The organism is Chryseobacterium sp. C39-AII1 (assembly GCF_039672645.1).
Lineage (GTDB): Bacteria > Bacteroidota > Bacteroidia > Flavobacteriales > Weeksellaceae > Chryseobacterium.
Genome location: NZ_JBDFPQ010000004.1, coordinates 1 through 57,671, shown reverse-complemented (window position 1 = coordinate 57,671; position 57,671 = coordinate 1). Strand labels below are relative to the sequence as shown.

At 33.7% G+C, this 57,671-nt stretch carries 51 protein-coding genes and 1 other RNA gene (1 of these 52 running past the window's edge); 12 read left to right on the top strand and 40 right to left on the bottom strand.

Annotation, left to right across the window (positions count from 1 at the left end; genetic code table 11):
• The 3 genes from ABEG63_RS08290 to ABEG63_RS08280 all read left to right on the top strand — a co-directional run.
• Positions 1 to 1,150, top strand: partial view of an aminotransferase class I/II-fold pyridoxal phosphate-dependent enzyme gene (locus tag ABEG63_RS08290; RefSeq protein ID WP_267403253.1) — the 3' portion only. It extends 122 nt beyond the left edge of the window; the window shows 1,150 of its 1,272 coding nt (coding positions 123-1,272); the start codon falls outside the window, past its left edge; the stop codon is at positions 1,148 to 1,150.
• Between the two features lie 80 nt (positions 1,151 to 1,230).
• Entirely contained in the window at positions 1,231 to 2,118 is an 888-nt protein-coding gene (locus tag ABEG63_RS08285) for a DMT family transporter (RefSeq protein ID WP_346584112.1), read from the top strand.
• Positions 2,119 to 2,185: 67 nt separating this feature from the next.
• Entirely contained in the window at positions 2,186 to 4,381 is a 2,196-nt protein-coding gene (locus tag ABEG63_RS08280; RefSeq protein ID WP_346584111.1) for a B12-binding domain-containing radical SAM protein, read from the top strand.
• A 10-nt stretch (positions 4,382 to 4,391) separates the two neighbouring features.
• Here ABEG63_RS08280 and ABEG63_RS08275 read toward each other — a convergent pair whose 3' ends face one another.
• Together ABEG63_RS08275 and ABEG63_RS08270 are read right to left on the bottom strand one after the other, a co-directional pair.
• The gene (locus tag ABEG63_RS08275) at positions 4,392 to 5,090 is read right to left on the bottom strand and encodes a LytTR family DNA-binding domain-containing protein (RefSeq protein ID WP_346584110.1); all 699 of its coding nucleotides are present in this window, start codon (positions 5,088 to 5,090) and stop codon (positions 4,392 to 4,394) included.
• On the bottom strand, positions 5,087 to 6,118 hold the full coding sequence (locus tag ABEG63_RS08270; RefSeq protein ID WP_346584109.1) for a histidine kinase: 1,032 nt from the start codon (positions 6,116 to 6,118) through the stop codon (positions 5,087 to 5,089). The genes ABEG63_RS08275 and ABEG63_RS08270 overlap by 4 nt, the downstream gene beginning before the upstream one ends.
• A 176-nt stretch (positions 6,119 to 6,294) precedes the next feature.
• Here ABEG63_RS08270 and ABEG63_RS08265 point away from each other — a divergent pair, with 176 nt between their 5' ends.
• Complete coding sequence (locus ABEG63_RS08265; protein WP_346584108.1) at positions 6,295 to 7,446, top strand: TlpA disulfide reductase family protein; 1,152 nt, start codon at positions 6,295 to 6,297, stop codon at positions 7,444 to 7,446.
• A 72-nt stretch (positions 7,447 to 7,518) separates the two neighbouring features.
• Here the strand turns inward: ABEG63_RS08265 and ABEG63_RS08260 are convergent, their stop codons facing one another.
• The 3 genes from ABEG63_RS08260 to atpD all read right to left on the bottom strand — a co-directional run bounded on the left by ABEG63_RS08260 (position 7,519) and on the right by atpD (position 10,313).
• On the bottom strand, positions 7,519 to 8,340 hold the full coding sequence (locus ABEG63_RS08260; protein WP_346584107.1) for a hypothetical protein: 822 nt from the start codon (positions 8,338 to 8,340) through the stop codon (positions 7,519 to 7,521).
• An 80-nt stretch (positions 8,341 to 8,420) separates the two neighbouring features.
• The gene (locus ABEG63_RS08255; RefSeq protein ID WP_346584106.1) at positions 8,421 to 8,708 is read right to left on the bottom strand and encodes a F0F1 ATP synthase subunit epsilon; all 288 of its coding nucleotides are present in this window, start codon (positions 8,706 to 8,708) and stop codon (positions 8,421 to 8,423) included.
• Between the two features lie 96 nt (positions 8,709 to 8,804).
• Positions 8,805 to 10,313, bottom strand: coding sequence for a F0F1 ATP synthase subunit beta (atpD, locus tag ABEG63_RS08250; RefSeq protein WP_346584105.1), 1,509 nt, complete (start codon positions 10,311 to 10,313; stop codon positions 8,805 to 8,807).
• A gap of 527 nt (positions 10,314 to 10,840) precedes the next feature.
• Between atpD and ABEG63_RS08245 the strand changes: the two genes are divergently transcribed.
• Positions 10,841 to 11,761, top strand: coding sequence for a bifunctional riboflavin kinase/FAD synthetase (locus ABEG63_RS08245; RefSeq protein WP_346584104.1), 921 nt, complete (start codon positions 10,841 to 10,843; stop codon positions 11,759 to 11,761).
• Here ABEG63_RS08245 and ABEG63_RS08240 read toward each other — a convergent pair.
• Positions 11,758 to 12,111, bottom strand: coding sequence for an MmcQ/YjbR family DNA-binding protein (locus ABEG63_RS08240; protein WP_346584103.1), 354 nt, complete (start codon positions 12,109 to 12,111; stop codon positions 11,758 to 11,760). The genes ABEG63_RS08245 and ABEG63_RS08240 overlap by 4 nt on opposite strands.
• Before the next feature lie 100 nt (positions 12,112 to 12,211).
• Here ABEG63_RS08240 and ABEG63_RS08235 point away from each other — a divergent pair, with 100 nt between their 5' ends.
• Positions 12,212 to 12,868, top strand: coding sequence for an NAD(P)H-binding protein (locus ABEG63_RS08235; RefSeq protein WP_346584102.1), 657 nt, complete (start codon positions 12,212 to 12,214; stop codon positions 12,866 to 12,868).
• Positions 12,869 to 13,040: 172 nt separating this feature from the next.
• Here ABEG63_RS08235 and ABEG63_RS08230 read toward each other — a convergent pair whose 3' ends face one another.
• The 11 genes from ABEG63_RS08230 to ABEG63_RS08180 all read right to left on the bottom strand — a co-directional run bounded on the left by ABEG63_RS08230 (position 13,041) and on the right by ABEG63_RS08180 (position 22,476).
• The gene (locus ABEG63_RS08230; protein WP_346584101.1) at positions 13,041 to 13,616 is read right to left on the bottom strand and encodes a glutathione peroxidase; all 576 of its coding nucleotides are present in this window, start codon (positions 13,614 to 13,616) and stop codon (positions 13,041 to 13,043) included.
• A 41-nt stretch (positions 13,617 to 13,657) separates the two neighbouring features.
• Entirely contained in the window at positions 13,658 to 14,320 is a 663-nt protein-coding gene (locus ABEG63_RS08225; protein WP_267402965.1) for a histidine kinase, read from the bottom strand.
• A 112-nt stretch (positions 14,321 to 14,432) separates the two neighbouring features.
• The gene (kdsB, locus tag ABEG63_RS08220) at positions 14,433 to 15,155 is read right to left on the bottom strand and encodes a 3-deoxy-manno-octulosonate cytidylyltransferase (protein ID WP_346584100.1); all 723 of its coding nucleotides are present in this window, start codon (positions 15,153 to 15,155) and stop codon (positions 14,433 to 14,435) included.
• A 92-nt stretch (positions 15,156 to 15,247) separates the two neighbouring features.
• Positions 15,248 to 16,501, bottom strand: coding sequence for an aminotransferase class I/II-fold pyridoxal phosphate-dependent enzyme (locus tag ABEG63_RS08215; RefSeq protein WP_346584099.1), 1,254 nt, complete (start codon positions 16,499 to 16,501; stop codon positions 15,248 to 15,250).
• A 115-nt stretch (positions 16,502 to 16,616) separates the two neighbouring features.
• Positions 16,617 to 18,332 (bottom strand): phospho-sugar mutase, encoded by a 1,716-nt coding sequence (locus tag ABEG63_RS08210; protein WP_267402962.1) that lies wholly within the window; start codon positions 18,330 to 18,332, stop codon positions 16,617 to 16,619.
• A 127-nt stretch (positions 18,333 to 18,459) separates the two neighbouring features.
• The gene (locus tag ABEG63_RS08205; RefSeq protein ID WP_346584098.1) at positions 18,460 to 18,993 is read right to left on the bottom strand and encodes a hypothetical protein; all 534 of its coding nucleotides are present in this window, start codon (positions 18,991 to 18,993) and stop codon (positions 18,460 to 18,462) included.
• 78 nt (positions 18,994 to 19,071) lie between these two features.
• Positions 19,072 to 19,776, bottom strand: a complete 705-nt coding sequence (locus ABEG63_RS08200; RefSeq protein ID WP_346584097.1) for a DUF2807 domain-containing protein — start codon at positions 19,774 to 19,776, stop codon at positions 19,072 to 19,074.
• 7 nt (positions 19,777 to 19,783) lie between these two features.
• The gene (locus ABEG63_RS08195) at positions 19,784 to 20,515 is read right to left on the bottom strand and encodes a DUF3667 domain-containing protein (RefSeq protein ID WP_346584096.1); all 732 of its coding nucleotides are present in this window, start codon (positions 20,513 to 20,515) and stop codon (positions 19,784 to 19,786) included.
• 17 nt (positions 20,516 to 20,532) lie between these two features.
• Positions 20,533 to 20,913, bottom strand: a complete 381-nt coding sequence (locus tag ABEG63_RS08190) for a hypothetical protein (protein ID WP_346584095.1) — start codon at positions 20,911 to 20,913, stop codon at positions 20,533 to 20,535.
• Positions 20,913 to 21,863 (bottom strand): glycosyltransferase family 2 protein, encoded by a 951-nt coding sequence (locus ABEG63_RS08185; RefSeq protein ID WP_267402957.1) that lies wholly within the window; start codon positions 21,861 to 21,863, stop codon positions 20,913 to 20,915. Before ABEG63_RS08185 ends, ABEG63_RS08190 begins: the two co-directional genes overlap by 1 nt.
• A gap of 16 nt (positions 21,864 to 21,879) precedes the next feature.
• A complete protein-coding gene (locus tag ABEG63_RS08180) occupies positions 21,880 to 22,476 on the bottom strand; it encodes a DUF4199 domain-containing protein (RefSeq protein WP_267402956.1) in 597 nt (198 codons plus the stop codon).
• Between the two features lie 131 nt (positions 22,477 to 22,607).
• Here ABEG63_RS08180 and ffs point away from each other — a divergent pair.
• Positions 22,608 to 22,705: signal recognition particle sRNA small type (gene ffs, locus ABEG63_RS08175), an RNA gene on the top strand.
• Positions 22,706 to 22,810: 105 nt separating this feature from the next.
• On the opposite strand, the gene ABEG63_RS08170 is transcribed toward ffs, so the two are convergent.
• The 5 genes from ABEG63_RS08170 to gyrA form a co-directional block, all read right to left on the bottom strand.
• A complete protein-coding gene (locus ABEG63_RS08170; RefSeq protein ID WP_346584094.1) occupies positions 22,811 to 23,497 on the bottom strand; it encodes a metal-dependent hydrolase in 687 nt (228 codons plus the stop codon).
• 144 nt (positions 23,498 to 23,641) lie between these two features.
• Positions 23,642 to 24,571 carry a 1,4-dihydroxy-2-naphthoate octaprenyltransferase gene (gene menA / locus ABEG63_RS08165; RefSeq protein WP_346584093.1) on the bottom strand — a complete coding sequence of 310 codons (930 nt, stop codon included), beginning with the start codon at positions 24,569 to 24,571 and terminating at the stop codon, positions 23,642 to 23,644.
• A 72-nt stretch (positions 24,572 to 24,643) separates the two neighbouring features.
• Positions 24,644 to 25,480: a 1,4-dihydroxy-2-naphthoyl-CoA synthase gene (locus ABEG63_RS08160; RefSeq protein ID WP_039372493.1), complete on the bottom strand. Its 837-nt coding sequence runs from the start codon at positions 25,478 to 25,480 to the stop codon at positions 24,644 to 24,646.
• Positions 25,481 to 25,982: 502 nt separating this feature from the next.
• On the bottom strand, positions 25,983 to 27,017 hold the full coding sequence (locus ABEG63_RS08155) for a hypothetical protein (protein ID WP_346584092.1): 1,035 nt from the start codon (positions 27,015 to 27,017) through the stop codon (positions 25,983 to 25,985).
• Between the two features lie 29 nt (positions 27,018 to 27,046).
• Positions 27,047 to 29,650 (bottom strand): DNA gyrase subunit A, encoded by a 2,604-nt coding sequence (gyrA, locus tag ABEG63_RS08150; RefSeq protein ID WP_346584091.1) that lies wholly within the window; start codon positions 29,648 to 29,650, stop codon positions 27,047 to 27,049.
• A 148-nt stretch (positions 29,651 to 29,798) separates the two neighbouring features.
• On the opposite strand from gyrA, the gene ABEG63_RS08145 reads away from it, so the two are divergent.
• Positions 29,799 to 30,113, top strand: a complete 315-nt coding sequence (locus ABEG63_RS08145) for a DUF4286 family protein (protein WP_267402949.1) — start codon at positions 29,799 to 29,801, stop codon at positions 30,111 to 30,113.
• 72 nt (positions 30,114 to 30,185) lie between these two features.
• On the opposite strand, the gene ABEG63_RS08140 is transcribed toward ABEG63_RS08145, so the two are convergent.
• The 11 genes from ABEG63_RS08140 to ABEG63_RS08090 form a co-directional block, all read right to left on the bottom strand.
• A complete protein-coding gene (locus ABEG63_RS08140) occupies positions 30,186 to 30,371 on the bottom strand; it encodes a hypothetical protein (protein WP_346584090.1) in 186 nt (61 codons plus the stop codon).
• Positions 30,372 to 30,607: 236 nt separating this feature from the next.
• The gene (locus ABEG63_RS08135) at positions 30,608 to 31,102 is read right to left on the bottom strand and encodes an N-acetyltransferase family protein (protein WP_346584089.1); all 495 of its coding nucleotides are present in this window, start codon (positions 31,100 to 31,102) and stop codon (positions 30,608 to 30,610) included.
• A 3-nt stretch (positions 31,103 to 31,105) separates the two neighbouring features.
• Entirely contained in the window at positions 31,106 to 31,621 is a 516-nt protein-coding gene (locus ABEG63_RS08130; RefSeq protein WP_346584088.1) for a YetF domain-containing protein, read from the bottom strand.
• 94 nt (positions 31,622 to 31,715) lie between these two features.
• Positions 31,716 to 31,850, bottom strand: coding sequence for a protein with bacteriocin-type signal sequence (locus ABEG63_RS08125; protein WP_267402945.1), 135 nt, complete (start codon positions 31,848 to 31,850; stop codon positions 31,716 to 31,718).
• Positions 31,851 to 32,051: 201 nt separating this feature from the next.
• Positions 32,052 to 32,456, bottom strand: coding sequence for a hypothetical protein (locus ABEG63_RS08120; RefSeq protein WP_346584087.1), 405 nt, complete (start codon positions 32,454 to 32,456; stop codon positions 32,052 to 32,054).
• Positions 32,457 to 32,632: 176 nt separating this feature from the next.
• Positions 32,633 to 33,799 (bottom strand): hypothetical protein, encoded by a 1,167-nt coding sequence (locus ABEG63_RS08115; RefSeq protein WP_346584086.1) that lies wholly within the window; start codon positions 33,797 to 33,799, stop codon positions 32,633 to 32,635.
• Complete coding sequence (locus tag ABEG63_RS08110) at positions 33,786 to 35,939, bottom strand: hypothetical protein (protein WP_346584085.1); 2,154 nt, start codon at positions 35,937 to 35,939, stop codon at positions 33,786 to 33,788. Before ABEG63_RS08110 ends, ABEG63_RS08115 begins: the two co-directional genes overlap by 14 nt.
• A 78-nt stretch (positions 35,940 to 36,017) precedes the next feature.
• On the bottom strand, positions 36,018 to 38,846 hold the full coding sequence (uvrA, locus tag ABEG63_RS08105) for an excinuclease ABC subunit UvrA (protein ID WP_346584084.1): 2,829 nt from the start codon (positions 38,844 to 38,846) through the stop codon (positions 36,018 to 36,020).
• 291 nt (positions 38,847 to 39,137) lie between these two features.
• A complete protein-coding gene (locus ABEG63_RS08100; RefSeq protein ID WP_346584083.1) occupies positions 39,138 to 40,064 on the bottom strand; it encodes a DUF3829 domain-containing protein in 927 nt (308 codons plus the stop codon).
• 30 nt (positions 40,065 to 40,094) lie between these two features.
• The gene (locus ABEG63_RS08095) at positions 40,095 to 41,969 is read right to left on the bottom strand and encodes a type VI secretion system baseplate subunit TssF (protein WP_346584082.1); all 1,875 of its coding nucleotides are present in this window, start codon (positions 41,967 to 41,969) and stop codon (positions 40,095 to 40,097) included.
• Between the two features lie 22 nt (positions 41,970 to 41,991).
• Positions 41,992 to 42,432 (bottom strand): GPW/gp25 family protein, encoded by a 441-nt coding sequence (locus ABEG63_RS08090; protein WP_267402938.1) that lies wholly within the window; start codon positions 42,430 to 42,432, stop codon positions 41,992 to 41,994.
• A 440-nt stretch (positions 42,433 to 42,872) separates the two neighbouring features.
• Between ABEG63_RS08090 and ABEG63_RS08085 the strand changes: the two genes are divergently transcribed.
• Entirely contained in the window at positions 42,873 to 43,142 is a 270-nt protein-coding gene (locus tag ABEG63_RS08085; protein ID WP_346584081.1) for a hypothetical protein, read from the top strand.
• 53 nt (positions 43,143 to 43,195) lie between these two features.
• A complete protein-coding gene (locus tag ABEG63_RS08080; RefSeq protein ID WP_346584080.1) occupies positions 43,196 to 43,978 on the top strand; it encodes a GLPGLI family protein in 783 nt (260 codons plus the stop codon).
• Between the two features lie 39 nt (positions 43,979 to 44,017).
• On the opposite strand, the gene ABEG63_RS08075 is transcribed toward ABEG63_RS08080, so the two are convergent.
• Positions 44,018 to 45,424 carry an amino acid permease gene (locus ABEG63_RS08075; RefSeq protein WP_346584079.1) on the bottom strand — a complete coding sequence of 469 codons (1,407 nt, stop codon included), beginning with the start codon at positions 45,422 to 45,424 and terminating at the stop codon, positions 44,018 to 44,020.
• 495 nt (positions 45,425 to 45,919) lie between these two features.
• Here ABEG63_RS08075 and ABEG63_RS08070 point away from each other — a divergent pair, with 495 nt between their 5' ends.
• Positions 45,920 to 46,429: a DUF4920 domain-containing protein gene (locus ABEG63_RS08070; RefSeq protein ID WP_267402936.1), complete on the top strand. Its 510-nt coding sequence runs from the start codon at positions 45,920 to 45,922 to the stop codon at positions 46,427 to 46,429.
• Between the two features lie 66 nt (positions 46,430 to 46,495).
• Here ABEG63_RS08070 and ABEG63_RS08065 read toward each other — a convergent pair whose 3' ends face one another.
• The gene (locus ABEG63_RS08065) at positions 46,496 to 47,605 is read right to left on the bottom strand and encodes a M14 family zinc carboxypeptidase (protein ID WP_346584078.1); all 1,110 of its coding nucleotides are present in this window, start codon (positions 47,603 to 47,605) and stop codon (positions 46,496 to 46,498) included.
• 805 nt (positions 47,606 to 48,410) lie between these two features.
• Here ABEG63_RS08065 and ABEG63_RS08060 point away from each other — a divergent pair.
• Complete coding sequence (locus ABEG63_RS08060) at positions 48,411 to 48,959, top strand: helix-turn-helix transcriptional regulator (RefSeq protein ID WP_346584077.1); 549 nt, start codon at positions 48,411 to 48,413, stop codon at positions 48,957 to 48,959.
• Between the two features lie 300 nt (positions 48,960 to 49,259).
• Here the strand turns inward: ABEG63_RS08060 and ABEG63_RS08055 are convergent, their stop codons facing one another.
• From ABEG63_RS08055 to ABEG63_RS08035, 5 genes are all read right to left on the bottom strand, one after another.
• Entirely contained in the window at positions 49,260 to 50,432 is a 1,173-nt protein-coding gene (locus ABEG63_RS08055; protein WP_346584076.1) for a proline dehydrogenase family protein, read from the bottom strand.
• Positions 50,433 to 50,497: 65 nt separating this feature from the next.
• Positions 50,498 to 51,427 (bottom strand): UbiA family prenyltransferase, encoded by a 930-nt coding sequence (locus tag ABEG63_RS08050; protein WP_267402932.1) that lies wholly within the window; start codon positions 51,425 to 51,427, stop codon positions 50,498 to 50,500.
• 10 nt (positions 51,428 to 51,437) lie between these two features.
• A complete protein-coding gene (locus ABEG63_RS08045; protein WP_267402931.1) occupies positions 51,438 to 52,364 on the bottom strand; it encodes a mevalonate kinase in 927 nt (308 codons plus the stop codon).
• A gap of 193 nt (positions 52,365 to 52,557) precedes the next feature.
• Entirely contained in the window at positions 52,558 to 54,720 is a 2,163-nt protein-coding gene (locus ABEG63_RS08040; RefSeq protein WP_346584075.1) for a T9SS type A sorting domain-containing protein, read from the bottom strand.
• A 190-nt stretch (positions 54,721 to 54,910) separates the two neighbouring features.
• Positions 54,911 to 56,401, bottom strand: a complete 1,491-nt coding sequence (locus ABEG63_RS08035; protein WP_312390232.1) for an MFS transporter — start codon at positions 56,399 to 56,401, stop codon at positions 54,911 to 54,913.
• Between the last annotated feature and the right edge of the window lie 1,270 nt (positions 56,402 to 57,671).

Genomic DNA, 57,671 nt, shown 5'->3' with positions numbered 1-57,671 from the left:
GGGAAGAGAAGTAATTTTCTGGAGTGCTAATGATTATTTGGGAATGTGTAACCATCCTGAAGTAATAGAAGCGGATGCAAAAGCGGCTGCCGAATTCGGAATGTTTTATCCGATGGGGGCAAGAGCAATGTCGGGGGAAACAGAACAGCACTTGCAGTTGGAAAGAGAATTGGCTGATTTTGTTCAGAAAGAATCTGCATATTTATTAAATTTTGGTTATCAGGGGATGGTTTCTACCATCGATGCCTTGGTAGGAAGAAATGACGTAATTGTTTATGATATGGATTCTCATGCTTGTATCGTAGACGGGGTGAGACTTCACGCTGGAAAAAGATTTACCTATAAGCATAATAATATTGAAAGCCTTGAAAAAAATCTTCAGAGAGCAACAAAAGTAGCTGAAGAAACAGGAGGCGGTATTTTAGTAATTACTGAAGGGGTTTTCGGAATGAGAGGACAACAAGGTAAACTGAAAGAAATTTGCGAATTAAAGTCTAAATATCAGTTCAGATTATTGGTAGACGATGCTCACGGATTCGGAACACTTGGAGAAACAGGTGCTGGAGCTGGTGAAGAGCAAGGTTGCCAAGATCAGATTGATGTTTATTTCTCAACTTTTGCCAAGTCTATGGCTGGTTTTGGAGCTTTCATCGCAGGGGATAAAGAGATTATCAGATATTTGAAGTTTAACTTAAGATCTCAAATCTTTGCTAAATCTTTAACAATGCCAATGGTAATCGGAGGTTTGAAAAGATTGGAGCTTTTGAGAACAAAACCAGAGATTAAAGCTAAACTTTGGGAAAACACTCATAAACTACAAAATGGTCTTAAAGAAAGAGGATTCAATATCGGAGATACCAATACTTGTGTAACGCCTGTAATGATGCAGGGAACTCCGGTAGAAGCTACTCTTTTGGTAAAAGATTTAAGAGAGATCTACGGAATTTTCACCTCAGTGGTTGTTTATCCTGTGATTCCAAAAGGGATGATTTTATTAAGATTAATTCCGACAGCATCACACACCGATGCGGAAATTACAGAAACTCTTGCCGCGTTTGAAGCCATTCACGACAAATTAGTAAGTGGTTACTATAAAGAACAGGAGCAAAAATTATTACAGGAACAAGGTTTAAGCTTTAAACCTATTTAATAATAAAATTTGAAAAACCACTGAAATTTATTCGGTGGTTTTTTATGAATTGTCTATAAAAATTTTAGTTTGAAGAAAAGATGAAATTGAAAGGTTATGCGTTGGGCATTACATCAGCCGTATCGTACGGATTGCTGCCCATTTTTATTTTGCCCATTAAGCACGCGCATTTCTCACTGGATGTTACTTTATTTTATAGGTTTTTATTTTCTGCCTTAATGGTTGGCGGATATTTACTCTATTCTAAAGAAAGTTTTTCTATCAACAGAAAAGAATTATTAATATTTGCAATACTCGGAATGTGCTATGCACTTTCCTCAGAATTTTTATTTTTAGGCTACGATTACCTCACGCCGGGCATTGCTTCCACGGTTTTATTCATCTACCCCGTTATTGTGGCCTTAGTGATGTTTTTCTTTTTTAAAGAGAAACTGACAAAGCTTTCGGTTTCATCATTACTTTTAGCATTTGCAGGCGTTATTATACTTTGTTTAAAAGGAAACAGCTTACAAATCAATTATAGCGGATTAGGAATTGTTATGCTAAGTTCACTGTTTTATGCACTTTATATCATCATCGTTAATAAAGCTAATTTAAAAGTTTCAGGATTCAAGCTTTCCTTTTATTCCATGCTTTTTACAGCAGGATTTTTTATGATCAATGCGATGGTTGGGCATCACTCATTTGCCATCCCTTCTACTTCTACTTTCTTTAATTTTTTAATCTTTGCTTTTCTTACAACGGTTATTTCTAGCTTGTGTCTGGTATATGCGATTAAAGAAATAGGATCGACAGCCGCAGCAATTTTAGGCGCTTTAGAACCCGTAATTGCCGTAATGATCAGTGTTTTAATTTTTAATGAAAAGTTCACGCTAAATCTCTTCTGGGGAATTACTTTAATTCTGATCGGTGTTATTTTAAATGTTATTGCCGACAGTAGAAAATTAAGACAAATCCAAAGTTTATAGAATATTATAAAAATACCAATTCACAAAAATTTAAATTATTTAAAATAAATTTGTAAAAATTTTTCTATTGAAAGATCTGCTTCTTATCACACCGCCTTTTACCCAGCTGAATACTCCTTATCCCGCGACTGCTTATATTAAAGGTTTTTTAAATACCAAAAATATTTCAAGCTATCAAATCGATTTGGGAATTGAAGTAATTTTAGAATTATTTTCAAAAAGCGGACTTCAGAAAGTCTTTGATAAAGAAATTGACCTTCCTGCTATTTCAGAAAATTCACAAAGAATTTTTGCCTTGCGCGAAGAATATCTTAAGACGATTGATCAGGTGATCTCTTTTCTTCAGGGTAAAAACCCGACGCTGGCAAGACAGATCTGCTCTATGAATTTTCTTCCGGAAGCTTCCCGATTCAATCAATTGGATGATATGGAATTTGCATTCGGTAATATGGGATTGCAAGATAAAGCAAAGCATTTAGCAACTTTATATTTAGAAGATCTTTCAGATTATATTGTTGAAAATGTAGATTCCGATTTTGGATTCAGCAGATATGCGGAACGATTGGGAAAAAGTGCTAATTCTTTTGACGAATTACATGCAAAATTATCCGATGAACAGACTTTTATTGATGATTTTACCTTAAAAATTCTTCATGAAACTTTAGAAAAAGTTCAGCCGAAACTGGTTTGTTTTTCAGTTCCTTTTCCTGGAAATTTATACTCGGGATTTCGATGTGCGCAATTCATTAAAAAGCATTATCCTCATATTAAAACCGCAATGGGCGGAGGTTTTCCCAACACTGAATTGAGAGAAGTAAAAGATAAAAGAGTTTTTGATTTTTTTGATTTTATCACGTTAGACGACGGAGAAGTTCCTCTTGAACTGCTGTGTGAAAATGTATGCAACCCGCATCCTGAGGAAGAACTTCAGTTTAAAAGAACATTTTTAATTGAAAATCAAGAAGTCGTTTATAAAAACAATGCTAAAAAGCACGATTATAAGCAGGTAGATGTCGGAACTCCCGATTATACAGATTTGCAGCTGGATAAATATGTATCTGTTATTGAAATTGCCAACCCGATGCACAGTTTGTGGAGTGATGGAAGATGGAATAAACTAACCATGGCACACGGCTGCTACTGGGGAAAATGTACTTTTTGCGATATTTCTTTAGACTATATTAAAATTTACGAACCCGTCTCCGCCAGAATTCTGGTAGACCGAATGGAAGAATTGATCCAAACGACGGGAGAAACAGGTTTCCATTTTGTAGATGAAGCAGCGCCACCTGCTTTGATGCGGGAAGTCGCTTTAGAAATCTTAAGAAGAAACTTAGTTGTCACCTGGTGGACGAATATTCGTTTTGAAAAAAGTTTCACACGAGATCTTTGTTTTTTATTAAAACTTTCAGGCTGCGTGGCAGTTTCCGGAGGATTAGAAGTGGCAAGCGACCGATTATTGAAACTCATCGATAAAGGCGTTTCAGTAGATCAGGTGGCAAAAGTTACCCGAAATTTTACAGAAGCAGGAATTATGGTTCATGCCTATTTGATGTACGGCTACCCTACTCAAACCGTTCAGGAAACGGTAGATTCCTTGGAAATGGTTCGTCAGTTATTTGAAATGGGAATTCTGCAAAGTGGTTTTTGGCATCAGTTTGCCATGACTGCTCATTCGCCTGTAGGTATGGCTCCTGAAGAATTTGGCGTAACGCCAGTTAAACAGGATGTTTTATTCGCCAATAACGACATTGATTTTACGGACAAAACAGGAATTGATCATGGAAAATTCAGCTTTGGATTAAAAAAATCCTTGTTCAATTATATGCACGGAATTAATTTTGAACTTCCGCTTCAGGAATGGTTTGATTTTAAAGTTCCGAAAACAACGATCCATCCAGATTATATTCATGATTGTTTATTGGATGACGATAATTTTACATTTAAGGGCAATTCGAAGATCGTATTTTTAACTAAAAATGTAATCGCAGAGAATCGTGTAAAAACTAAAAAGAAAGCAACTTATTCGTATACTCGACTTACTTTTCATTTAAAGACCAATATTGTTTCAATAGATTTAGATCAGGAACAGGCGGAATGGCTGGTTAAAATGTTGGAAGAAAATTCAACAGAAAATGCTAAAAAAATTACACTTCAACAATTAAAAACCAATTTTGAAGAACATTTTGATGATTTTGAATTATTCTGGTTTTCGAAGCCTATACAGCAGTTGAAGGAAAATGGGGTGATTTTGAGTTTGTAATTTAGTATTATTATTTTAATCTCTCCAATAATTGTTTGCGATGTGTATTACTGATCGGAAGAATAATTTCGTCTAACAAATACACATGACTGCCTTTTATTTTTTGAATGTGATTTAAAGCAACAATATAAGACTTATGAATACGGATAAATTTGGAAGGATCCAGTTTTTTTTCTAATTCGCACGTGCTTGTAGAAGCGAGAACAAAATGTCCTTTCGTAAATACTTTAACGTAATTTCCCCAACTTTGTATATAATCAATATCTTGGGGATTTATTCTTAAATATTCACCCTCAACTTTTAAAGTTATTAGTTCTTCATCTGCATTAATTTCCTTAGGTTGAAATCTCGCAATAACCTTATCAATAGCAGCCAAAAATCTAGATACCCCAATAGGTTTCACCAGATAATCTACTACCTGATATTCATAGCTTTCCAGGGCAAACTCGCAATAAGCGGTGGTTAAAATTACCAATGGCGGTCGCGTCATGGCTGCCAGCATTTCTAAACCGCTGATTCCCGGCATATTGATGTCTAAAAATATCAGATCTACAGGATTTTTGTAGATATAATCCATCGCTTCTTTTGCACCAAAAAAATTACCACATAATTTCAGACATTCCAAGCCCTTCAGATGATGTTCAATCACAAGATGGGCGCCATCTTCATCATCAATAATGATACAGTTTAAAGGTTTTCTAAGAGTCATAGCGCATTTAATTTAAATGTTAATTCCGTTTTAAATACTTTGTTAGATCGAAAGGTTTCGAAAGTATACTTATCTAAATACAGGAGGTCTAGCCGCTTACGGATATTTGAAAGCCCTATTCCCATAGATTCTTTATTAACAATAGTCTCTGGCACCGAATTCCATATTTTTAAGCTAAATTCTTTTGCATTAAGCTCAAACTGAAACTTAATAAAACAATTTCCTATTGTTCCGGCGCTATGTTTAAAAGCATTTTCAACCAATGTGATTAATATCAACGGAGCAATATAATAGAGCGAAAAAAGTTCTTTATTTTGTGGTAAAATTACGATCACTTGGCAACACCTTCCAATACGTACTTTTTCCATCTCAATATAGCTCTCAATATAATCAACTTCTTCTTTTATGCTGACGAGCGGCTTATCACCATTTTCAAGAGGATAACGCATTAAATTCGAAAGCTTTAATATTAAATTTGGGATTCTATTGGGATCTGTAAGACTCACTCCGTACAAATTATTAAACATATTAAAGAAAAAATGAGGGCTTAGCTGAGCAGGAAGTAATTTTACTTTGATCTCTCCAAGCAGCTGCTGAGCTGTGATTCTTTTTTCTAATTCCTGATAAAATTGTTTAATAAGAGAAAGGCACATGAGGATAATCGTAGTGATGCTGCAAGTTGCCACATGATAGATCATAAATTTGATTGATTTCCTTATGCCCAGATGAAACTCACGGTTGAGCCAAAATCTATACTGAATATAGAATACCAAAACCAAAATTGTAAGATAAACCAATGTAATGGTAATCACTTGAAAGTATTTATGGCTTTTAAACAGAGGGAATACGATAAACTTATACAGCTGAGCCTGCCAATAAATAATTAAAAAAAAGAATATAGAAGGGAAAAAATATCCAAAACTGTTTGAGGCAATCCATTCATAGAGACCTACCAGTAATAATACCATGATGAAAAAAGCAATTTCATAGGTGTATTTTTCTATTTGCCATTTTATCTTTTCATTCATTCTCGTTTTTTTCAGTTACAAAGTACAGTATTTTAATTTTAACGCCAAAAAGAAATGACCAAGGCATTTTGTCATCAAAATCAAAGCGTTGGTCATTAATATCTCAATATGGCGACTAGAAAGCCGTATGTTTGTCTAAGATTTTACATCTATAACTCAATAAAAATATTTACAAAATGAAAAATAAATTGAGCTTTTGGAAAGTATTTTCCCTTTTATTATTATTTGTCATTTCCTGTAAAAAGCAAAAACAAGGATTCATTATAAAAGGACAAATTATTGGAATGAAAGAAATACCAAAAAAGGTATATTTTTTCAATGAAATTGACTCTGCGCCAGCGGATAGTGTCAATATTGAGAATGGTAAATTTATATTTAAGGGGCATATAAATCATCCTTGTATTGCTGCAATATCGGCTGGGAAAAGCAAAGCGGAACTTATTTTGGAAAACGAAACATTTGAAGCCATTCTTGGAGATCAGGTATTTATGGTAAAAGGTGGTAAAATGAATGAAATCGTATATGGATTTACTTACGAAAAAGATTTTCAGGAAAATTTTAAGAAAATGAAAGAATTAGGTGATCGATATGATATGTTTGAAGCTAAAAAAAAGAAAAAATCGCACGACTCCGTTTTATTACTTTATAAAAAAATACAAAATAAACTGTTTGCAATACAGGATAAATACCAGAAAAATATATTAACCCAAGATTATCCCGCACTAGTAAAGGCATATACTCTGAATAACTATTACGATACTACGGCACAATATTCAACGAAAAACCGACTTGCCTTACTGGATACTTATGAAAAAGGGATAGGAAAAGATGAAAGCATAACAAAAATCCGAAACCGCTATCTTGACGAGCAAAAACAGAAGGAAAATACAAAATCAGTAGCCAAAGGCCATCCTTTTAAAGATATTGAGGCAATAACAGCAGATGGAAAAAAAATAAAACTATCTGAAATTATCAAAAAAAATAAATATACCATGCTGGATTTTTGGGCATCTTGGTGCATGCCATGCCGTGCAGAATTTCCTAATCAACGAAAGGCTTACGAACAGTATCATCAAAAAGGATTTGAGATCTATGCCGTATCTCTAGATAATACTATGAAAAGCTGGCTTAAAGCCTTGGAAAAAGAAAATACCCCTTGGTACAATCTCGTTGATGTAAAAGGGATGAAAGGAAATTCAACAAATTCTTATGGCGTTAATAGTATTCCTGCAACGTTTCTAATTACACAAAATGGAACCATTATTGCCTCAGGAGATGAACTTCGTGGTAATGGTTTAAGAAAAATTTTAAAAAATTTATTCAAATAATAAAACCTTATAAAAGGGTCATTGCCTGTATCTTCAAGAAAACACATTTTTTGAAAGTGCAGGCAATGTTATTTATTTTTGAACACCATCTTTTACGACTTCACCCACTTCTACTTTTTCTTTAATTTTAATAAAATTAGGATCCATAATCGCCATCCTTTCGGCAATTGCTTTATACGTTGGAAACTTTAAAATAGAAGCTCTTCCCGACATTTCTCTGAACAGCGTAAAAGACTTTCCTCCGGCTGTTTTAAGTTGTTTGGTTGTTGTGATATACTTTCCTATGAATTTGCTTTTAGCGTCGTAAATTTCAATGTCTACAAAAGTTTTATCACTCACTGTATCTTCAGAACCGAAGCTTACCGGTAAATTTGTGAAATATCCGACAGGAATACCATTGCTTAATATTTCACCTACATTATTAACGGTAATATTCAGTTTATCAATTTTAGTTTTCGTGGTATACGCTTCTTTGGTTTTGGTATCCAATTTTCGTTTAGGCATATCTTTAAAAAGATCATCTAAATTTTTAATATTAATTCCCCTTTCATCAATGATCTTTAATCCTTTGATACAGGTATAAACCGCCGATTTTTCATCTCCCGAAAATGCGGACGGAGAAATATAATCCAAATCAAGTGTCTTCTCCTGATTATAGATCCTGTTGAGTTTTATATAGCTGTCTCTTACCGAATCTACCACGCTTTTATCAATAAATTCGATGGTATAAATGGGCGTTTCCTTCAAATCCATAAAGGTGTAAACACTGCCTTTATTAGAGACTTTTGCCACATGAATTCCTTCAAGACTTACAATTCCTCTTTTGGTTTTGATGAGCTGGGCATTGAAGATAACTCCTAAAATTGTAAATAAAATGATTAAACTTTTCTTCATAAAATCAGATTTCTACATTGCATAAAAAAAGTGTAACCAAAGTTACACTTTCTTGAAAATATATTTAGCTTTTCATTTAATTATTCACAAAGGATGATTCCTTTATTATTATTAAATTCTACAACACCGCTTTTGATAATATATGAAAAAATAGAATCTTGGTTGTTTTCGCCTTCTTTAGTAAGGTTTTTAGCATATGCTTCACCTACAGACTGAGCAAATAATTTTACTTTGCCGCCTACCAAAGAAGAAACAATTCCTGCGTGGTTTTTCATGATGTGAAATTCACCATTTTTTCCAGGCAAAAGAATAGAGTCTACTTCTCCTTCAAAAACTACGTATTCTGGTGTTAAAATTTTTATATTCATTTTAATTTAGATTAAAAGATTAAAAGATTGAAGATTAAAAGATTTTTGACAAATAATGTCTCTTATCTCAGGTCTAAAAATCTTATGTCTAATTTATTAAGCGTTATCAGCTAACATTTTTTGTCCAGCTTCGATAGCCTCCTCAATAGTTCCTTTCAAGTTGAAAGCAGCTTCTGGTAAGTGATCTAATTCACCATCCATAATCATAGTAAACCCTTTGATGGTATCTTTGATGTCTACCAAAGATCCTGGGATACCTGTAAACTGTTCTGCAACGTGGAAAGGCTGAGAAAGGAATCTCTGAACTTTTCTAGCACGGTAAACCACTGATTTATCTTCTTCAGAAAGTTCTTCCATACCTAAGATCGCGATGATATCCTGAAGCGCTTTGTATCTCTGAAGAATTTCTTTTACTCTCTGAGCACAGTTATAATGTTCTTCACCGATGATTTCCGGAGCCAAGATTCTAGAAGTAGAAGCCAATGGATCTACCGCTGGATAGATACCTAATGAAGCAATCTTTCTGTCTAGTACCGTAGTCGCATCCAAGTGAGCAAACGTAGTTGCAGGAGCCGGGTCAGTTAAGTCATCCGCAGGTACGTAAACCGCCTGTACTGAAGTAATTGAACCATTTTTAGTTGAAGTAATTCTTTCCTGCATCGCACCCATTTCAGAAGCAAGCGTTGGTTGGTAACCTACCGCAGAAGGCATACGACCAAGAAGTGCAGATACCTCAGAACCAGCCTGTGTAAAACGGAAGATGTTGTCTACGAAGAAAAGTACGTCTCTACCCTGTCCACTTTCACCTCCATCTCTGTAATACTCAGCTAATGTAAGACCAGAAAGTGCTACTCTCGCTCTTGCTCCAGGTGGCTCGTTCATCTGTCCGAAAACGAATGCAGCTTTAGAATCTTTCATAGCCTCTAGGTCTACTTTAGAAAGATCCCAACCTCCGTTTTCCATAGAGTGCATAAAATCATCACCATACTTGATGATACCTGATTCTAGCATCTCTCTCAAAAGGTCATTTCCTTCTCTCGTTCTTTCACCTACTCCGGCAAAAACCGAAAGACCTCCGTGTCCTTTTGCAATATTGTTAATCAACTCCTGAATCAATACTGTTTTACCTACACCGGCACCACCGAACAAACCAATTTTACCCCCTTTTGCGTAAGGCTCAACTAAGTCGATTACTTTAATACCTGTAAATAAAACTTCTGCAGAAGTTGAAAGTTGATCAAATTTTGGAGCTGGTCTGTGAATTGGAAGACCACCTTCCTTAGAAATTTCCTGAATTCCGTCGATAGCATCCCCAACAACGTTGAAAAGTCTTCCGTTTACAGCTTCACCAATTGGCATTGTAATAGGATTTCCGTACCCGATGACATCCTGACCTCTTTTAAGACCATCAGTTGCATCCATTGCGATACATCTTACTGTATCTTCGCCAATATGTTGTTCTACCTCTAAGACTACTTTTTCACCGTTTTCTTTCGTAATCTCCAACGCGTCATAAATGCTTGGAACTGCCTCCACATCATTAAAAACTACGTCGATTACCGGACCAATAATTTGAGAAATTTTTCCTTTAATTTGGTTTGCCATTGCTAAATTTTTTCTTGGTGCAAATATAATGATTCTTCATAAACCCGCAATTGGTAAAAAAAAGATTTTTATCATGCTTTTTCTCCTCGAAAAAGGATTATGAATTTAAATACAATTAGAATAATAAAGCAAAGATGTTTTACATTAAGATTTTAATTTTTGATAATTCACCAAACAATAAAAACATTTAATGATTAAAATTCAATTTAAATATTTTTTAGTTAAGATAAAAATTCATGAAAATCCTGTTAAATTTCGCAAAAACTCCAATTGTAAAGACACTTTGATAGATGAACAAACAGGAAGGATGCAGAAGAAAATTTGAGAAAAAGTAGTTTTTTCGATCCATTAAAATATCTCTTTACAATAAACAGTTTTTTTTAATATTTAGCTAAAAATATTTTTCAATTTTTCTTTATTCATTGACTCTAAAACTGAATTAAATCAGTACTATTGAAAATAACTCTTATTATATAATACGAGATCATTTTAAAGGCTTTATATTTGCAGTCAAATTTTTTTCCGTTTTGAAAGCTTTCAGGAATTTTACAGATTACTCTTCTCAGAAGCCTTTAGCATTGTCTTTAGGAATGTTCGACGGGGTACATCTTGGTCATAAAAGTATTATAGATGAATTATTAAACATTGGTTCTGAAAACCATTTGGAGACTGCTGTGCTTACTTTTTGGCCACATCCTAGATTTGTTTTCAATCCCAATGAAAATCTGAAACTTCTTAATACGCTGGAAGAGAAGAAATTTTTGATGGAAAAATATGGCATCGACAATCTATTCTTAAAAGAGTTTGATGAAGAATTCAGAAATCTTACCGGAGAAGAATTTGTTCGCCAGATTTTAGTTGATAAGCTAAATGTTAAATATTTAATTATCGGTTATGACCATTCTTTCGGAAAAAATAAAAGCGGAAACTTTGAATTGCTTCAAAAACTTTCAAAGGAATTGGATTTTGAAGTCGAACAAATGGAAGCCATCAATATTCATGAAAATAATATCAGTTCCACAAAAGTTCGCAATGCTCTTTTAGCAGGAAACATAAAAGAAGCCAATGAAATGTTGGGCTACTCCTACTCTGTTTCCGGAACCGTTGTTCATGGCAAAAAAATCGGAAGAACGATTGGTTATCCTACCGCTAATATCGAAACAGAAACCATTAAACTTCTACCTAAAAAAGGTGCTTATATTGTTGAAGTTTTCGTAAAAGGTCAACAATATAAAGGAATGCTAAGTGTTGGAACAAACCCGACCGTTAATGGAGAAAAGCTAACCGTTGAAGTTTACATTCTCGATTTTGACGGAGATATTTACGACGAAAAAATTACCGTAAAGTTCAGAGATTTCCTTCACGACGAAATAAAATTCGAGGGACTGGAAAAATTAATTGAAAGGTTGGATGAAGATAAAAGATTAACTGAAGAGTTTCAGTTTTAAGAACTTAAAATTTCCTCTTTAGCCTTCTTAGTTAATGATTTAAATACCAATTCATACGACTGATCGATTAATTTAAATATCAAATCTCTTTTTAAACCATCTGCCATTACCGAATTCCAGTGTGTTTTATTCATGTGAAATGCTCCTGTAATCTGTGGATATTGCTCACGAAGCTCTGCACTCCATTCCGGATCTGTTTTTACATTGATACTTAAAGGTTGTTTTTCAAGAGCCATCAGCAAGAACATTTTGGTTCCCACTTTCATCACCAATGTTTCATTATCAAAAGGAAAACTTTCTGTAACTCCTTTTTTTGAAAGGCAATAGTCTAAAATTTCGTTGGCATCCATAAATTAAATACAATTGATAAGTGATTAATGATAATTGATATTAATTCCAAATTTAGTAAATTTAAGAAGGAAAACATCATCACCATAAATCAAAAAAAGTATGAAAGCTCTCGTTATCGGTGCTACAGGCGCTACAGGAAAAGATTTGGTCAATCAATTACTTCATGATAAAGATTTTGAAGAAGTTCATATTTTTGTGCGAAAACCTATTGATATTCAAAGTGATAAATTGAAAATTCATATTGTTGATTTCGAAAATCCTGAGGCATGGAAAAATAAAGTGAATGGTGATGTTGCATTTTCCTGTCTCGGAACCACGTTAAAAGCTGCGGGAAGCAAGGATGCACAAAGAAAAGTCGATTATGATTATCAATACGAATTTGCAAAAGCTGCCAAAGAAAATGAAGTGGAAGATTATATTTTGGTTTCTGCTTATGGAGCAAATCCCAAATCTAAAATTTTCTATTCTAAAATGAAAGGCGAATTGGAAGAAGCTGTAAAACAGTTACATTTCAATAAAATAACCATTTTTAAACCGGGAATGCTGGAAAGAAAAGACTCCGACAGAACGGGAGAAGTTTTGGGAAGCCGAATTATAAAATTTGCGAATAAATTGGGCTTATTGGAAAGTCAAAAACCTTTACCAACCGATGTTTTGGCCAAAGCAATGATTAATTCTTCAAAGATAAAAAGTAATGGATATTCCAGTATTAAGCTGGGGAATATTTTTTGTTTTGCGGAGAAAAGTAATGAGTAGTTTTAAAATGAATGGTGAATTATCAACTGTAAATTTTTCCCTATTTGACGCTATATAATGAATAAACGCTTCGACAAGCTCAGCGTGACATTTCTAATACTAACTTCTTTTTAAAAGAATAGTTGAAGCGATGTCACGCTGAGCCTGCCGAAGCGTTATTATTTTTTTATTTCTATTTAAAATACTTTGTAATCGAATCGCTCGTAGGCTTCGTTGTGCTTACAAAAGAATCGATTAGTTTTCCGTTTTCATCAACTAAAAATTTTGTAAAATTCCAAAGGATGGTTGTATTTTTTACGCCGTTTAAATCTTTTTCAGTTAAATATTTAAATATCGGCGCAGTATCATCTCCTTTAACAGAAACTTTAGCAGCCAAAGGAAAAGTTACTCCATAATTTTTTTGACAGAAAGCTCCGATTTCAGTATTTGTTCCTGGTTCCTGACCTCCAAAATTGTTAGCAGGGAAACCTACTACAACCACTTTATCTTTATACTCTTCAGAAACCTTTTCAAGATCAGCATATTGCGGAGTGAATCCACATTCTGACGCTGTGTTTACAATAAGAATTTTCTTTCCTTTAAAATCTGCAAAGTTAATTTCCTTCCCATCAAGGCTTTCCACTTTGAAATCGTATATTGATTTTCCCATAAGTTCGTTGGTTTTAGCTTTAGAAACTTCACTTTTCTGATTCATGCAACTTTGTAAAAACGCTACAAATGAAAGCATTAGTAAAAAAATCTTTTTCATTTTTAAGATTATTTAGAAGCAGATTTTCTGCAATTATTCAATTAAAATTTAAAAATATTCGTTGGAAAAACTTTGTTGATGTCTACTTTATTCAAAAGCATTACATAATCGCCATCTTTTTTAGGACTTGAAGATTCTATTCTGAAAGGCATTGACAGGTTTCCTACTTTTTTATAATCAGAATAAATCAGAGTTTCTTCTTTTTTAACTTCCTTCAAAAGCATATATGTTTTTGTATCAAAATAGTACATGTTTTTATTTACATTTTTCGTTAATTCAACCTTATGACAGTAGATATCTCCTACTTTTTCCTTGCCTAAATATTTAGCTTCAAAACCCTTATTTTCCCAATCAATAAAGTCATTATCAAAACTTTCCGGGATATATTCAGCATATTCCTGAAGTTTATTGGTTGCATAGTTCATTGCATATCCTTTCGTTCCGTCGTAGCCTTCAATTGCAGTATCTTTTCCGCCGATGGTGATTACAGTTTTTGTAAGATTCGGACGTTGCTGATATATTTTAATAGGATATTCGTCTTTAACTCCTAAAATTACTTTTCCTTGCAGCAATACTGAATTCAATAACTTCCAATTGGTTAATCCTCCCGATAATTCGATGTTTTTATCTATGATTTCTTTTGCAGTCTGCGCAAAAATTGTTTGTGAAAATATCAGGACGAAAACTAAAAGTAACTTCTTCATTAATTTTATTTATAAATTCAAATATAAGGCTTTTTTAATTTGAAAATTTGGAATGCAGTAATTTGAAAATACAAGTTAGCATCATATTTTCAAAATATTTAATTAAAAAATTTTAAATTAATTTCCTCGCTTTTTCTAAATCTTCTGGGGTATCGATACCAACTCCGATGAAATTGGTTTCTATCAGTTTGATTTTCATGCCATATTCCAAATAACGGATGCATTCGATCTTTTCGGAAATTTCCAACGGTTTCATTTCCAATTTTGAAAACTGAATTAAAGCATGTTTTCTGAAAGCGTAAACTCCGATATGTTTAAAATATTCAACATCAAAAGAAATTTCTCTATGAAAAGGAATCACAGAACGACTAAAATATAAAGCAAAACCATTATTATCCGTAATTACTTTTACGTTATTAGGGTTTTCAACTTCTTCTTTTTCAGTCAGTTTTATTTTTAATGAAGCTAAAGAAATTTCTTGCTTTTCATCGTTATGAAAAACTTCAATAAGCTGTTTTAAAGGTTCTAATTTTAAAAATGGTTCGTCCCCCTGAACGTTTATAACAATATCACAATCAATATTTTGTACGGCTTCTGCAATTCGATCGCTTCCAGTTTCATGTTGACCTGTCATCACTGCTTTTCCGCCATTTTTTACAATTTCATCAAAAATAATTTCTGAATCTGTCGCTACAAAAACTTCTTCAAATAAACCTGTTTCCACAACATTCTGATACGTTGTTGTGATAACGGTTTTCTCGCCTAACATCTGCATTAATTTAGCCGGAAAACGGCTTGCTTCGTAACGTGCAGGAATGACTGCGATTATTTTCATAAGTAATAAATTAATGTAACAATCTAACAATGTATCCATGTAACAATCAGTAACATGGTATTGATACACTGTTAGATTGATATATTGTTAAATTATTTAAGATTATTCAAAGCATTCTCCAATTTTGGCATCATTGAAGCAATTTCTTCAGTAGCCAAACCTCCCACAGAAGCTCTGAACCAAGGCTCAGATTTTTCTTCACCAAAAGCTGAGAATGGAACTAAAGCAACACCAGCTTCGTTGATTAAATAAAATACCAAATCAGAAGAATTTTCAATAACAGAACCATCCGGTTTTGTTTTTCCGATATAATCTAATTTAATGGTAAGGTAAAGAGCTCCCATTGGTTCAATACTGTCAACTGCAAGACCATTTCCTTTTAAATCCTGAATTCCACCGTGAAGAACTTTTAAGCTAGCTTCTAATTTATTTTTGAAATCTTCCACGAAAGCGTTTACTTCCTCCGGATTTTCGTAATATTTTGCAGTCGCTTCCTGCTCTGGTTTTGGTGCCCAAGCTCCAACGTGCGTCAAAAGAGCCTTCATTTTATCCAAAATATGAGAAGGACCGAATCCCCAGCCTACACGAACTCCTGTCGCAGCAAGGCATTTTGAGATACCGTCGATATAAATTGTATATTCTCTCATTTCTGGGAAAAGAGACACCGGATCTACGTGCTCTGCTCCAAAAGTAAGGTTAGAATAAATTTGGTCATACATTAAATACAATGGCTTTTCATCTTCACCTCTTTTTTTGTTTTCTTCTAAAATCAATTCACAGATTTCAGAAAGCTGTTCTTTTGTGAACATTGTTCCTGTCGGGTTCAATGGCGAACAAAGCGCTAGTAAAACCGCTCCAGACAAATGAGGTCTTAAATCATCCGCAGTTGGAAGGAAATTGTTTTCCGGTGTTGTTTTTACTTCAATTGCATCAGCCGAAGTAAGGTAAGCATAGTGATTGTTGTTCCAAGAAGGTGTTGGATAAACTACTTTATCACCTTCGTCAACGATTGTTTTATAAACCGCATAGATCAATGGTCTTGAACCAGCCGTGATCAAAATATCATTTGGAGAATAATCTAAATTCCATCTTGTTTTAAGGTCTTTAGAAACCTCTTTTCTTAAAGATAAAAGTCCGTTAGCAGGCGGATAATTAGTCAGATTATTCTGATAAGCCTTCTGAATTTCCTCCTTCAATTTTGCAGGAATCGGATAAATATTAGAATTTAAATCACCAATCGTAAGATTAGCAATTTCCGCTCCTTTTGCCTTTAAATCATTTACTTCGTTACCAATTTTTACAATTTCAGAACCAATCAGGTTCGCCGCTAATTTTGAAACTTTCACTTTATTTTTATTTAGAATTATATTTATTTTTAGGGTTTAGGAATTAGGTTTTAGGGCTTAGTTTCTGCGTACAAAATTCCCTAATTCCTTTTTCCTAAATCCTAAACCCTATTTTTTATGTTAGTTGTAAGTCGTTTTTAACTTGATTAATTTTCTCGTCCAAAGATTTTAATTTATCTCTGAAATCTGCCTCAGAAGTAATTGAATCTTTTACAGAAATATAGAATTTGATTTTTGGTTCTGTTCCGGAAGGTCTTACGCAAACTTTCGTTCCGTCCTGAGTGTAATAAATCAATACATTCGATTTTGGAATGTCGTTCATTACTAATTTTTCATTCTTAGAAACAACAAAATTGGTTTGTTCTTTGAAATCCTTCACTTCTTCAACCAATGAACCAGCCAATTCTTTTGGAGGATTTTCACGGAAATTCTTCATCATATTCTGAATCTCTTCGGCTCCGTCTCTACCTTTTCTCACCAAATTCACCAAACCTTCGTAATACATTCCGGTTTCCTGATAAATTTCGATCATATATTGATACATTGTTCTTCCGTTCGCTTTACACCAAGCCGCAATTTCACAAGCAAGGATGATACTTCCGCAAGAATCTTTATCACGAACGAAATCTCCCGTCATGAATCCGAAACTTTCTTCACCACCGCAAACGAATTTTTCCTGTCCTTCAAAATCACGGATCATTTTTCCGATCCATTTGAAACCTGTTAAGCCAACTTTACAGTCAACCCCGAATTTCTGAGCAATATCAAAGAAAATATCTGAAGTTACAATCGTAGAACCAATGAATTCTTTTCCAGTGATTCTCTCTTGCTTTCTCCATTCATTTAAAATATAATACGTAAGAATTGTATTCGTCTGATTTCCATTCAATAATTGAATTTCTCCATCTAAATTTCTTACAGCAATTCCTAATCTGTCACCATCCGGATCGGTTCCGATAACGATGTCTGCATTGGTAATTTTTGCCAAATCCATCGCCATTTCCAACGCTGCAGGCTCTTCCGGGTTCGGAGAATCAACGGTTGGGAAATTTCCGCTAGGAATCATTTGTTCTGTAACCAAATCGATTTTCTTGAAACCAGCTTTTTTAAGGGCTTGAGGAACTGTTGTATACGTTGTTCCGTGAATTGATGTGAAAACGATATTTAAATTTTCTTTTCCAACATTCTGATACGTAGAGTTTTCGATACAAGCATCGATATAAACTTCATCCTGCTCCTCTCCAATCCATTCGATTAAATCATCGTTTCCATCGAATTTGATATCTTCAAATTTTGTAGAATACACTTCATTAATGATCGCTTCATCATGTGGCGGAACAATTTGTGCTCCATCATTCCAATATACTTTGTAACCGTTGTATTCAGGCGGATTGTGAGAAGCTGTCAACACAATTCCTCCGTTACATTTTTTGTCACGAACCGTGAAAGATAATTCCGGAGTCGGTCTGTGATCCTTGAAAAGCAATACTTTAATTCCGTTTGCCGTCAAAACATCAGCCACCAATTTTCCGAATTCTCTTGAATTATTTCTAACGTCATAAGCAATCGCTACACTGATTTCTTCACCTTGAAATTGCTTTAACATATAATTCGCAAGTCCCTGTGTTGCTTGACCTAATGTATATTTATTTAAACGATTGGTTCCGACACCCATAATTCCTCTCATCCCTCCTGTTCCGAATTCAAGCTCTCTATAAAAAGAGTCTTCCAAATCGGGAGAATTTCCATCAATTAACAATTGAACCGCATCTCTTGTTTCCTTATCAAATGTGTCACTTAACCAAAGCTTCGCTTTTTCTAATGTTGTCATATGTGTCTATTTTGTTCTTTTATAGTTTTAATTTATTGTTATTGTATTTGTCATTTCGACGAAGAAGAAATCTATTTTAAAGAGATTCTTCCCTCCACTTTGTTTCGTTCAGAATGACAAAATATTTTTATGTATTAAGCTTAATCTGCAAATTGGGTAATTTTTCTTTCAATGAATTTATTTTCAATTGTAAATCATTTAATTCAAATATTGATTTTCCAAAAACTTCTTTGTCGATTTCAAAACTTATTGTTGTTGAATCTTCGAAAATTTCTATTTCTGAAATTTCTCTAAAAATTGTTTTTCCTTTTTCAAAAATAAAATGACCTCTTTGTTTATTCCAAATTGTTTTTAATTCACATTTTTCTGAAACTGCATTAATTATTGCCATTCCCACTCGACAGAATTCATCGCCAACTTTGAAATGTTTTTTTTCGTTGCTACAAGCTCCTATTTTTGTCATAATACATTCAGCTTTAGTTAAATCCCAAGATTTTTCTAAAGACATTCCTGCATTATATTTTATTTTTAATGAATTTTTGTCAACATAAACGAAAATTTCATCACAAATATTATCAAAATATTCGTCAATTGCATGACATAAAGATCCAAATACAAGAGAGTTTAAATTATTTTCAAGAAAACAATCTTCAAAATACATTTGGGGACGAAGCCTTACATGCTCCATTCCTTCTAACGTCTGAATGCTACTCGCTGTATATTTTTTCTCCTCCAATACTTAATCCAGTTTTTTATTCTCTACTCGTGTATCTTTATCAATTTTAAAAGCACGAATCGGGTCATTATAGTAAATAAATTTCGCTGTATTCTGAATATGTCCTTTTAATGAATCTTTTACATTTACTTCTGCGTAATTTCCATTTTTAGAATCGATATTCAGGTTTTCGATTTTCCAATAAGGAGAGATCAAACTTGCTGTATCAGAGATCTTTATCACGGCTTCTTTGGTTTGCCCTAAAAAGTTGGCTCTGCTTCGGTTCAGCATTTCAACTTCTGCCCTTCTTGTATTTACCGAACCCATAAATGTAGCGTTATTTTTTAAATTAAGCCTAAAATTATCGGTCTTAATTTCGCTCGAAATATTCATTTCTACAGAATCAGAAATCGCTACTTTCTCAAGATTATATTTTGAATAAATCGTTACATTATAAAAATCAACGCCTTTTGTTCCGCGTTTTTCTTTGATGGAAAGTGTTTTATCTTTTACGTCAACATCAAGATTATCGGCAATATTCGGATATGTTTCTATCTGAACAAAGTTTTTCGGACCTCTTGCATAAAAGACTCTGAATTTTCCGTTCAGATCAAGATTCACAAATTCGGAAACATCAACATCTTTCGTTTCGATATCTTTTCCTTCCGGAGAGATTTTTCCGCACGAAACCACTGCCACCAACATGAATGTGCAAAATATATTTTTCATATTTAAATTAAAATATTTCATATAAAATCAAACTTATGATCGTAATTTCTATTCCCATCAATCCATAAAAAACCAATACTCGCCATAATAAACTTGGTTTTGAGTATGAATTTTTAAAAGCATTCCAATAAGTAATTGCCGGGAAGAGAATAGAAAGACCGAATATAATTTTGTCGATGAAATCGAAAATCTTTGAAATCGGTTTCCACAAACCGACAAGACTAACAATATCATCCAACAAAAATAAGATTAAAATTCCTAAAAGACTCACTGTTCCGATGATAAAATGCTCTGCAATATTCAAATTTATTCTTTTAAATAAAAAATAAGCATTGATCGCGAGCATCGGAATGATAACAAATAAAATGGTTTTAGAATATCTGGAGAAAAAATCTTTCATCTCCACAACATCATCGGTAAGAATCTGCGCAGGTGAATATTTTTCATAGAAATGATAGGTAATTAGATTAAAACTAAAAAGAATCAGTAACAACGATATAAAATTGTTGTTACTGATTCTTTTTCCTGAAATATAATCCATTGCCGTTTTTCCGGGTCTGAATAAAATATTTTTTAAAGTTTTGAAAAATTTGGCTTCAACGTGCCAAATAGATCCTAGAATATCATTTTTGATTAATGAATGTGGAGTTATTCTTGCTGTGTCCGATTTCTGTCCGCAATGAGAGCAATACTCACCGGAAATTGAATGACCGCAGTTCAAACAACTTTTTGTATTCATAACTTAATCAACACATTCTACTCTTTTTTAACTTTCTTATAAAACCAGGTCATAGGATCGTTTTTTATCGCCGATAACAGCAGATAATTTTTATTAATATAAGAAATTTTTAGTGAAGTTGTATCTTTCAGTTCGGGATATTTCATTTTCAAAATCATTCCCTTTCTTCTATATTTTCCTTTAGAATCCATAGAATTAAAGGTAGAATCATCATTAAAAATTAAAATACCTTCTCCTTTTACAGAAGTATTTTTCTTAGATTTTAATGAATCTACTTTTGTAATGGTTACCCCCTGATATACCTCGATAAATTCCCACGAACCAATGATTTTTCTTGTTTTACATGAAGATAAAATTAATAATAAAAGAAAAATGACAGTGAAATTAAGTTTTTTCATTAAATCACTTCATCAATATTATAATTCTTATGTTCTCTATTTGTTCTGATGATCATTTCTCCTAAAAATCCTGCTATAAAAAGCAAAGTTCCCATAATCATCATCGTTAACGCAATATAAAACCACGGATTATTGGTAATTAAATGTCCGTAAATTCCTCTTGCAACATCAATTAATTTTGAAATTCCCAGCCAAAGCGCAGAAAGAAAACCTACGATAAACATTAAAGTTCCCACAGCTCCGAAAAAGTGCATTGGTCTTCCACCAAAACGACTTACAAACCAAAGGGTTACTAAATCCAGAAACCCTCTGATAAATCTCTCGGTTCCGAATTTTGAAGTTCCGTAAGGTCTTGCCTGATGCTGAACTTCTTTTTCCGTAATTCTCCTGAAACCCGCATTAGCAGCCAAAACAGGAATATATCGGTGCATATCTCCATATACATCAATGGATTTTACGACCTGTTTTTTATACGCTTTTAATCCGCAATTGAAATCGTTAAGCTCTACTCCAGACACTTTTCTTGCCGCCGCATTGAATAATTTTGAAGGAATATTTTTCGTCATGACATTATCAAAACGTTTCTTTTTCCAACCGGAAACAATGTCGTAATTTTCATTCACAACCATTGCATACAATTCCGGAATTTCTTCTGGAAAATCCTGTAAATCAGCATCCATTGTAATAATTACATCTCCGTTTGTTCTTTCAAAAGCCGCATGAAGCGCCTGAGATTTTCCGTAATTTTTTGAGAATTTAATTGCATGAATCTGAGGATGCTGAACCTTCAGATTTTCAATAATGCTCCACGATAAATCTGTGCTTCCGTCATCTACAAACCAGATTTCATAGGATAAACTGTTTGATTTACAAACATTATCAATCCTTGAAAAAAGCTCTTCCAAAGAGGCTTCTTCGTTCAATAACGGAATAACTATAGATAAATTCATTTAATTTTTAATAAAATTATTCTTGATTTGTTAATTCGGGATGAATGGTTTTCGTTCTGAAAAACGCTCCGAAAAACACCGACAAAACTACGTAAAATATAAGAATTGCGGCGAAATATCCTGAAAAATGACTTGCCGTAAGCATATCTTTTCCTTTAATAGCCTCAGGATTAAATCTCTGAAGACCTTCTTTATATTTCTGCTCCAGCTCATCAATATCTTTCTGATGTTTTAAAATTTTCTTTGCAGAAGTATATTCAGCGTCTAATTCAGCTTTTTGTCTTGTCACATATTGATAATTCAACAACTTTTTAGCATCTGTATCTACAAAATTTAAAAATAAATAAATACTGAAAACTGAAAGTATTCCCCCAATGAACATCGGAACGAAAGCTCTTTTAAAAGCTTCTCTAAAATTCATTTTATGGTTGTTCCAATACGATTTTACCGACCAAAATGCTCCAAGGGCATATAAAATCGGCAACACAAAAGCATTGGCTTTCAGTGAAATATCAAAATAATTGATACCTGAGAAAAAAGTGTACACTACAAAAAAGACAATCATTGTAGCGATAAAAAGTATAATTCCTAATGTTGATGGACTTTTCGTCATATTTAAATTTTAATAAAAAAAATGAAAAATTATTGGTCTAAATTTCAGCAATTTAGCTTTAATAAAGGATTTTTCGAGTAATTTTTCTATAATTTTATTTTGAAGTTTATAATTATTTCCTACCTTTGCAACGGCAAGTCCTAAACAACCAGCTCCTGAGAATCCTCCAGGGTGGGAACGCAGCAAAGGTAATCGGTCGTAGCGGTGTGATTTAGGTAGCTTGCCATTTTTTTTTGGTTTTAAGTGAAGTAAGGTAATTTGAAGATTATCTTTTTTTATGTCTAAACTTTCCAACATTTCTATTTTAATTTTCAAATTACCTTTCCAAATTTTATTAAAATTCGAACGTCTCGCCTAATTTTGGTAAAACAAGTTCTACATTTTTTTCTGCAAAATGCTTCAATGCACTTTCGTGGTTGATTTCAATTGCCGGGAAAGTATCAAAGTGACATCCGATTACTTTTGGAGTCTTCAATAATTCCGCAGACGCAAAAGCTGCCTTTCTAGGGCACATTGTATAATGGCTACCTATCGGAAGGATAGAAAGGTCTAAATGCCCGTATAAACTTGGAAACAGCTCCATATCGGCCATTACTCCCGTATCTCCAGCCATGTACAGGTTTTTACCTTCAGGAAGTCTGAAAATATATCCTACAGGAACGCCTCCGTAGCTTCCATCTGGGAATGAACTCGTGTGGTGAGCCGGAACCATTGAAATCTTAAGATCATCGATTTTTGCCGATCCTCCTAAGTTCACATCGTCTGTATTTTTCGCAGTTTTGAAATATCCGCAAATCTCAGGAACCGCAATAATAGTAGCTTCTGGGTGAAACTGTAATACTTCTTCTACATCTGCAATGTGATCTCCATGAGCGTGGGTCAACAAGATATAATCGATTTTCTGAGCAGAAATATCAAACCCCGACTCCGCCTTTTTGTAATTGTAAAAAGGATCACTTAAAATTGTTTTGTCTTTGTACGTGAACAAAAAACAGTTTTGTCCTAAATATTGTATTTTCATAATTTTATTTATTTAATTTTTATAGAGATGCTTCGACAAGCTCAGCATGACAGTGCTACAAATATTCTAAAGAATAAAGAATAGTATTAGAAATGTCATGCTGAGCTTGCCGAAGCTTTTTTAGTTTAAACGATTATTTAAATTTTAATTAAAAAAATTAAGTCCAATTGCTGTAAGCACCGCCATTACGAAAGTCATAATTCCGACCTGTTTCAAAAACGGATCTAAATCTTTGGGCTGCTTTACAGACATAATACTTCTTCTTAATTTTGCCAACGGAAACAAAAGAATCATCACGATAAAAACATAATAATTTTTTGTCTGAATGAAACCGTTCATCGCTAAAAAGATAAGAATTAAGATTAAAGGTAATTGCAAAAGGATCATTTCGTAGATCATTGCATTTTTAAATCCTATTCTTAAAGCAAAACTATTTTTGCCTGAAAGTTTATCGCTTTCGATATCTCTCATGTTGTTAAGGTTCAATACTGCCATACTCATCATTCCTATGGCTGTTCCGGGTAATAAAATATCCCAGCTGAAAGTTTTTGTAAATAAAAAATAACTTCCGCAAACAGAAACCAATCCGAAAAACACGAATACAAAAAGATCACCTAACCCCATGTAACCATACGGTTTCTTACCAACAGTATATCCAATAGCTGCTAAAATACTTGCGACTCCAATTCCTATAAAAATGTAAAATTCATTTACGTAATTTGGAATAAAAGCGACATATAAAAGCGCAATTGTGGCCACAAAAGACAAAACAGAAAAAAGAATCACCGCATTTTTCATTTGCTTTGCTGTAATTTTTCCAGATGCTACTGCTCTCGCTTCAGCTTCTGTTGCTCTTTTGGCATCCGTTCCTTTTATACCGTCTCCATAATCGTTCGCGTAGTTGGATAAAACCTGATACAACAACGTAACAACCAATGCCAATGCAAAGATCTTCCAGTCCCAGGTTCCCCCTTGTCCCCAAAGCCTCCATTTTGCAATGAATGCTCCCATTATAATTCCGCTCAGGGAAAGCGGTAATGTTCTAAGCCTTGCGGCTTGTATCCAATCTTTCATAGTTTATAAGTAATGAGTAATGGGTAATAAGTAATGCTCAAATTGCTCATTACTTATTATCAATTACTTATGTTATGATATCCACTGATCTTTTCCGAAATCCGGTTTTCTTTTTTCAAGGAAAGCGTTTCTTCCTTCTTTTGCTTCTTCCGTCATGTAAGCCAAACGTGTTGCTTCTCCTGCAAAAACCTGTTGGCCAACCATTCCGTCGTCTGTAAGGTTCATCGCAAATTTCAGCATTCTGATTGATGTCGGAGATTTTGCTAAAATTTCCTGAGCCCATTCGTAAGCTGTATCTTCTAATTCGTCATGAGGAATTACGGCATTTACCATTCCCATTTCGAAAGCTTCCTGAGCTGAATAATTTCTCCCTAAAAAGAAAATTTCACGAGCTTTTTTCTGTCCGACCATTTTAGCCAAATAAGCTGAACCGTAACCACCATCGAAACTTGTAACATCAGCATCGGTCTGCTTGAAAATTGCGTGCTCTTTACTTGCTAACGTTAAATCGCAAACTACGTGAAGAGAGTGACCTCCACCAACAGCCCATCCCGGAACAACAGCAATTACCGCTTTTGGCATGAAACGAATTAAACGCTGAACTTCTAAAATATTCAAACGGTGTCTTCCGTCTTCACCAACGTATCCCTGATGACCTCTTGCCTTTTGATCTCCACCACTGCAGAAAGCCCAACCTCCATCTTTCGGACTTGGCCCTTCTCCTGAAAGCAAAACAACCCCGATAGAAGGATCTTCTGAGGCATCATAAAAAGCATCGTATAGTTCTGAAGTTGTTTTTGGTCTGAAGGCGTTACGAATTTCCGGTCTGTTGAAAGCGATTCTCGCTACACCGTTACATTTTTTGTAAGTAATATCATCGTATTCTTTGACGGTTTTCCACTCGATCATCTTGTAAAAATTTTTCCCAAAGATACGGAATTAGAGAGAATTTTAACATTGATTTTTAATGATAATCGTTGTGAATTTTAAGATAAATATTGACGATTTTTAATGTTTAAATTATTTTAATGCAAAGTTTACAAAGCTTTTTGATTACATCAAACCTTTAATCTCACTTAGAGCTTGTTTCCATTTTATTAGTGTTGCATTGATTGATTTTGAAAAGGATTTTATCTAAAACTTATTTTTTTGACGCAAAGTTTTAATTTAAAAGCAAAATATATTGGAGTGAGCAAAGAAGAATCAACAAGTTGATTTGATGAAGTTGTATTTTCAAGCTTCACCAAGCAAATTCATTTGCCTTTACCTTCTAAAAATAAGCAGAGAGCCAAAACAATCTTTGCGTTTAAAAAAAGAGCATGACAATCTAAAATAAAAAACGTTCCTATTGAACAAAAAAAAACCGAAACAAAAATGTTCCGGTTTTATATTTAATTCTAAATAGTTAAAATTATTTAGCGGGCTGTTTTGCTTGAAGTTCAGCTTCTTTAGCTTTCATTTCAGTAGCTTTAGCCTGATTTTTAGTGATACTGTAAATATCTTTCAATGTTGATACTGCTTCTAAGCTTGTAGGCATTGCTTTATACCAACTTTCAGCAAAAGGTAAAGACTTTTCAAATCTTGCTTTTCTTGCATCGATCAATTTAGTCGCATCATCCGGCTTTGTTTTTCTTAACGCGTTGATTTCCTCAACTGCTTTAGAATCGTCACCAATTGTTGTGTATACTAAGTTTTGGTAAGCGTTTGCAAAATCTGACTTCAGTTCAGTTGCTTTTTTGAAAGACTCAATAGCAGCGTCTACACTTGCAGGATCTTTAGCCTGTAAAACTCCTAAATTGTACCAATTGGTAGCATCGTTAGGGTTTTTAGCCAACTGCTCTTTTAAGTTCTGCATGAATTTTTCTGTGTTACCAGAAGCGTACAATGCAGTTCCCTGAGCTTCTTTTAACTTAGCATTGTTTGGAAATTTAGCCAATCCTTTCTCGATAAGAGCTACTGCTTCATCATTCTTTTTAGCATTTAGCAATAAAGTAGATAAAGTTTCATACAAATCCGGCTCTACGCTTGGCGTTTGCTCAGTTTTGAAATCTGTATAGTCTTTAGAAGAGTTTTTCTTCAAAAGATCCCAAGTTTGCTTATCGTATGTCGCAACATTCCCAGCTTTGTCTTTCGCTGTATACGTTGTCTGAACCCCAGTATATCCTGAATTAATTAAATCCTGATAAATTTTGATAGCAGCATCGCTGTTGTTAGCTAATGCATAACTCAATCCAGCATAATACATATACGTTTTGTCATCCTGCCCGTTTGCTTTTAGCAAGTCATAAACTTCTACAAATTTAGGAGCCGATGCCGCGTAGTTTTTAGCATTATATGCATCCATAGCTGCTTTGTTAGCGCTCTGTAGTTTAGCATTCACATCCTCTTTTTGTCCGAAAGCAAAAGCTGATGCTACAATTGCCAAACTTAAAATTAGCTTTTTCATAATCACTATTTTATATTAATTGTACAATATTATTCTTCTGAATCAGAATTCTCAGTTTCCTCCGCAGGGTTTTCGTTTTCTGCCTGAGGTGTTTCTGCATTGTTTTCCTGGTTATCAAATAGCGTTCCTATAATTTCTCCATTTTCCTCCGCTCCTTCTTCTTCCTCATTCTCTTCTACATCTTTATCCATTTCTACTTTTGCAATGGCTGCAATTTCGTCATTCTTTTTAAGGTTAATCATTTTAACCCCTTGCGTATTTCTACCCATTACCCTCATCTCATCCATATTCATACGAATAGCAACTCCAGACTTGTTGATGATCATTAAACCATCTTCGTCTGTAACGTTTTGGATTGCAATAAGATTTCCTGTTTTTTCGGTAATGTTCAGGGTAATAACTCCTTTTCCACCTCTGTTGGTAATTCTGTAGTCTTCTACCGCAGTTCTCTTACCGTATCCTTTTTCAGATACCACAAGCACTGTTTCGTTCTCCACATCATTCACAACAATCATACCAATGGCTTCGTCATTATCTTCCATCGCAATACCACGAACCCCAATAGAACCTCTACCTACCTCTCTTACTTTTTCTTCAGGGAAACGGATACATTTACCATTTTTGGTAGCAATCATAATCTGAGAACTTCCGTTTGTTAGATAAGCACCTAACAATTGGTCATTATCTCTAATTTCAATAGCATTTACACCATTTACTCTCGGTCTTGAATATGCTTCAAGAGACGTTTTCTTAATCGTACCATTTTTTGTTACCATTACAACGCTCATTTGGTTTACATATTCGGCATCCTTCAAGTTATTGGTTCTGATATATGCTTTGATCTTATCGTCCGGTTCGATGTTAATTAAGTTCTGTACCGCTCTTCCTTTAGCCGTTTTAGACCCTTCAGGAATTTCAAATACTCTTAACCAATAACATCTACCTTTTTCTGTAAAGAACAACATATATTGGTGGTTGGTTGCCGAAACAATGTACTCCAAGAAATCGGAATCTCTTGTTGTCGCTGCTTTGTTTCCTACACCACCTCTACTTTGGATTTTATATTCCGAAAGCAACGTTCTCTTCACATATCCTGCGTGAGAAATCGTAAGAACTACAGATTCGTTCGGGATAATATCTTCAATAGACATTTCACCTCCTGAATAATCGATTTCTGTTCTTCTTTCGTCGCCGTATTTTTCTTTAATTTCAACTAGTTCATCCTTAATGATCTGGAATCTTCTTGGTTCATTCGCCAAAATATGTTCCAAATCAGCAATTTCTTTCATAATTGCATCATATTCATCACGGATCTTATCAAGCTCCATTCCCGTCAAACGAGCAAGACGTAGGTCTAGAATCGCCTGAGCCTGAATTTCAGAAAGTTCAAATTCTGTAATCAAACCTTCCTTCGCAGCCTGTGGATTTGAAGAGTGACGGATAATTGAAATCGCTTTATCTAAAGCATCCTGCGTTCCGATCACTTTCATGAAACCTTCTAAGATATGAGCTCTTTCCTTCGCTTTTCTAAGCTCGTACTGAGTTCTTCTTACAATTACTTCATGTCTGTGTTCAACAAAATGGTGGATGATATCTTTAAGGTTTAACTGCTCTGGTCTACCATGAACCAAGGCAATATTATTAACACTGAAAGATGTCTGAAGCGACGTATATTTATATAATAAGTTTAAAACAACGTTTGGAATCGCATCGTGTTTCAATTCATAAACAATACGAAGACCTCTTCTGTCGGACTCGTCTCTGATCTCGTAAATTCCAGGAATTTTTTCGTCTTTAACCAATTCTGCAGTTCTGGCGATCATCTCTGCTTTGTTCACTTGATAAGGAACTTCGTTTACGATAATTGCATTTCTGTTTCCGATTTCCTCAAAAGCAACTTTAGCTCTTAAAACAACTCTACCTCTACCCGTATGGAAAGCATCTCTCACCCCGTCATAACCATAGATAATACCTCCTGTAGGGAAATCCGGCGCTATGATGTGCTGCATTAATTCATCGATTGTAATTTCTTTATTATCAATATAGGCACAGATCGCGTTGATAGATTCCGTTAAATTATGAGGAGCCATGTTGGTTGCCATACCTACCGCGATACCGGAAGTTCCGTTTACCAAAAGGTTAGGAATTTTTGAAGGCAAAACTGTTGGTTCCTGTAAGCTGTCGTCGAAGTTATTCTGGAAATCTACCGTTTCTTTATCTAAGTCTGAAAGAACCTCATCAGAGATTTTTTTCAATCTAGCTTCGGTGTAACGCATTGCTGCAGGCGGGTCACCATCCATTGAACCAAAGTTACCCTGCCCGTCTACCTGAGGATAACGCAAGCTCCAGTCTTGTGCCATTCTCACCATTGCATCGTATACAGAAGAGTCTCCGTGTGGGTGATACTTACCTAAAACGTCTCCAACAATTCTCGCAGATTTTAAATATTTTCTGTTAGAAAAAACCCCTAATCCATACATACCATAAAGCACTCTTCTATGAACGGGTTTCAAGCCATCTCTTACGTCTGGTAGCGCTCTTGACACGATAACCGACATCGAATAATCGATATAAGATGACTTCATTTCATCAACAATGTTGATAGGAATTAGTCTTTCTCCTTCTTTTTGCATAAACAAATTTTATTATAATGATTTCCAAACCTTTAGCTGTGAGCTTGAAAATTATTTATTTTGTATTTTTATTAACGGGCTAATTTACGAAAAATTTGCCGATTTTTGCGGTAGAATTTATCCAAAAAATCTTAAAAATTCATAAAATATGAGCGTATTGAGTATAACTTTCCACTGCACGAAAAATAATCTTGAAGAATGGGAAAATTATATTGATGAAACATTGATTTTAATGACAGAAAATTTAATGGATGTCAATAAATATATTCTTTCGGAAGTTCACAGTGACTATATCGACGAAGGAAAAAACTATAATCTTCTTTTGATTTTTGATAATGATGACCTTCGAGAAGATTTCGTAAAAAGTGAACTGGAAAATATCGCCGAACGAGTGGAAAAACAATTTGGTCAGGAAGTGATGATCTTCAATACTTTTCTGAATCCGAAAAAATCGAGAATGTAATTAATTTTCGTTTTCTTTATAAAGCAAAAGCACTGAAAAATTTCAGTGCTTTTTTATTTTTTCTCAATTGAATCATCTGTGGTGTCCGCGTCCTCTATGATGTCCATGACCGTGCCCATGCCCTTTTTTCTCATAGATATACACTTTTCTTGCATGCCCAGGAGGTCTTCCTCTTCTTCCGTGGTGTTCATGAACAACGCATGAAGTCAGCATCAACATTACTGTCGTCACTCCGACAATTTTAATCAAACCTTTCATTATTTTTCTTTTTCAAATTTCGATATGAAAAATATCAAGGTTAATGCCAAAATGGGTTGGAGAGTTTTAAGTGTTTATGAGTATTTGATGTAAAGTGTTGCTTTTGAGATTTTTACTTATTAATTAAAAGATTTGTGGATTAAAAGATTTAGAAATTGTATCAATTATGTTTGTTAATCGGATTAGCATCCGATTCTGGTTTAATTCGTCCCTTCAGGACTCATTAACTATCAAAATTAATCAATCGCATCGCTTCTCTTTTCCAGCATCACCGCATCTTTCCACTCGCCATTGATCTTGGCTAATTTTTTTCTTACGCCTACTGTTCGGAAACCATTTTTCTGATGAAATTTTAATGCATTCACATTTTCGGGGAAGAGATTGGTCTGTAAAGTCCAGAATCCGTGATTTTCGCTATCCAAAATCAGCTTTTTAAGCAAAATCGAACCTAGACCTAACCCCTGATGATTATTGTCTAAATAAATGCTTACTTCTGCAACGCCTTTAAAACTCTCTCTTTTGCTAATTGGTTTTAAAGCACACCAGCCAATCACTTCATTGGTTTCATTCTCCAAAACCCAGCGGCAATCGTTATAAAAATCCATATTCCAGGCTTCGGCGCTGGGAATAGTCGTCTCAAAAGTGGCTATTCCGCTTTCCACACCTTGTCGGAAAATCTCCAAAACCTTCACCTCATCCCCGGGAAGCATTTCTCGCAGTTCGTAATTCATGATTTATCTAAGATATTTTCGTTTATTTTTCCTTTTAATTCTGGAATAATGTGTCTGCTTGCTTTTTTCATCCTCAGAAATAACGCTGATATTTCCGTCTACTTCCAAAATCGACAGTTTTACATTTTCTATTCCCTCCACTCCATGTTCGCGAATCGCTTCCTCTAATTCATCTTTGGTAATTTTCACTTTGTTTAAAGCAGTTATATCGATTTTACCATCTCTCACCAAGATTACAGGATCTTCCTCCATAAAGCTCTCAAATTTATGATTCGCAAACATGAGCCTTTTCAAAATAAAATTAGCTGTAAAAAGAACCAATGCAGCCACCAAACCTCCCTGAAGAGAAGTATCCGGACCTACCATTGCATTCTGAACCGCATTGGAGATCAGTAGTAGCAAAACCACATCTCCAGCATTCAACTGAGAAAGCTGATTTTTACCAAACAAGCGTATGGCAACCACCATGAAAAGGTAGACACACAGGGAACGGACAACCACATCGAGAATCGGATTCACAGGAATTTATTTATACTCAAATGTATACATTTTTATGATTGAATTGATGATATGATGCACAAAAAAACCGCTTCATAAAAAGCGGTTAAAAATTTTAAGGACATTGTGCAATCGGAACGGTGCTACAAACTGTTTTGTTTAATCTTTCGCAGTAAACACAGTATTGCTTCGGTTGCCCTCCGTACACTGACTTTAAGTCTGATTTTGTTAGTTTCTTTAAATTTTTCATATCGTTTTAATTTTGTGGATTAAATATAAAACGAAAATTATTCTTAAATATTACAATTTTACAATCAAACGTTCTACGATTTACATATTAACTTTCTATTTATTAAGGGCTTCGACAAGCTCAGCCAGACAAAGTTATAAAAACAAAACCACACAAAATTTGCGGGGTTTCGTTAAAAAAAATTTTATGAAAATTATCTGTTTATCTATTGTTGATTTCCACTGTTACTGGCATTACATACGTATAAGCAACCAAATTTTCATTCAGTTTTTTGCGGTCTACTTTATAATCTAATTCGCTTAGAACGGTTTCAATTTCTTTACTTACACTTTTACAATCGCCATTAGAATGTACATTCACGATTTTTCCGTTTTTTGCTATATCGAATTTCACGACCGAGTTTACGGTTCCCTGTTTATAATCTGTATTGGTAAGATCAAAGTTTTCCATCAGTCGGCTTCTGATATCGTTGAATGTTTCATTTTTGCTCAACTGAATCTCTTCAATCATATTATCATTGGTTGTTTGTGCTTTCGTAGTATTCATTATCATTGAAAAACCACTCACAAAAAGTAATGCCACAAATATTTGAATTTTATTTCTCATAACTCACTGGTTTAAAATATTATACTAAACTATTTTTGTATCTCTTAACCAAAGTTAATTAAAATAATTCATATTAAATTCACATACCGTTAACATTGGGTTAACATTAAAATTTAAATATTTGATTTTCAATGGAATAAATTTTTAAAATAATTGAAAATTTAATATTGGGGGGGTTAAATTATGCCTAGTTGTCGAGCTAATTCTTTCTTATATTTTTCAAAAGGTTCATTTGTACTATCTTTCTCAAAAATTACGGAACCAAAAATGTGCTTTTTAAAAGTCTCTTTGTCAATCAATATTCCTTCTTTAGAAAATATTTTTTCAATTTCTTCAATTTGTTTTTCAGGGTATTTTTTTCTTTTATCAATCAGTTCATAAGCTAGCCCTTTATGAAATGTATACCTTCCCTTTAATTGGAACATACTTAAAAATAAATCAATATCTTTTTGTGAAGTAATGTTCTTCATATTAATCTCTATATCTTCAACTTGTTTAATCCTATCTATTTTTTCATCAAATTTTGGATCATTAACATCAAAATTTAATTTAAATTGAAGTAGATTTACCATATCAAAACTTTCAGAAGATGGACATATTCTGTTTAAAAATGGTGATAAAGTAAATTCTTTACTTCCTTTAAATTTTGAATTGCAAGAATAGCAAGATGGAATTAAATTATATATGGAAAGAGATAAAAATGGAAAGTCACTCTTAGGCAAAAAATGATCTAATGTGAAATGATCGAACTTCAATTCAATAATTCTGTTCAACATTTGATTTAACTCTCGAAGTATATCAGTATGTATCTTAGGAAAGTATAGATTTAAATCTTTTTCAGTAATGGATTTTATTGACCTCTCCTTAATAATTTTATTAATTGTTGATTTAGAAATATTTTTAATTTTTTCTAAAAATTTTCTTGGTGCTTCAGATAATATTCCATCAACCGTGGTAAAGTATAAATCATCTGAAAATATATTAACAAATTCTATATTACAATAATGGCAAGAATTAAGCGCTAATTTTTCCTTAATCAGAAAATCAGCAATATTCCTCTGTAATTTTGAATAAATATATTCTTTTTTTCCTTTGGAATCTGATTTAAAAAAAAATTTTTTAAGGTTATCTATATTTTGAGTTTTTGATTTCTCTGCAAAGCCTACTAAATCTTCAAAGGTAGCGGTCAAAAGCTTTTTTAAATCCCATGTTGAATCAATTTTTCTAATTTCAGAAGCTATATTAGTTTTATTAACAATTTCATGCTTGAGTAGATTGTAATAATTATCAAGAAATATGTTTTTTTCCAAATCCGTATTATATGGATATTTAATTTTTAGCATTATAATCAATTTTAATATTAGGATTTATTGCTATTAGCCTTTTTATTAGATTTTCCTCTTCCATTTGTAGACTACTCTTTTGATTAAATCGAACTTCTAAATCATTAAATTGGCTTTCTAAAATTTTCCTAATATACTCTTCTCCTATCATCATAATAAGATTAAAATAATACTGTTTTTTATCCTCAAAATCTTTTTTCATTTTATCCTCATCTTTTTTAGACGAATCAATCCACTTTTTATAATCAACTAAAAATTCATTTATTTTGGAAACAGCAAATTCTCCTTTTGTACTAGTAATAAAGAATCCGTCCGTAAGCATTTCGTGTATGTTTTCGGCAAAAGTATTATCACCTTTATATTCTCTGGGTATAGATTTTTTTGTTTCTTCATCAACTTCTAAGAATAAGACATTCTGCTTTGCTATGTCTGAAAGAATAAAAGGAGAATGAGTAATGAAAAGAATATTAATACCTTTAATACTATTTAAGTTAGTGTTATTAATCTGTTTCAATAAATAGTTTACAAGCTTTCTTTGAAACTCAGGATGAAAATATAATTCAATTTCATCGAAAATTAGATTTACATACTCATATTTAATTATTTCTGTCCCATTTACAGAATTGATATTATTTAAATGATATGTAACAGAGCTTATAGAATGAATTAACTGTTGTTCTCCCGAACTTAAATCACTTAATTTCACGAGCTTTTTATTTTTATCATCTTCTAAAAATATCTCAGTAGTAAAAATGGGCGGTGGTAATAATTCAATTAAATCTTCATTATCTTTTTTTACCAAATCTAGTTCCTTTGATAATTTATCCAAATCTATTTTCTTATAAAAATCTATATTTTTCCACAATTTATTATAGTTTTTCACATAGTTAATAGTTTGTATAAGCTTGTAGATAATATGACTATAATGTTTATTTTTTTCTTTGTCTTTCTCAATTTTAGATATTAATTCACCTATTTTAATATTATATCTTCTATACTTGCTACTTTTCTGAATTAATTCTGGATTTGTTTTAAATTTTTTGTATTCTTTATATTTGTTACAGATACTTATCACCTTATATATTAGATAATAGTCTATCCTCATTTGTAGTTCTGTATCTTGAATATCTTCTATATTATATTTTTTCTTAATTAAGTATAAAATCTGTTTAGGATTCCCACAAGAAACTGTTGGTACTTTTTCATAGTATGACTCAAAGTTTATAGAAAAATTTAATTTAGAATTTGTTTTTATTTTTTCATACAAGATTTCTTTTTCTTTGAATTGAATATATTTTTTCCCCCACTCTTTTTTGAAATTAGTGTAAATGTAGAAATCTTTTAGGTCTTTATTTGTTATGCTTATTTTTTTAGCTAACATATTATCTCCAATCTTTCTGAACTCTTTTTCTTCCTTTACGATAGGTCTCAATAAATTAACAAGAATACGTTGTTCTAAAAGCTTTTTTTCATTATTAACATCTATAATTCCGCTCCAGCCAAATTCTTTATTTTTATCTCGTTTGGGATTAATAACCACAGGTATTTGATAAGAGTCATTTTTATGAAACAATCTGTCTATCCATTCTCCAATTATATTGGAATTAAATGCATAAATAGAATAGTTGATAACTTCAGAGTAAAAAAAATTCTTTAAATTAAATACATCTGAATTATTATTGAAATTTTTAAAACTAAAATTTCTATCATCTATCTCAACAACAAAATATTCATTATCATTATATTCATAAAAGATTTGACACTTAATTTTTTTTCTATCACCTTTAGTTGCAGTTATAAGCTCAGCATCTGAAGTTAAATCTCCTTCATTTTTTAATTTTAATGAAATTTGATTTATACAAGCAATAAATAGTTCTACTAGAGCACTTTTACCACTACCATTTTTACCTACGATAGCAGAAACTTTAATCTTATCTCCATATAAATTTGTAAAATTTACTGAATTAGGTTCTATTTTAGTAACTTCTATAAATTTAGAAAAGTCTGTTATCTCATTTCCATTAGAATCTTGAAAACCATAATCATTGTAAAACTTATAAATCCTATTTTCTTGAAGATTCTTTAGAAATTTCGGATTACAACCATCCAATGGTCTAATCGCTAAAAGTTTAAAGCTCATGTTCTATTAGTTTTCCTCAAAAATAAATAAAAAAACCACAATTTTCATTGTGGTTTCCCGTAATATATCTGTATAATTTTATAATTCCCTCTTTAAAAACTTCCCCGTCAAACTCTTCTTCGACTTCACAATTTCCTCAGGCGTTCCCTGCGCAACGATCTGTCCGCCATGTTTTCCACCTTCCGGACCAACATCGATAATATGATCGGCTAGTTTTATCACATCCATATTATGTTCGATAATAATGAACGAATTTCCTAATTCCACCAATTGATTAATCGCATCCATCAGGATTTTCACGTCTTCAAAATGAAGTCCGGTTGTTGGTTCGTCGAGAATGTATAAAGTATTTCCGGTTTGTCTTTTCGATAATTCCGTTGCCAACTTGATACGCTGCGCTTCTCCTCCAGAAAGTGTTGTCGACTGCTGTCCCAATGTGATATATCCCAAACCAACATCTTGTAAAGTTTTCACTTTAGCAAAGATCTTAGGAATCGGCTGGAAAAATTCTACCGCTTCATCAATCGTCATATCCAACACATCGGAAATCGATTTTCCTTTGTAGCGAACTTCCAGTGTTTCTCTATTGAAACGTTTTCCGTTGCAGGTTTCACAATGAACGTAAACGTCTGGTAGAAAATTCATCTCAATAACCTTCAAACCACCACCCTGACAAGTTTCACATCTTCCACCTTTTACGTTGAAAGAGAATCTTCCCGGCTTATAACCACGGATTTTACTTTCCGGTAATTCTGAGAAAAGATTTCTGATGTCCGTAAACATCGCCGTGTAGGTTGCAGGATTCGAACGTGGCGTTCTTCCGATTGGCGTTTGATCTACATCTACAATTTTATCGATATGCTCAAGACCTTCAATTTTTTTATAAGGCAAAGGCTCCTGAACGGCTCTGTAAAAATGTTTATTCAGGATTGGATACAAAGTTCCGTTGATCAAAGAAGATTTTCCGCTTCCTGAAATTCCTGAAACTACAACCAATTTTCCCAGAGGAATATCAAGGGTAATATTTTTAAGGTTATTTCCTGTCGCGCCTTTTAATATAATATGTTTACCGTTTCCTTCTCTTCTCTTTTCAGGAATGGCAATTTTTCTTTTCCCGTTAATATATTGAGCGGTGATCGTATCGGCTTTCAACAAATCTTTCGGTTTTCCCTGCCAAAGAATTTCTCCCCCAAATTTTCCGGCTCTTGGGCCAATATCCAACACCTCATCGGCTTCCAGAATCATGTCTTTATCATGTTCTACCACCAACACAGAATTCCCGATGTCTCGAAGATTTTTTAAAGAATTAATCAACCTTTCATTATCTCTTTGGTGCAATCCGATACTTGGTTCATCTAAAATATACAAAACATTTACCAGCTGAGAACCAATTTGTGTTGCAAGACGAATTCTTTGAGACTCTCCTCCTGAAAGCGTTTTCGAACTTCTGCTCAAACTTAAATAATCCAAACCAACATCCAGCAAAAACTGAAGTCTGGTTTCGATTTCCTTTAAAATTTCGTGAGCAATGATTGATTTTTTCTCAGAAAACTTATCTTTAACATCATGAAGCCAGTCTTTAAGATCAATTAAACTTAATCCGTTAACCTCAGCAATATTTTTACCATCGATTTTAAAGCTTAAACTTGAAGGTTGAAGACGTGTTCCTTTACATTCCGGGCAGGTTTCTTCTGTGGTAAAATGTCTTTCCAGCAAAATGGCTTCGTACGATTCTCTTTCTTCAATAATTTCTTCCATAAAAGGAATCAAACCATCAAAACTAATTTTGATCTTTTTGGTAATTCCAGCGTATTTAAGATCTTTATTAAACTCTTTATGACAACCGTTGTAGATATAATCCAATGCTTCTTCCGGAATGTCCTGAAAAGGAGTCGTTAATCCCAAACCGAAAATTTCTAAAATATTTTTGATCTGAGAAAGCACCCATTTATTAGATTTGATATCTTCCAAAGGCAACAAACCTCCCTGATTGATAGATAATTTTGGATTTTCAACAAAATAATCGGTGTTAATTTTTTTGATCATTCCCAACCCTTTACAATTAGGGCAACTTCCCTTTGGTGAATTGAAAGAAAACGTATTCGGTTCCGGTAAAGCTAATGAATGACCGGTTTCAGCATCCATTAAATTTTTAGAGAAATATTCAATCTCCGGGCTTCCTAATTTTTGAATTCCGATAATTCCTTCGCCCATTTCCATCGCGGTACGCAACGATTTTTCCATTCTGGATTCGGAAGCAGTTTCGCCAATAATCCAACGGTCGATTACAATATCGATGTCGTGAGTTTTGTAACGGTCTAGTTTCAGATCATATTCAATATCCTGCAGCTCGCCGTCAATTCTTGCCTGTCCGTACCCTTTTTTAGCCATCTGCACGAAAAGTTCGTGATAATGTCCTTTTCTAGAACGTACCACAGGTGCCATCAACATGATTTTTTCGCCTTTATAATTTTCTTTGATGGTTTCAAGGATCTGCTCTTCGGTGTAACTTACCAATTTTTTCCCTGTGGTCTGTGAATAGGCATCGGAAACCCTTGCATACAAAAGACGAAGAAAATCGTACAATTCTGTAACGGTTCCGACGGTTGAACGTGGATTTTTATTGGTTGTTTTCTGCTCGATGGCAATTACGGGTGACAATCCTTCGATCTTATCGACATCAGGACGTTCCAAACCGCCCAAAAACTGTCTTGCATACGCAGAAAACGTTTCGATATAACGACGCTGACCTTCTGCAAAAATAGTATCAAAAGCCAATGACGATTTTCCGCTTCCCGAAAGCCCCGTAATGACGACCAATTCGTTGCGTGGAATTTTTACATTGATGTTTTTAAGATTGTGCTCACGTGCGCCGTAAACTTCTATATATTCTGTTGATTTACTCATAATTTGGGGTGACTTTACCTGAAAATCACGATGTGCAAAATTACGGAATTTTTAGGAATTTTTGATGTTAAAAAGTGTTAGGAAAATATGGAATTTCTATTGTCTTGAAAGATTAAATTTATCTAAGGGTAAAAAATTAATCTTTTTGAGATCCTTCGACTGCTTCACGCTCAGAATCACATTCCGTAACTGTCAGGCTGAGCCTGCCGAAGCCTTTCTACTTTAAAATCATTCAACAAAAAACCGACGAAAAAAATTCTCATCGGTTTTCTTTATCGTTGTTTTAATTGTTTACTTCACAAATGTATTGTAAGAATTCAATACTGAATCGTAAGCTGAATCGATTTGCTGAATATCGCTGTCTGAAATCTGTCCTGTTGATTTTGAATCTCTGATTAGTTTTCTGAAAACATCCAGGAAGCTGCTCGCGTTTTTATTGACTGTTTCAAACTGAGATTTTTTGTAAGAATACTGTGTATCTTTTACGTTAAATACCATTTTTGAATTAGTTTCAACCGCTTTCGCAAATTCATCATATTTTTTCTGCGCTTCTGCTTCATTGAATTTTCCATCATATTGTTTTCCTAATACGCCGTAAGCAGAATCTAAAGAATTCATCATATTCTTGGAAGAAATAATAAATTCTTTCATTGGATGATCTTTCAGAATTACGTCTTCTGCAGCATCGGTTGCTGGTCTTATTTTATCTAAAATCCCCTCTCCTGCTACAAAAAGTGCCTGCGCATCTGTTTCAATTTCTTTTCTGATGGCTTCCGCTTTTACACCTTTATCATCTTTGAAATCTTCAGCCTGCATGTATGATTTTAATTCCTCAAACTTTTTTTCAATATTTTCTTTTTTAGCTTTATACGTCTGAAAGTCTGCTTCAATGGCTTTCTGATTATTGTCAAATCCGGACGGTACACCTTTAATTTTAGAAAAAGAATAATCTGTACCTCCAATCACAGAAGGAATATAACTTACGTTCTCACCTTTCGCCTTAGAAGCCGCGGCATCGGCATATTTCAGAATGTTATCGATGCGATCTGAAGTTCTTTTATAGGAATCTAGGAAATCATTATTAAAATCAATAATTGCATTCGCACCGTTCTGTCCGCCCTTTGCCATTGCATTTCCAATCTTCTCAATTCCTTTTTTGCAGCTTACCGTGACGACGGTTAAAGATAATGCCATTGCCAGTACAATAATTTTTTTCATAGTTTTAATATTTAAGTTGAATATATTTAATTAAAATTCAGTGTCTTCATTTGTTACTTTCACCTGATATTCAATACCGTCGATAGCTTTAGAAACAATTTGATTACGAAGAATATTGGCCATATTTTCCCAATACGCTCTTCCGTAGAAAGCATAATTTTGCGGAATGATCTCTACCTCAACCGTTCTTACAAAACCTTCTTTAGGTTTATTGCTGATCATGGTTCCTCTTGTTACCCTTACTTCTTTAAGTTCATCTTTCAGCACCATTCGGCAGTAATTTTTGACATCTTCCAGAGAAATAATCTTATCTCTCGTGGTTAAAGCATATTTATACGCCTGAATGCTGTCAGTTCCCTTCTGTTCTTCCGCACCGCCGATTGTTTCCGTTAAAAGAACCAGAGTCTGAGACTTTAACTGATTCGAAAGTTCTGTTCCCGGACGCATATGGTTTGCCAAAGTACAGTAGGTAACCCAAAAAGAGGCATATGTATGATCGGTTTTTTCCACAGGTTCCATGATCACATAATTCAGCTCCTGTTTGATATTTCTTTTGGCATTATTAACTTTCTGCACCATCGACTTCATTTTATCAGACATTTCGCTCAACACGCCTTTTACATTATCTCTGTTTAATAAAGAGAACGCTGCAATTTCATCTCTCGTGAGTTCCAAAACGCTAGCGATCATATCTACCGCATTACGGTTGTTAAAACGTTCCATGCCGCCTTTTCTTACGGTGTACAAACCTTTTTTAAGATCATCATTTGGAGTAAAAGGAATTTCGGTATATCTTCTTCCTTCCCCATCCTGAACCTCATCAACATATAAAAAATGTTCGCCATCATCAGTCACCAACGGAATATTATTCCCCATAATATCTAAACTGTATTCCGTTTTTTTCCAACCTCGGTTATAAATAGGAAATGCGTTAAGCACAAAGGAAAAATTATCCAGAATTTCAGCAGTAAACTGTGGCGGAAATTCCAACGTCAGCCATACATAACGTTTACCATCTGTGTATTTTTCAATTTCTTCACGTCCTTCAAGGAAATCCAGATTTTGAGGAAGTTTTCCTTCTTCAGAAAATAAACTTCGTGAAAGCCCTGAAATTTCAATGAATTTATGATGATAAATACTTTTTACATCTTCAATGATCTTATTCTGAATCGATTGCTCATGAAACATCTGCTCATATCCTTCAGCCTGATTATTTTTAAGATAAGAAATCCCTTCCTTTACAAAAAGAGGATTTCCGTTGCTAGAAACGGTAATATAAGGCAAAAGCTTGTAAACATAATCCAGATGTTCGAATGCAGGATTTGAGCAGAATACACTTACGGATTTAGGAAAATTTTCGTTAGCGTATTTAGAAACATCCACTCCAATGGTCACTTTCCTGTAATCTTCAGGCTTTCCCGAAAATCGGGCAATCGGAATTTTATTCAGTCGCTCATCAATTCCGTAGCATGTATTTCCTACAAACATAATGGAAGTCTGCGCTTTATTAATTCTTATATTGCCAATAGGTGTAAAAGGAATGTTCAGCTGTTTATCGGATTCTGATTTGATCGTGGAAGTCATCTGTTTTCTAAAGAAAAACTCAGTATGTTGCAGCAAAATTTCCGACGAGTCATAAGGCTGCGTAAAGGCAATCGCATGAGCGGGAATCGGATGGGTGTAAATAGACGGTGTGAGGAGTTTTGCCAGTCTTTCCAAAATTCGGGCATTTACCGTCTGTATTTCGTTGTTAGCTTTAAAGACTTCTGTGCTGAAAGCATCAATCAAAAGTTTAACGAAAGGATCCAAAGATTGTGGACTTTTCAATCCCCATACTTTCGTGGCATTTTGAAGCATCCTTGCCTTTACAGACTCTTTGGAATATATATTTTGATCTAAATTCATAAATAGTGCTTGGTGTTGGCGGTTAATCGATAGACATCGGGCTCAGAAAAAGTTCTGTAGAAAAGCTGAAACGCTCTCCCGTTTCTTCCATTTTTGCATTAATGGCAATTTTTACTTTCTTTTTGATTTCCGTATGTTCTTTCGTATCGTAGCTGTGTTCTACGATGAGGATGTGCGCATCTATCTGGGGCTGCACAATTCGGGGTTCGTAATCCTGTATCTGTTTTTTTAGACTTTTAATGAAAACGTTTTCCCAGACGGCACTTGTAACGCCATTGTCGAATTCCAGATTCCAAACGTCGTTTCCGTAATTTTCATCATATCTGTTCTCGCCTTTTTTGGTGGTTATCAGCAACATAATATTATGGGCAATGCTTTCCCCCATGTCGCAGATGTCTATGCTACCCCCTTCCGTCATTAATGTTGATGGAACAAAAGGCATTCTGTAATTTGGTGTGTCCATGATTCTACTTCGTTAATTTTTTACTTCATAATTATCGTTTACTTGAAAAGGAATACCAAATTAAACATTTTCTACGAAATATAGAGTGATACAAATTGAATTTATAATGAAAAAATTCCATGATTAAATCTTTAAATCATAAAACCATATATTTTATTAAACGATTAAAGTAAAATGAATATAAAGGTTAATATTTTAAATTTATCACTTTAAAGTGACAATTAATTTTATAAATCATTAAATCAGAATAACTAATTATCAATAATAAAAAATACTCAATTTATGAAATTGATTAGCTAAAATCCATAAACATCATTTAAATATCAACAATTCATAGAATTTAACATAAAATAAAAATGTAAGACTTGTGTATTTAAAACTAATAAAAATTGTAAAATTGTTGTCAGATTGCAATCTAAAAATTTTAAACTTAAACAATTATGAAAAAAATCATTTTAATAGCAGCTATAGGAGTTGCTGGGTTAACTAGTGCTAAAGAAACTAAATCATTAAATTTTGAAAAAGAAAAAAATGTTTCTAAGCAAACGAATTCTGAAATTAAATCAAAAATGAATTGCTATTCATACGGTATAGTTATTGGTTGTACAAACGAGATGATAAGTGACACAGCTTGTGGTGAAACTTATGAGGAGGCAAGACAATGTATGATTGATAATGGAGCTTTAATGAATGAATATTTCTGTAACTAATAAATAATACTAATATTAACTTACGGCTATAAATAGCTGTAAGTTTTTTTATAATGAAATCACAGCTATTAATATCCTTACTTTTCTTTAGTCTATTCAATTCTCAAAAAATTGATAGCTCAAGAATAGAATGCAAGTATCTTACAACATTTCTTGTTGATACAACAGACACAAATTCGAAGAAAATAGAAATGACAAGTCTTTTAATCGGAGATCAGGTTTCACTATTTAGAAGTGATGCGAAATCAAAATTTGATAGTCTAGCAAAAAAAAATATCGATCAAAGCTTTAAAGCAGGTGGAAATATCGTTGTTGACTTTTCTAATATTCCCAAAGCATTCTTCACTCAGGAAGTTTTATACAAAATGGGGAAATCAACTGTCTATGATAAAATTTTAAAAAATGGTTTTGCCTTTGAACCTGAAAATAAAATTACTTGGAAATTAATTAATGAAACTAAAAATATTTCAACATATTCTTGTAAAAAAGCTATTGGAAAATATGGAAAAAGAACCATCATTGCGTGGTATACATCAGATTTACCTATTCAGGAAGGACCATATAATTTTAAAGGGTTACCAGGTTTAATCATTGAAGCGTATGACGATAAAGATTTCTTTCATTTTACTTTACAAAGTTTAAAAAAAATCGTCAAACCAATTATTCCTGTACAAAATTATCTTAAAACTGATTATACAAAATTTTCAAAGCAAAGAGAAAATTTTAAAAATGATCCTATTGGTGCTTTCTTTGTCGCTACTGGCAGAAGTATATCAAAAGAGCAACAAGATAGAATAATTAAGCTTCATCGAAGTAAAAATAATTATTTGGATTAAAACAAAAACGGCTTGATTATTTCAAGCCGTTTTTGTTTATTAAGATTTCTTTCGATTAATAAAATAATAGACGGGGAGACCGAGCAACACCATTAGGAATCCCGGCCATGTATATTGTTGCTTGTAAATTAGAAGTAATATACAAAATCCTGTTCCGATCAATAAATAAATAATTGGTGTGATGGGATACAGCCATGTTTTATAAGGTCTTTCTAAATCCGGCTGTTTGAATCTTAAATAGATAACTCCAAAAACGGTAATCATGTAAAATAATACGATCACAAAGGAAATCATGTCTAAAAGGTTTCCATACTGCCCGCTCAGACATAAAAGAGAAGCCCAGACTCCCTGCATCCAGAGTGCATTGGCAGGAACCTCATTTTTATTGTTCTTTTCTGCCTGTTTGAAGAACATTCCGTCTTTTGCCATTGTTTGGAAAACTCTAGCGCCCGCAAGAATTAATCCATTATTACAACCAAATGTCGAAATCATAACTAACACAGCGATAATCACCGTTCCTGCACTTCCGAAAATAAAATGAGAAGCTGCTACCGCTACCCTGTCGTTTTCAGCGAAGGCAATCGCATCTCTGCCTAGCGCATTTAGATAAACATAGTTCACAGCGATATATAAGATCATTACAGCAGAAGTTCCGTAGATCATCGATTTTACAACGTTTCTTTTAGGATTTTCAATTTCTCCCGAAACGAAGGTTACACTTTCCCAAGCTACAGAACTGAATACTGAACCTACCATCGCTGCGGCAATTCCTCCCATTAAGGTCATTCCCCCGATGGGTTCCCAACCTTCTTTAAGGAAATTCCCTAAAGCATCTTTTTTAAGATTATTAAATGAATCATATCCAAAATTAAAGTTTTCCGCCAGATGTGAGAAATCAACTAAAATAAATCCGGCAGCAATTAATCCCAATAAAGCAATGATTTTGGAACCTGTAAAAATATTTTGCAATAATTTTCCGCTTTCTACTCCTCTCGTATTTAAATATGTGAGTAAAATAATGGTTCCAATGGCTAAAATCTGGATCCAGGTAATTTTAAACTCTCCGCTTTGGATAATAGGCGCTGCATCGTTTAATGCCGGAACCAAATAAGCGGTAAATTTTCCAAAAGCCATCGCTACTGCGGCAATTGTACCTGTTTGAATTACCGTAAACAATCCCCAACCATAAAGAAAACCCATTTTTTTGCCAAAGATCTCTTTCAAGTAGGTGTACTGTCCGCCCGCTTTTGGGTACAACGCCGAAAGCTCACCATAGCTGATGGCTGCGGCTACAGTCATAATTCCAGTGATTACCCAAACGACTATTAGCCAGAAACCTGAGCCCAGATTCCGCATCATATCGGCGCTTACAATAAATATTCCGCTACCAATCATAGAACCCATTACGAGCATAATGGCGTCCCAAAGTTTCAGTTTTTTATGCATATTAAAATATAGGGTTCAAATATAAATAAATATAGGTTTTGTTTTTTATTTTGTTTGAAATTAAATTCAAAAGTATATTTGATATTTTTTAGACAACGATTGTAAGGTTTTATTGTTATTAATGATTTTTACTTTTTCACTGAATTTTTTACATAGAGTTAGTCATCGCGAGGATTCACATACAAATCATTTTATAATAGGATGCTTAGATCCTTACAGGATGACAAACTTTTTGGATATTTTCCGATATTTAAGTAGATGACTTCAACCTAGCCCCGATTGTAATGACATCCTTTTTGGTTGCGGCTGGAGCAAAGCGGAAGCCGTAACCAAAAAGATACAATGGAAAGCGGGATAAAGCTTCAAATAAAAAATATTGAAACAGTTTTTATTTAAAATGAATGTAAAGAGAGGAAGAGGCGACCTGTTTTTTATAAAGTTTTTGAGGATTTATGATTAAAATTTTATTAGTACTTTTGGAAAAAAATATTAAAAATGAAATTCAAAGCAATATTATTCGCAGCAGCGGTAAGTGTTTCCACTTTAGCTTTTGCACAGGAATCAAAGAAATTCGGACCTCCGGCAGGAAATGCATTGGTAGGCGATGTTTATGGAGGCGGCGTTGCTTCTAATGTAGAATCTAAAGCTATTTCTGTAGATAAATTAAGCAAAAAGCTTAAAAAAGATAATAAAAAAGTAGAAAACGTAGCGGTAAAAGGAAAAGTTACAGACGTTTGTGAGAAAAAAGGATGTTGGTTAACGATCCAGACTGAAGATAATTCTCAGTTTTTTGTGAAAATGAAAGATTATGCGTTCTTCGTTCCGACCGCTTTGAAAGGTAAAAACGTGGTTTTGGATGGAACTGCTGAAAGAAAAGTAACTTCTATCGACGAGCAGAAGCATTATGCTGAAGATGCTAAAAAACCTCAAGCAGAAATCGATGCGATTACAACTCCGAAAGAGGAGATCAGATTTGTAGCAAACGGAATTAAAGTTGTGAACTAAATTTAGTTTACAAAAACAACTATTATAAAATAGAAAAGCGGAACAAATTGTTCCGCTTTTGTTATTTTAGTCTTCTATTGTAAAATTTACTTCGGCATCCAATTTTGGATATTTGGTTTCAGAAAGAAATTTCTTTCCGGTACAATCGATTTCGATCCAGCCTTTTCTCTGTTTCACATCTCCCACTTCCATCACAAAAGGAATAAAAGAAATTTCGTCTTTTCCTTCTTCTTTTATTTCGCGATACTGAACTGCAATGTCCAAAATACATTCATGATCGGTATTAAGCTTTACATTTCGGTACACAATATCATAATGCGTTTCCTGATTTTCGGGAATATCATTATAAGTTTCCCAACCGTCGATATTTGAGTTTAATTCAGAAATTGCTTTCAAAGCATAATACAATGCAATCGTATAATATTTTCTCGTGTCTTGTCTTGTATAGTCATCTACAAAATGTCCACCTTCAAATAAAATGGTCGGCATTCCGGCTTTGATAAAATTATCCCCAGTGGAAGTCGGATAAAATTCATCGGAATATCTCCCAATCTGATTCGGAATTAAGTCTTTTAAATGATGATAAATATTCCCAATAACTGCCATACATTTTTTACGGTTTTCAGTTACCGTTCTCTCTACATTTTCAGAAGGTGCCAAAAAGGATAAGGTAGCGGGATGAATTCCGTCTGTTGTGAAGATCGTTCTTTGCTCGTGAAGGTTCAAAGCGTAATCATATTTTTTAGAAGCGACTATATTTTTAAGAAATTTAATCTCTTTACTCGCTTCATTATGAAAATCTCTGTTAAGATCAATATCGCAAGCATTCAACCTCGTCCATCTTTCAGAACCATCCGGATTCAGCATAAAAATAAAATCAAGTTTGATTTTGCTGAATAACTCTTCCTTCATTTCCGGAGATTGATCTAAAGTCATTAACAAGTCGAGCATCGCATGAGTTGCGTTCGATTCGTTGCCGTGCATTTGCGACCAAGCTAGAACTTGTATCACTCCGGTTCCGACTGTTAATTTATAAATAGGTTTTTCTAAATACGATTTTCCGATCTCTTGAATGTAATCGCTGAGATTGTTCTGTAGATAAGAAAATAATTTTTCAGGAGAAATATAGCGATTTGGGAAATCTGGATTTTGCTGATAAAGCTGTTCAAAATTCATTCTGTAAGAGTTTACAAGAGTCAAATTTAACCATTTTTCATCAAAAATTAAAATTAACATTTGTAACTCACATAAACACTGTGAACTGCCAAAATGTCTGTTGATAAAATTGTGGATTGATAATAATTTATTTCATTTTATATAACGTAAATAAAATCAGATAATTATGAGATTTATCTAAATAGATATCATAAGATTACTTTAAGTGCTAGATATACTGTTTTAAGGCATTTAGGTATAAAAACATTAAACACTTTAGATGTGGAAAACTATCATGATAGTAGCAATATACAATTGTAAATCTTGTTTAATTTGAATTATTGTATAATCAAAAATATCTAATTTATCTTAAATATTTAAGTTTGTAAACAAGTTAATTATCATTTCAAATTAACATTAATCTTATTTAATCAAAATAGTGCAAGCATCTTCTTAAAATGCCTATTTAAAAGGTTATTTACAAACGTAAATCTTATCAAACCCTTATAAATAGAGGTTTATCAGCAATAATTTTCGCTATTTACAACTTTATGGAATTAACAACACAAATATAAATCTATTATTTAGTTAATAATGTGGATTAATGAGAAACTTATCCATAATTTATATACTTTTTCGAAATTTTAGTGGTAAAAACTAAATTCAAGATCATTAACAAATGTTTATTACTTTATAATTACTTGTTTTTCATTATCATATATAGTTTACAATTGTATTTAATAATTGTTTACATTTGTTTATTATCGCGATTTGCATTTGTAAATTATATTATTTACATTTGTAACGAGATTTAAAACCTATAAAGATGAGTCTAAACGAGAGAATTTCAAAAGTAATAGAGTATTCTAACCTCACCCCTTCTGAATTTGCAGATGAGATTGATGTACAACGATCTTCTATTTCTCATATTACGTCTGGAAGAAATAAACCGTCTTTGGAATTTGTCATTAAAATAAAATCTCGCTTTCCCGAACTGCTTTGGGATTGGCTCGCTACTGGTGAAGGCGAAATGTTGAAATCTGAATTACCGGAAACGACTCCGATAAAAGAAGAGATTGAAGAAATTTCGGAAACAGAAAAAACGAAGACCACTTCTCTACCCGACCTTTTTACGATGATGAATAATGATCTTGATTTCGGAGCGGAACAACCCGAAATTGAGGCTCCAAAATCGACTACTGGAGAATCGTTTATACCGCATCAAAGTACAGTACAGGAAAAAATATCGGATTCTCAGCGATTAGAAAAATCGAATGATGAAATTATTAGACAAGCTATTGGAAATCAGCAAAATAAGATAAAACGTATCGTACTCTTTTACGAAAACGGAAAATTCGAGAGTTTTGAGCCATAAAAAACCTGATCAAGGAAAATGATCAGGTCAAAAAATATTTGAGAAGAAAACTAAAGCTATTGCTTTATTATTTTCAGCTATTTAATATAAAATGAATATTCATTCTATTTGCTTTCATGGTACACAACTAAATTACAAAATTAACATTAATTATGCAATAGAAATTTCACTTTAATGATATATGATTAACATAATTAATAATTCAAATAAATATTATCAATATCACGTGATTTATTAGGGTATAACATGAAAAAAGCCTTACAAAATTGTAAGGCTCTCCATATTTTTAAGAAAAAAAAATTATCTGTTTGATTTTCTTCTTTCCAATTCTTTTTTAATTAATCCTAATTCTCTACCCGTTTGCCCAGCCACAGAAGTATTTTCCTGCGCTCTTCTCGTAAGATAAGGAACAACATCTTTTACCGGCCCATAAGGAAGATATTTAGCCACATTATAGCCTTTATCAGACAAATAGAATGTAATATTGTCACTCATCCCATAAAGCTGCCCGAAATATACATGAGGATTACCACTTTCAAGGTTTTTACCTTTCATTTTATCCATTACCAGCTCCGAAGAGATCTCGTTATGAGTCCCGAAGAAGGCAGAAACTTTGTCTAAATGATTCATCACAAAATCAATTCCTGCGTTGTAATTTTTATCTGAAGCATCTTTATTAGGCTGAATCGGATCTGCATATCCTTTTTCTGCAGCTCTGGCTCTTTCCTTCTCCATATAAGCGCCACGAACGATTTTGTAGCCGATAAAATACCCTTTTTCTTTGGCTTTCTGCAAATGTGCTTCCATATATTCCAATCTTCCGGTTCTATACATTTGGATGGTGTTCCAAACAATCGGTTTCTCCTGATTGTATTTTTCCATCATCTCTTCACAAAGATGATCTGCCGCATCCTGCATCCAGGTTTCTTCCGCATCTACCATTACTTTTTTATCATTTTCATGACAAAGCTGGCAAACCTCATCGAATCTTTTTACCACTCTTTCCCACTCTTCTTTTTGGCTTGAAGTAAGTTCAGCATTCTTTCCAACTGCTTCGTACAAATCAATTCTTCCAAACGCTGTAGGTTTAAAAACGATAAACGGAATAGCAGGATTTCCCACTGAAAATCTTACGATATCTTTAATCTCTTTACAAACCGCATCAAAAGTGGCCTCATCTTCCTTTCCTTCAATCGAATAGTCGAAAATACTTCCAACTCCTCTTTTGAAAAGCTGTTTAACAACTTTCATACTTTCTTCACGGGTTTCGCCACCGCAAAACTGCTCAAACAAAGTATTTTTTACAATTCCTGTAACGAAAGGAAAATCATTATGAACGGTAAAATTAAGAACAGAAGTTCCAATTTTTGTAAGTGAAGGCTGCTCGATCATTTTGAACATCCAATACGCTTTCTTTAACTGTGCATCAGATTTATCTGCGAATGCAACTTTAGTATCGTTAAAAATGGGCATTACTTTTATATAAATTTAGGTTTCGCAAATGTAAGAATAACCTCAGTGTTTTTAAAGATTTTTTTTTACAAATTACCTTCAATTCCACTTAAAAGCATGGCGATAATTCCTACAAAAACCCAAAATCTCAAAATACTGAGCGTCAAAAACTTACTCCTCCTTGAATAATTAAGAAGTAAATAAATACAAAGCACCATCACAAAAAGTCCACCTGAAAAGTAATAAGACATGAATCCCGAAATCCCCGTTCTAAGGATTAATTTCATCGAAACTGCCATGGTAAAGGTCAATAAAGCAATAATGATGATCTTGGTTGTTTTTTTACTAAAGAAATTGGGAATTGTAGTATATCCGAAAGTTTCATCCACTTTTCTTGTTAAGGTATCTTTCACTACATCAATACAAAGTAGAATTAAAAAAAGAAATATTGCCATTAAAAATAGTTTTAACGAAAATGTTTCGTAATAAACCATCATTCCAAAAAAAGGATATAAGGTAAGGCAAACAAATGTAAAATTATTCAGAATTAAAATTCGGCTTAGTTTATGGCTGTAAAACCACATAAAGAACTGATAAACAACAAAGAAAACAAAAACTTTATGCGAAATAAACCATGCCACTCCTAATGAAATGACACTCAGCGTCACATAAGCATAAAGAAAATATTTCTGCTTAATAAAACTTTGAATTCTCGTTCTGAAAGGTTTTATAATATGATCTTTCTCAAAATCATAAAACTGGTTGATAATTCCGCCCGCTAAAATGGTTAAAACGGTGCAGAAAATAATCCCGTGAACTTTAAAATCAAAGACAAATTTTCTTAAACTTTCCTCCTGATTAAACAGGAAAAAAGTAGAAACATAAAGCGCAAAAGTTAGCAATGCTGCTACGAAAAAGCGAGCTCCCAAAAGAAAGCCCACAAATTGTGAAAATCTGTAAAATAGAGATTTTTTAGCAATATTTTTATGTTGGAAGGTTTCTTTTTCAGAATTCATTCCAGCTTGTTTAGAATCTATAGATCACCTCTTTTTGGAAGCCGTCAAGCATTTTTTCAGCTTTTTCATAATCTTTGGTAAAGCCTAAAATATAGCCTCCGCCTCCGCTTCCGCAAAGTTTTAAATAATAAGCATTAGAATCCAGACCTTTTTTCCAAATGTTGAAAATACTTTCAGGAATCATCGGACTGAAATGTTCGTACGCCCAGTGAGACAATTTTTTCAAGTTTCTGAAGAAAGGATTCATATCTTTTTTAAGGAAAGCATCGATACACGCGTTGTTGTAACGGATAAATTCCTCTTTTAATGTTTTTCTGAAACCTTCTGTCTTCATTTTTTCAAAGAAAATCTGAATCATCGGGCCTGTTTCTCCTGTAATTCCGGAATCGATCAGGAAAATTGCTCCTTTTCCTTCCTCACCGTCAGGAATTGAAACTTTATCTAAATTTTCTCTGTTTTCGATAAGAATCGGCAGGTTCATATAACAAATTAAAGGATCCATTCCTGAGCTTTTTCCATGGAAATAACTTTCCATTTCGCCAAAAACAGCCTTTAAATTCTTTAAATTATCTTTAGAAATAGCTTCAGGATTGTGTTTTTTTACTGAATATTTTTCAAAAATTGCAGCTACCAAAGCACCAGAACTTCCGACTCCATATCCTTGCGGAATGTTGGAATCAAAAAAAAGTCCGTCTGAAATATCCTGTTTGAATTTTTGTACGTCTAAAGTAAAATCTTCAGGCAAATTTAAATTGGCCAGAAAATCCGAATATTTTTGCAAATGTCCGTTAGATTTTTTCTCGAATTCTGAGTCGGAATCGGAAAACTTTAAAGTTCCTTTATAAAAGCTATAAGGAACCACAAGACCCTGAGAGTCTTCTATCATCCCATATTCTCCGAACAGAATTATTTTAGCATAAAATAGAGGGTTTGTCATTTGACTAATAAATCTTTTTGCAAAGTTAAAAATTATTCCGCTGAATATAAGCAAAATTCAAGCCGAATTCTAACAAATTTTAACATTCTATGCTTTTAAAACTTTTAATAAAATCTTAAAAACACCATTTCTTATTTTAAAGTTAACAAAAAAGCCTGAATAAATCAGGCTTTCATTATTATATATTCAAAAATTATTGTTTAATTAGTTTCTTGTTGATCGTTTGTTTGTCAGTCTCAACAGTTACCATATAATTTCCGGTTTGTAGGGATGAAATATTCACCTCAACTTTGCTTCCTTTTAACGAAGAAGCTGAATTAATTAATCTTCCCGCTTCATCATAAATTTTATATGATTTTAAATTTTCTTTAGATGAAATAGTAATCATATTTTTTGCAGGATTTGGATAAATCCCCACTGTATTACTCTTGGTGATATCTTCAACAGCTAAAACAGCACAAGAAAAATTAGCCTTCCAGCCGCTCATGTTTTCTGCCGGATCTGAAACAAATTTCACCGTAATGGCTCCCGAAGGATTCGTAGATGTAAAAGATCCCGGAAGTGTAGTTCCTGTTAAATTATTTCCGTTGGCAAACAATGGCGAACTTGTAGACGGCCCGTTGTAGATATACATAAAGTCATACCCCTGTTCCAAAGCAAATTCTGTAAACGACATCGTTAATGAGTTTCCAGAGCTTGGATAGAATGTTTTCACGATGGTTTCATTATCACCATAATTAGCCGTTTGACCTCCTGTATCTGTAAATAAAACTCCGCTACACCAATCGGCATCTGTCATAAATAGCTGCGTTTTTTGATAACCCGCAGAACAATCTGTACCTACAGATAATAAGTAATACGTCGCCGGCTGAAGATTTGAAAAGCTGAAATTCGTATTGGTGGTATTTCCTGATGTCACCAGCGTGCCATCCATTTTCGCTAATTTATACTTCCAAGATGCTGAATTAGCATCTGTAAAAGCTGCATTTGCAGAATTTTGTGTAATGTTAGAAACATTCATTTCTGTAATGGTTTCATTACAAGCTGTAATACAATTCATTCCTAAACAAGGCTTAGAATCTACTGTATTTCTGATTAAAGCAGCTGGCTGAGGACCAAAACCGTTGGCAAAACTAATTCCGACACCGGAGATTAAATGGCAATAGCTCATAATAGATCCTTTTACAGTACTCGAAGGAATCGGCCCTGTACAACCTTCGCTGTATCCTGCCTGAGCGCCACAACCATCAATGGCTGTATTATTTCCGTTCCAAGCACACGCGTGGGTATGAGGAGAACCTAAACTGTGTCCCATTTCGTGCGTCATTGCCTGAATCGTCCAAGAATATACCGGAACATTATTATACGTTTGAGAAATTCCTGAATACGCGTGTTTGAAAGTTGAACATAGAGAATTTAAATACGCAATACTTGTTGTTGACGGAGCATTGACTAGGTGAGCTAAATCTCCGTTGAATGTTTGTCTGTTTTGTCTAAAACTATTAAGATTAGCACTCGGCGTACTTGTATAAGGATCCTGAGCTGTCCAGATAAAAATCTCATTAAGCGCAACTCTTACTTCATCATTATTATACAGCGTTGCAATATTATTATGAATTGCCGTTAGCCAGTTTGTAGTTGTTGTAATATCCGAACCATTATTGGTATAAGGTTTATAACAAACTTCGTAATAAATTCTCACACAATTTTGGGTGGCAGCTTTTTTAGCAGCGTTGCTGTTAGGATCAAAAGATATCTTCTGTTTTTGATTTTCCTTCATTTCATCAACACCACAAACAAATGGATTTAATCCTGTTAATTTCGAGTCTGAATAACTTACAAAATCTTCAGAATTTTTTGCTTTTCCCAATACAATATTTCCTAATTCTAATGTAGAAGCCACTCCCACAATATCATCATTAAAGAAACTGAAAGCAACGATCGAACTGTCATCGCCTTTCACAATTCCTTGGTAATATACTCCCGGTGTATAATTTACAGTCTCCCCTTTGCTCGTTTTCACTTTAAACTCGTTTGTGAAAATCTGATTTTTATAAAGTTCAACCGCAATTTGTTTTCCGTCAAAAGGGAAAGATACTTCCAAAAAATCTGGCTTTTCATACACCAGTTTTTTTAATTCTTTAGACTTTAAGTTAATTACTGTAATATCTGTAGCCGATCTTTTAAATTCAGCAAGCTTTTGAGCATCATTATTTACCTTAAACAAATCATATTGAGTAAAAGTTTTCTTCTGATTATGATATTCTGAAATTTTTTGGGCAACAGGCCGCAAATGTTGAGCAAATCCTAACAATGAACATTGCAGGATACAGAGTAGTAGAATTTTCTTTATCATATTTAAAATTTTCAATCTACAAAAGAACAAAAAAAATCAACAAATTGTGACAAAACAATATGATTTTCGTTCTTTTTTGTAAGTCACTCTAGCAATCATTACTATTTTTATTGAATTTATTTAAATACTACCTAAAATCCCCTTAAAATCAGAAAATAAAAAAGACGTTAATTTCTTAACGCCTTCTAATTTATAAAGTATCTCTGTCTTTCAACATTTTGACTTTCAAAAATCGGATGAGAACCAGCCCCACTGCAAAGAAAATCGTCATTGATAATGCCGCATAACGCATATTATTGAAATGTTCAATCAATGTTGCAAAGATAAATGTTCCTACAATAATGGCAATTTTTTCCAGTACATCATAGAAACTGAAAAATGTAGTATTTTCCATAGAATTTTCTGGAAGAAGCTTGGAATAAGTAGATCTCGACATGGCTTGAAGCCCGCCCATTACCAATCCGACAACCGCAGCCACACCGTAGAATTGATATTCCACTGTTGGATTTTCTTTATTAAGGAAATAAGCCCATAAACATGCAACAATCCATAAAACAATCGCGATGGAGATTACATTTTTATTTCCTATTTTTCTTGAAAGTCTTGAGAAAATAACTGCTCCGATGATCGCTTCAATCTGAATCACCAAAAGCGTACCAATTAATTTGTCTTGAGCCAAATTGATCTCACTTTTTCCGAATAACGTTGCCATCAGGAAAATAGTCTGCATTCCCACACTGTAAAAGAAGAAACTCGAAAGGAAAAACTTCAGATTTCTATCTTTAAACAATAAATTTCCTGCTCTGAAAAGTTCGTGAAAACTTTCTTTCGCGATATCTTTATAGAAGCTTAAATTATCTTTTAATACTTCAAAAAATCCGCCTTGTTCTTCGTGCTTTTTGAAGATGTTTTTATAGTTTAATAATACTAAATCTTTTGGTAATTTTTCTTTCACATCACCAAATTGAGGAAGGTGTTTGAACGTATATTGTGAAAATCCGAACCACCAAGCTCCCGTTAAAAGGAAACTAATTCTTGTGAATAATAACTGTTGAGCCGCACCTTTTGCGAAAACCTGAATCAATAATAAACAGATCACCACCAACACTACAGAACCGATATATCCGTAAACATATCCTTTTGCAGAAAGTGCATCCTGCTTATCTCGCGTAGCAATATCTGGTAAGAAAGAGTTATAAAATACCAAACTTCCCCAGAATCCGACGCTCGCCGTAATGCTGAATAATAAGCCTAAGAAAACGTTGTGCATTCCTGTAAACATCGCCAATCCCATACATGATGTTGCTCCTAAATAACAGAAGAACTGTAAGAATGATTTTTTATTTCCGATGGTATCTGCCAACGAAGATAAAAACGGCGATAATAAAACCACGATGAAGAACGAAATGGTTAATGAATATCCGTACACCGCATCCGGTTGATATTCTTTTCCGAAGATTTTGATCAGGTGTCTTACCGGAACATCGATCCAGGATTTTGTTTCTTCCACGTACTCTTTTTTCTCGTACGCTGTGGTAAGAATGGAATAGTAAATCGGGAAAATAGTAGAAGTAATAACCAAAGAATACACGGAGTTGGCCCAGTCGTAAACCGCCCATGCCTTCATGATTTTTGGATTATTCTTTATGTGTTGAGTTTGTTGATTCTCAATTTCAGACATTTCAAATAAATATTAGATACACAAAAATATAAAAACCATTGAATATTCGGTGGTTTTTATTTTCTTTCGGCTAAATTTTATTGTTTGGTTAATTTATAAATCTTTATTTTTCTCTTTTCGTCGTTGATTTTTTTGTTTTAAACGCAAAGAGTACAAAGTTTTTTTTCCAATTATCCTGCTGATTTTTCGTTCGCAAAGGCGTTTCACTCAGCAAAGGTTGAATGTCAGATTTTTAATTATTACAGCATATTTGTCATGCTGAAAGCATCTCAACGTAAATTCAATACATACTTCGAGTAGCATTGCCTTCCTGGGCTTAATTGATAGTAAGTTGGCGAACTATCGAGAGACTATTATATTATCAAATAATAGTGTAATTTCACTGATGCTTCGACAAGGCTCAGCATGACACCGCAATAAAAAACACTACATACCAAATAGTTACCATAAACCCAACTTATATAAATACAATATTAGGTTCAGCATGATATTTCTACTACTAATCGCTTTTATTAGCAGCATAATTCTCATAGTGTCATGCTGAGCGCGAAGCAGTCGAAGCATTTATTATACTGGAAAAATCTTCGATAGCTCAATAAACTAAGCTCAGGAAGACATCACCCATACTAACTATTATAGAAGCTGCTTTTCCACGTTCTGAAATGCGCTGTCGAGGTGTTGAAATGGTAGATCGGGGTTGGCAGACTACGATGGTGAGGTTTCGAAATGCGGGTATGTGGTTTTTAAGGTCGGAATCGGGGTTCTGAGGGTAGATTTTTGGGTCTCCCAACCCCGAAAACACAGTTTAAGATACCGAGCGACCCCTTTGAGACTCCGGCAGACTATTCTGAAACCGCGAAAGAGGGGTTGAATAACCTCACCGTTGCTATTAAAAACTCCGACAGAGCAGTAAGAAGCTTCGAAAAGGGTGTATAATAACCTCATCCACGGGCTTGGCAACGGGAAATTCGTACTAATGAAGATCGGGATTCGGGTCTGGGACTCCTTCTTTGGGGTATGAGTCTTACAGTTTGGCCTTTAAAGCTAAATTATTACGATTAAATCATTTTTGGTTTTGGGAATTCTTTTGTGAGATGGTCAGGAGTTCAAACTGTTGTGGAGATTGAGAGAAACTTTATATGAATGCTTCGACTTCGCTCCTTTAGATTTGCAAAAGAAAAAAATAGATAACTTTAGAAAAAGAGAAAGCATTTAATTAAACTAAGACACGCTCTGAATAAAATTCATATGCTGATAAAGAATTAAATGC

Coding starts and splice junctions, on each gene's coding strand:
- ABEG63_RS08260 (WP_346584107.1), bottom strand. CDS start 8,340: ATGAAGAAAAGTTTAATCATTTTATTTACAATTTTAGGAGTTATCTTC.
- ABEG63_RS08085 (WP_346584081.1), top strand. CDS start 42,873: ATGAAAAAAATCATTTTAATAGCAGCTATAGGAGTTGCTGGGTTAACT.
- ABEG63_RS08240 (WP_346584103.1), bottom strand. CDS start 12,111: ATGGATGCCAACGAAATTTTAGACTATTGCCTTTCAAAAAAAGGAGTT.
- ABEG63_RS08190 (WP_346584095.1), bottom strand. CDS start 20,913: ATGAAAAAACTTAATTTCACTGTCATTTTTCTTTTATTATTAATTTTA.
- ABEG63_RS08060 (WP_346584077.1), top strand. CDS start 48,411: ATGAGTCTAAACGAGAGAATTTCAAAAGTAATAGAGTATTCTAACCTC.
- kdsB (WP_346584100.1), bottom strand. CDS start 15,155: ATGAAAATAATCGCAGTCATTCCTGCACGTTACGAAGCAAGCCGTTTT.
- ABEG63_RS08050 (WP_267402932.1), bottom strand. CDS start 51,427: ATGAATTCTGAAAAAGAAACCTTCCAACATAAAAATATTGCTAAAAAA.
- ABEG63_RS08195 (WP_346584096.1), bottom strand. CDS start 20,515: ATGAATACAAAAAGTTGTTTGAACTGCGGTCATTCAATTTCCGGTGAG.
- ABEG63_RS08065 (WP_346584078.1), bottom strand. CDS start 47,605: ATGAATTTTGAACAGCTTTATCAGCAAAATCCAGATTTCCCAAATCGC.
- ABEG63_RS08230 (WP_346584101.1), bottom strand. CDS start 13,616: ATGAAAAAGATTTTTTTACTAATGCTTTCATTTGTAGCGTTTTTACAA.
- ABEG63_RS08055 (WP_346584076.1), bottom strand. CDS start 50,432: ATGCCCATTTTTAACGATACTAAAGTTGCATTCGCAGATAAATCTGAT.
- ABEG63_RS08090 (WP_267402938.1), bottom strand. CDS start 42,432: ATGGACACACCAAATTACAGAATGCCTTTTGTTCCATCAACATTAATG.
- ABEG63_RS08170 (WP_346584094.1), bottom strand. CDS start 23,497: ATGAAAATACAATATTTAGGACAAAACTGTTTTTTGTTCACGTACAAA.
- ABEG63_RS08265 (WP_346584108.1), top strand. CDS start 6,295: ATGAAAAATAAATTGAGCTTTTGGAAAGTATTTTCCCTTTTATTATTA.
- ABEG63_RS08115 (WP_346584086.1), bottom strand. CDS start 33,799: ATGCTAAAAATTAAATATCCATATAATACGGATTTGGAAAAAAACATA.
- ABEG63_RS08095 (WP_346584082.1), bottom strand. CDS start 41,969: ATGAATTTAGATCAAAATATATATTCCAAAGAGTCTGTAAAGGCAAGG.
- ABEG63_RS08045 (WP_267402931.1), bottom strand. CDS start 52,364: ATGACAAACCCTCTATTTTATGCTAAAATAATTCTGTTCGGAGAATAT.
- ABEG63_RS08180 (WP_267402956.1), bottom strand. CDS start 22,476: ATGACGAAAAGTCCATCAACATTAGGAATTATACTTTTTATCGCTACA.
- ABEG63_RS08275 (WP_346584110.1), bottom strand. CDS start 5,090: ATGACTCTTAGAAAACCTTTAAACTGTATCATTATTGATGATGAAGAT.
- ABEG63_RS08205 (WP_346584098.1), bottom strand. CDS start 18,993: ATGTATTTTGAAGATTGTTTTCTTGAAAATAATTTAAACTCTCTTGTA.
- ABEG63_RS08270 (WP_346584109.1), bottom strand. CDS start 6,118: ATGAATGAAAAGATAAAATGGCAAATAGAAAAATACACCTATGAAATT.
- ABEG63_RS08040 (WP_346584075.1), bottom strand. CDS start 54,720: ATGATAAAGAAAATTCTACTACTCTGTATCCTGCAATGTTCATTGTTA.
- ABEG63_RS08140 (WP_346584090.1), bottom strand. CDS start 30,371: ATGAAAGGTTTGATTAAAATTGTCGGAGTGACGACAGTAATGTTGATG.
- ABEG63_RS08070 (WP_267402936.1), top strand. CDS start 45,920: ATGAAATTCAAAGCAATATTATTCGCAGCAGCGGTAAGTGTTTCCACT.
- atpD (WP_346584105.1), bottom strand. CDS start 10,313: ATGGCAAACCAAATTAAAGGAAAAATTTCTCAAATTATTGGTCCGGTA.
- ABEG63_RS08100 (WP_346584083.1), bottom strand. CDS start 40,064: ATGAAAAAAATTATTGTACTGGCAATGGCATTATCTTTAACCGTCGTC.
- menA (WP_346584093.1), bottom strand. CDS start 24,571: ATGAAAGATTGGATACAAGCCGCAAGGCTTAGAACATTACCGCTTTCC.
- ABEG63_RS08235 (WP_346584102.1), top strand. CDS start 12,212: ATGAAAGCTCTCGTTATCGGTGCTACAGGCGCTACAGGAAAAGATTTG.
- ABEG63_RS08145 (WP_267402949.1), top strand. CDS start 29,799: ATGAGCGTATTGAGTATAACTTTCCACTGCACGAAAAATAATCTTGAA.
- ABEG63_RS08035 (WP_312390232.1), bottom strand. CDS start 56,401: ATGTCTGAAATTGAGAATCAACAAACTCAACACATAAAGAATAATCCA.
- ABEG63_RS08080 (WP_346584080.1), top strand. CDS start 43,196: ATGAAATCACAGCTATTAATATCCTTACTTTTCTTTAGTCTATTCAAT.
- ABEG63_RS08125 (WP_267402945.1), bottom strand. CDS start 31,850: ATGAAAAATTTAAAGAAACTAACAAAATCAGACTTAAAGTCAGTGTAC.
- ABEG63_RS08160 (WP_039372493.1), bottom strand. CDS start 25,480: ATGATCGAGTGGAAAACCGTCAAAGAATACGATGATATTACTTACAAA.
- ABEG63_RS08120 (WP_346584087.1), bottom strand. CDS start 32,456: ATGAGAAATAAAATTCAAATATTTGTGGCATTACTTTTTGTGAGTGGT.
- ABEG63_RS08255 (WP_346584106.1), bottom strand. CDS start 8,708: ATGAATATAAAAATTTTAACACCAGAATACGTAGTTTTTGAAGGAGAA.
- ABEG63_RS08200 (WP_346584097.1), bottom strand. CDS start 19,776: ATGAAAAATATATTTTGCACATTCATGTTGGTGGCAGTGGTTTCGTGC.
- ABEG63_RS08135 (WP_346584089.1), bottom strand. CDS start 31,102: ATGAATTACGAACTGCGAGAAATGCTTCCCGGGGATGAGGTGAAGGTT.
- ABEG63_RS08185 (WP_267402957.1), bottom strand. CDS start 21,863: ATGAATTTATCTATAGTTATTCCGTTATTGAACGAAGAAGCCTCTTTG.
- ABEG63_RS08285 (WP_346584112.1), top strand. CDS start 1,231: ATGAAATTGAAAGGTTATGCGTTGGGCATTACATCAGCCGTATCGTAC.
- uvrA (WP_346584084.1), bottom strand. CDS start 38,846: ATGAGTAAATCAACAGAATATATAGAAGTTTACGGCGCACGTGAGCAC.
- ABEG63_RS08210 (WP_267402962.1), bottom strand. CDS start 18,332: ATGACAACATTAGAAAAAGCGAAGCTTTGGTTAAGTGACACATTTGAT.
- ABEG63_RS08075 (WP_346584079.1), bottom strand. CDS start 45,424: ATGCATAAAAAACTGAAACTTTGGGACGCCATTATGCTCGTAATGGGT.
- ABEG63_RS08110 (WP_346584085.1), bottom strand. CDS start 35,939: ATGAGCTTTAAACTTTTAGCGATTAGACCATTGGATGGTTGTAATCCG.
- ABEG63_RS08225 (WP_267402965.1), bottom strand. CDS start 14,320: ATGAAGAAGTTACTTTTAGTTTTCGTCCTGATATTTTCACAAACAATT.
- ABEG63_RS08155 (WP_346584092.1), bottom strand. CDS start 27,017: ATGAAAAAGCTAATTTTAAGTTTGGCAATTGTAGCATCAGCTTTTGCT.
- gyrA (WP_346584091.1), bottom strand. CDS start 29,650: ATGCAAAAAGAAGGAGAAAGACTAATTCCTATCAACATTGTTGATGAA.